49 protein-coding genes and 1 tRNA gene (2 of these 50 cut by a window edge) are annotated in these 57671 nt (G+C 52.9%); 33 read left to right on the plus strand and 17 right to left on the minus strand.

The annotated features are described in order from the left end of the window. The 24 genes from HNQ92_RS01165 to HNQ92_RS01280 all read left to right on the plus strand — a co-directional run. Positions 1-2130, plus strand: the 3' portion of a protein-coding gene (locus tag HNQ92_RS01165) for an ABC transporter permease (protein ID WP_221307352.1). It extends 498 nt beyond the left edge of the window; the window shows 2130 of its 2628 coding nt (coding positions 499-2628); its start codon lies off the left edge, out of view; it ends in the stop codon at positions 2128-2130. 4 nt (positions 2131-2134) lie between these two features. After that, positions 2135-4759 carry an ABC transporter permease gene (locus HNQ92_RS01170; RefSeq protein ID WP_221307353.1) on the plus strand — a complete coding sequence of 875 codons (2625 nt, stop codon included), beginning with the start codon at positions 2135-2137 and terminating at the stop codon, positions 4757-4759. 172 nt (positions 4760-4931) lie between these two features. Continuing rightward, complete coding sequence (locus HNQ92_RS01175; RefSeq protein ID WP_184169671.1) at positions 4932-5507, plus strand: adenylate kinase; 576 nt, start codon at positions 4932-4934, stop codon at positions 5505-5507. A 55-nt stretch (positions 5508-5562) separates the two neighbouring features. Beyond that, complete coding sequence (gene obgE / locus HNQ92_RS01180; RefSeq protein ID WP_184169674.1) at positions 5563-6570, plus strand: GTPase ObgE; 1008 nt, start codon at positions 5563-5565, stop codon at positions 6568-6570. Positions 6571-6652: 82 nt separating this feature from the next. Next, complete coding sequence (locus HNQ92_RS01185; protein ID WP_184169677.1) at positions 6653-9811, plus strand: T9SS type A sorting domain-containing protein; 3159 nt, start codon at positions 6653-6655, stop codon at positions 9809-9811. A 200-nt stretch (positions 9812-10011) separates the two neighbouring features. Continuing rightward, a complete protein-coding gene (locus HNQ92_RS01190) occupies positions 10012-12114 on the plus strand; it encodes a T9SS type A sorting domain-containing protein (RefSeq protein WP_246439404.1) in 2103 nt (700 codons plus the stop codon). A 190-nt stretch (positions 12115-12304) separates the two neighbouring features. Then, the gene (locus tag HNQ92_RS01195) at positions 12305-12679 is read left to right on the plus strand and encodes an NADH-quinone oxidoreductase subunit A (protein ID WP_184169680.1); all 375 of its coding nucleotides are present in this window, start codon (positions 12305-12307) and stop codon (positions 12677-12679) included. A gap of 47 nt (positions 12680-12726) precedes the next feature. Further along, the gene (locus tag HNQ92_RS01200) at positions 12727-13269 is read left to right on the plus strand and encodes an NADH-quinone oxidoreductase subunit B (protein ID WP_184169683.1); all 543 of its coding nucleotides are present in this window, start codon (positions 12727-12729) and stop codon (positions 13267-13269) included. 9 nt (positions 13270-13278) lie between these two features. After that, positions 13279-13779, plus strand: coding sequence for an NADH-quinone oxidoreductase subunit C (locus HNQ92_RS01205; RefSeq protein ID WP_184169686.1), 501 nt, complete (start codon positions 13279-13281; stop codon positions 13777-13779). 23 nt (positions 13780-13802) lie between these two features. Continuing rightward, a complete protein-coding gene (locus tag HNQ92_RS01210; RefSeq protein WP_184169689.1) occupies positions 13803-15032 on the plus strand; it encodes an NADH-quinone oxidoreductase subunit D in 1230 nt (409 codons plus the stop codon). Positions 15033-15086: 54 nt separating this feature from the next. Beyond that, the gene (locus HNQ92_RS01215) at positions 15087-15584 is read left to right on the plus strand and encodes an NADH-quinone oxidoreductase subunit NuoE family protein (protein ID WP_184169692.1); all 498 of its coding nucleotides are present in this window, start codon (positions 15087-15089) and stop codon (positions 15582-15584) included. A 37-nt stretch (positions 15585-15621) separates the two neighbouring features. Beyond that, positions 15622-16962: an NADH-quinone oxidoreductase subunit NuoF gene (gene nuoF, locus HNQ92_RS01220; RefSeq protein ID WP_184169694.1), complete on the plus strand. Its 1341-nt coding sequence runs from the start codon at positions 15622-15624 to the stop codon at positions 16960-16962. Between the two features lie 30 nt (positions 16963-16992). Next, positions 16993-18108, plus strand: coding sequence for an NADH-quinone oxidoreductase subunit G (locus tag HNQ92_RS01225; RefSeq protein WP_184169697.1), 1116 nt, complete (start codon positions 16993-16995; stop codon positions 18106-18108). A 55-nt stretch (positions 18109-18163) separates the two neighbouring features. Beyond that, entirely contained in the window at positions 18164-19243 is a 1080-nt protein-coding gene (gene nuoH / locus HNQ92_RS01230) for an NADH-quinone oxidoreductase subunit NuoH (protein WP_184169700.1), read from the plus strand. 17 nt (positions 19244-19260) lie between these two features. Beyond that, positions 19261-19854, plus strand: a complete 594-nt coding sequence (locus HNQ92_RS01235) for a NuoI/complex I 23 kDa subunit family protein (protein ID WP_184169703.1) — start codon at positions 19261-19263, stop codon at positions 19852-19854. A 77-nt stretch (positions 19855-19931) separates the two neighbouring features. Beyond that, a complete protein-coding gene (locus tag HNQ92_RS01240) occupies positions 19932-20450 on the plus strand; it encodes an NADH-quinone oxidoreductase subunit J family protein (RefSeq protein WP_184169706.1) in 519 nt (172 codons plus the stop codon). A 311-nt stretch (positions 20451-20761) separates the two neighbouring features. Continuing rightward, positions 20762-23050, plus strand: a complete 2289-nt coding sequence (locus HNQ92_RS01245; protein WP_246439406.1) for a TonB-dependent receptor — start codon at positions 20762-20764, stop codon at positions 23048-23050. Positions 23051-23100: 50 nt separating this feature from the next. Then, a complete protein-coding gene (locus HNQ92_RS01250; protein ID WP_184169709.1) occupies positions 23101-24489 on the plus strand; it encodes an HmuY family protein in 1389 nt (462 codons plus the stop codon). A 90-nt stretch (positions 24490-24579) separates the two neighbouring features. After that, positions 24580-24921, plus strand: a complete 342-nt coding sequence (locus HNQ92_RS01255; RefSeq protein WP_184169712.1) for a DUF6686 family protein — start codon at positions 24580-24582, stop codon at positions 24919-24921. A 48-nt stretch (positions 24922-24969) separates the two neighbouring features. Further along, entirely contained in the window at positions 24970-25578 is a 609-nt protein-coding gene (locus tag HNQ92_RS01260; protein ID WP_184169715.1) for an HmuY family protein, read from the plus strand. 12 nt (positions 25579-25590) lie between these two features. After that, entirely contained in the window at positions 25591-26451 is an 861-nt protein-coding gene (locus tag HNQ92_RS01265) for a heme/hemin ABC transporter substrate-binding protein (protein WP_246439420.1), read from the plus strand. 1 nt (position 26452) lies between these two features. Then, entirely contained in the window at positions 26453-27556 is a 1104-nt protein-coding gene (locus HNQ92_RS01270; RefSeq protein ID WP_184169719.1) for a FecCD family ABC transporter permease, read from the plus strand. Next, positions 27549-28343: a heme ABC transporter ATP-binding protein gene (locus HNQ92_RS01275; protein ID WP_184169722.1), complete on the plus strand. Its 795-nt coding sequence runs from the start codon at positions 27549-27551 to the stop codon at positions 28341-28343. The genes HNQ92_RS01270 and HNQ92_RS01275 overlap by 8 nt, the downstream gene beginning before the upstream one ends. A gap of 33 nt (positions 28344-28376) precedes the next feature. Then, complete coding sequence (locus tag HNQ92_RS01280) at positions 28377-29432, plus strand: hemin-degrading factor (RefSeq protein WP_184169725.1); 1056 nt, start codon at positions 28377-28379, stop codon at positions 29430-29432. A 139-nt stretch (positions 29433-29571) separates the two neighbouring features. Here the strand turns inward: HNQ92_RS01280 and dxs are convergent, their stop codons facing one another. The 4 genes from dxs to mutL form a co-directional block, all read right to left on the minus strand. Beyond that, the gene (gene dxs, locus HNQ92_RS01285) at positions 29572-31500 is read right to left on the minus strand and encodes a 1-deoxy-D-xylulose-5-phosphate synthase (RefSeq protein WP_184169728.1); all 1929 of its coding nucleotides are present in this window, start codon (positions 31498-31500) and stop codon (positions 29572-29574) included. A gap of 93 nt (positions 31501-31593) precedes the next feature. After that, positions 31594-32511 (minus strand): rhomboid family protein, encoded by a 918-nt coding sequence (locus HNQ92_RS01290; protein WP_184169731.1) that lies wholly within the window; start codon positions 32509-32511, stop codon positions 31594-31596. A 3-nt stretch (positions 32512-32514) separates the two neighbouring features. Further along, a complete protein-coding gene (locus HNQ92_RS01295) occupies positions 32515-33300 on the minus strand; it encodes a rhomboid family intramembrane serine protease (RefSeq protein ID WP_184169734.1) in 786 nt (261 codons plus the stop codon). A gap of 60 nt (positions 33301-33360) precedes the next feature. Then, entirely contained in the window at positions 33361-35250 is a 1890-nt protein-coding gene (gene mutL, locus HNQ92_RS01300; protein ID WP_184169738.1) for a DNA mismatch repair endonuclease MutL, read from the minus strand. A gap of 259 nt (positions 35251-35509) precedes the next feature. Here mutL and HNQ92_RS01305 point away from each other — a divergent pair, with 259 nt between their 5' ends. Continuing rightward, positions 35510-35674: a hypothetical protein gene (locus HNQ92_RS01305; RefSeq protein ID WP_184169742.1), complete on the plus strand. Its 165-nt coding sequence runs from the start codon at positions 35510-35512 to the stop codon at positions 35672-35674. A 98-nt stretch (positions 35675-35772) separates the two neighbouring features. On the opposite strand, the gene HNQ92_RS01310 is transcribed toward HNQ92_RS01305, so the two are convergent. The 8 genes from HNQ92_RS01310 to HNQ92_RS01345 all read right to left on the minus strand — a co-directional run bounded on the left by HNQ92_RS01310 (position 35773) and on the right by HNQ92_RS01345 (position 43626). After that, positions 35773-36078 (minus strand): DUF6787 family protein, encoded by a 306-nt coding sequence (locus HNQ92_RS01310; RefSeq protein WP_184169745.1) that lies wholly within the window; start codon positions 36076-36078, stop codon positions 35773-35775. A gap of 6 nt (positions 36079-36084) precedes the next feature. Next, positions 36085-36816: an RluA family pseudouridine synthase gene (locus HNQ92_RS01315; protein ID WP_184169748.1), complete on the minus strand. Its 732-nt coding sequence runs from the start codon at positions 36814-36816 to the stop codon at positions 36085-36087. A 1-nt stretch (position 36817) separates the two neighbouring features. Continuing rightward, entirely contained in the window at positions 36818-37639 is an 822-nt protein-coding gene (gene panB, locus HNQ92_RS01320) for a 3-methyl-2-oxobutanoate hydroxymethyltransferase (protein WP_184169751.1), read from the minus strand. A 56-nt stretch (positions 37640-37695) separates the two neighbouring features. Next, the gene (locus HNQ92_RS01325; protein ID WP_246439425.1) at positions 37696-38988 is read right to left on the minus strand and encodes a murein hydrolase activator EnvC family protein; all 1293 of its coding nucleotides are present in this window, start codon (positions 38986-38988) and stop codon (positions 37696-37698) included. 143 nt (positions 38989-39131) lie between these two features. Further along, complete coding sequence (lolB1, locus tag HNQ92_RS01330; protein WP_184169757.1) at positions 39132-39938, minus strand: lipoprotein insertase outer membrane protein LolB1; 807 nt, start codon at positions 39936-39938, stop codon at positions 39132-39134. After that, entirely contained in the window at positions 39928-41679 is a 1752-nt protein-coding gene (locus HNQ92_RS01335; protein WP_184169760.1) for a tetratricopeptide repeat protein, read from the minus strand. Before HNQ92_RS01335 ends, lolB1 begins: the two co-directional genes overlap by 11 nt. Positions 41680-42070: 391 nt before the next feature. Next, a complete protein-coding gene (locus HNQ92_RS01340; protein WP_184171741.1) occupies positions 42071-42712 on the minus strand; it encodes an AlbA family DNA-binding domain-containing protein in 642 nt (213 codons plus the stop codon). Between the two features lie 692 nt (positions 42713-43404). After that, positions 43405-43626 carry a DUF2795 domain-containing protein gene (locus tag HNQ92_RS01345; protein ID WP_132122348.1) on the minus strand — a complete coding sequence of 74 codons (222 nt, stop codon included), beginning with the start codon at positions 43624-43626 and terminating at the stop codon, positions 43405-43407. Positions 43627-43967: 341 nt separating this feature from the next. Between HNQ92_RS01345 and HNQ92_RS01350 the strand changes: the two genes are divergently transcribed. Then, positions 43968-44696, plus strand: a complete 729-nt coding sequence (locus tag HNQ92_RS01350) for a copper homeostasis protein CutC (protein ID WP_184169763.1) — start codon at positions 43968-43970, stop codon at positions 44694-44696. A gap of 119 nt (positions 44697-44815) precedes the next feature. Next, positions 44816-45445, plus strand: a complete 630-nt coding sequence (locus tag HNQ92_RS01355) for an OmpH family outer membrane protein (RefSeq protein WP_184169766.1) — start codon at positions 44816-44818, stop codon at positions 45443-45445. A gap of 115 nt (positions 45446-45560) precedes the next feature. Here the strand turns inward: HNQ92_RS01355 and HNQ92_RS01360 are convergent, their stop codons facing one another. The 3 genes from HNQ92_RS01360 to HNQ92_RS01370 form a co-directional block, all read right to left on the minus strand. Continuing rightward, positions 45561-46313: a succinate dehydrogenase/fumarate reductase iron-sulfur subunit gene (locus HNQ92_RS01360; RefSeq protein ID WP_221307374.1), complete on the minus strand. Its 753-nt coding sequence runs from the start codon at positions 46311-46313 to the stop codon at positions 45561-45563. A gap of 81 nt (positions 46314-46394) precedes the next feature. Then, the gene (locus HNQ92_RS01365) at positions 46395-48383 is read right to left on the minus strand and encodes a fumarate reductase/succinate dehydrogenase flavoprotein subunit (protein ID WP_184169772.1); all 1989 of its coding nucleotides are present in this window, start codon (positions 48381-48383) and stop codon (positions 46395-46397) included. Between the two features lie 30 nt (positions 48384-48413). Next, positions 48414-49208, minus strand: coding sequence for a succinate dehydrogenase cytochrome b subunit (locus tag HNQ92_RS01370; RefSeq protein ID WP_184169775.1), 795 nt, complete (start codon positions 49206-49208; stop codon positions 48414-48416). Between the two features lie 300 nt (positions 49209-49508). On the opposite strand from HNQ92_RS01370, the gene HNQ92_RS01375 reads away from it, so the two are divergent. The 6 genes from HNQ92_RS01375 to HNQ92_RS01400 all read left to right on the plus strand — a co-directional run bounded on the left by HNQ92_RS01375 (position 49509) and on the right by HNQ92_RS01400 (position 56448). Continuing rightward, positions 49509-52397, plus strand: coding sequence for a T9SS type B sorting domain-containing protein (locus HNQ92_RS01375; RefSeq protein WP_184169778.1), 2889 nt, complete (start codon positions 49509-49511; stop codon positions 52395-52397). Beyond that, positions 52397-52786, plus strand: a complete 390-nt coding sequence (locus tag HNQ92_RS01380) for a thiol-disulfide oxidoreductase DCC family protein (RefSeq protein WP_184169781.1) — start codon at positions 52397-52399, stop codon at positions 52784-52786. The genes HNQ92_RS01375 and HNQ92_RS01380 overlap by 1 nt, the downstream gene beginning before the upstream one ends. 107 nt (positions 52787-52893) lie before the next feature. After that, positions 52894-53772, plus strand: a complete 879-nt coding sequence (gene fabD / locus HNQ92_RS01385; RefSeq protein ID WP_184169784.1) for an ACP S-malonyltransferase — start codon at positions 52894-52896, stop codon at positions 53770-53772. A gap of 65 nt (positions 53773-53837) precedes the next feature. Then, positions 53838-53908, plus strand: a tRNA-Gln gene (locus HNQ92_RS01390). Between the two features lie 264 nt (positions 53909-54172). After that, entirely contained in the window at positions 54173-54781 is a 609-nt protein-coding gene (locus tag HNQ92_RS01395; RefSeq protein ID WP_184169788.1) for a TetR/AcrR family transcriptional regulator, read from the plus strand. Positions 54782-54924: 143 nt separating this feature from the next. Further along, positions 54925-56448, plus strand: a complete 1524-nt coding sequence (locus HNQ92_RS01400) for an oligosaccharide flippase family protein (protein WP_184169791.1) — start codon at positions 54925-54927, stop codon at positions 56446-56448. A gap of 15 nt (positions 56449-56463) precedes the next feature. Here HNQ92_RS01400 and HNQ92_RS01405 read toward each other — a convergent pair whose 3' ends face one another. Both HNQ92_RS01405 and HNQ92_RS01410 read right to left on the minus strand, forming a co-directional pair. After that, on the minus strand, positions 56464-57210 hold the full coding sequence (locus HNQ92_RS01405) for an ABC transporter ATP-binding protein (protein WP_184169794.1): 747 nt from the start codon (positions 57208-57210) through the stop codon (positions 56464-56466). Between the two features lie 43 nt (positions 57211-57253). Beyond that, on the minus strand, positions 57254-57671 hold the 3' portion of the coding sequence (locus HNQ92_RS01410) for an MlaE family ABC transporter permease (RefSeq protein ID WP_184169797.1). 311 nt of this gene lie beyond the right edge of the window; the window shows 418 of its 729 coding nt (coding positions 312-729); the start codon falls outside the window, past its right edge; it ends in the stop codon at positions 57254-57256.

The raw sequence follows: 57671 nt of genomic DNA on the forward strand, positions 1-57671 counted from the left end.
AGGGAAAAATACGGGAGCAATTTCAAGTATGTAGTCCAGGCATCCTGGCCCGGCTCGTATGTATTGTCCATGGGCGATAACCACGTCACGAAGGAAGGCATCTACTTTGAACCCGATGGCCCGGCTATGCTTGGCCTCCGAATGCTCGAGGGGACGTATGCCGGTCTCAAAGATCCTTACTCAATCATGCTGTCGGAGTCGGTGGCCAGATCGTTGTTTGGCGAAATGGATGTGGTAGGTAAATCTTTAAAAGTAGGTAGAAAATACGATGTCAAAGTGACCGGGGTTTATGAAGACTTGCCCTATAATACGTCTTTTCGAAATGTAAAAGTGATCATGCCGTGGTCGTTGTGGCTGATTGATAATCCCTGGGCCAAAACGATGACGAATCCCTGGGGCAGTAACTTTAGCCAAACCTTTGTGCAGGTAGCGGATAAAGTAGCGATGAACGAGGCCTCGAAACGAATCAAAAACGTAAAACTTGACAACGTAGGTAAGGAGGAGGCTAAATACAAATGGGTGGTTTTTCTGCACCCTATGAGCAACTGGGAGCTTTACAACGAATTTAAAAACGGAGTGAATACCGGTGGACAAATCAAGTACGTCTGGATGTTTGGCATCATTGGCGTCTTTGTATTGATCCTGGCCTGTATCAACTTCATGAACCTGGCCACGGCCCGTAGCGAAAAACGCGCCAAAGAAGTGGGTATTCGCAAGGCGGTGGGTTCGGTACGGTCGCAGCTGGTCAATCAGTTTTTTGCCGAGTCGTATTTAGTGGTTTTTCTGGCGTTCCTTGTTTCTGTTTTGCTGGTGTTACTCTTACTTCCCCCTTTCAATGAGGTGGCCGACAAGAAAATCGAGTTTCTTTGGGAAAATCCTCTATTCTGGTTCATCTGCCTACTTTTTATTGCTATTACCGGCCTGTTAGCGGGGAGTTATCCAGCCTTTTATTTGTCTTCGTTTCAGCCGTTGAGTGTGCTAAAGGGTACTTTTCGGGTGGGGAAGTGGGCCGCTATTCCCCGTAAGGCGTTGGTAGTGGTGCAGTTTACCGTTTCCATTGTTTTGATTATCGGGACCATCATCGTGTATCAACAAATCCAGCACGCCAAAAACCGGCCCATTGGCTATAACCGGAGCGGGCTGATCAACATGGGGGTGGAGAAAGAAATAAAAGACCATTACGAGGCATTCAGAGCTGAACTGAAATCGGTTGGGGCTATCGAAGAAATGGCGGCCTCGAACAGCCCGCTGACGGGGATATGGAATACCAACGGCGGTTTTGACTGGGAGGGAAAAGACCCTGGCCTGGCCGTTGATTTCCCTAACTCCAATGTGACCTACGAATGGGGCAAAACCATAGGCTGGAAAGTGAAAGAAGGACGCGACTTCTCGCGCGACTTTGCCACCGATTCATCGGCTTTTATTATCAATGAAGCCATGAAGCAATTTCTCGGATTCAAGAATCCTGTCGGCAAAATCCTGAAATGGGAAGGTGAACCCTACACCATCATTGGCGTCGTGAGCGATATTATGGCCGAATCGCCTTTTTATCCGGTTCGCCCTTCGCTGTATCATATAAACTCAGACAACTTACAGAATCTGACGCTCCGCCTGAACCCTGCGAAAAGCCCGAGCCAGTCCGTCGTCCAGATTGAGCAAATTTGGCGGAAGTATGTCCCTAACGTACCATTTCATTATCAATTTGTCGACCAGCAGTACGGCAGCAAATTCGCCTCTGAAGAACGAATCGGGAAGCTATCGGCCTATTTCGCGGTACTGGCTATACTTATCTCCAGTCTGGGTATTTTTGGCATGGCAAGCTTTGTAGCCGAGCAACGTACCAAAGAAATCGGCATTCGCAAGGTGTTGGGAGCCAGCGTTCTCAATCTCTGGCAGTTATTGACTAAAGATTTCGCGCTACTAGTGTTGTTTTCCTGTGTGATCGCTACTCCCATTGCCTACTATTATCTCAATGACTGGCTACAAGGCTACGATTATCGGGTTACTATTTCGTGGTGGGTCTTTGTAGTATCGGCCATCGGAGCCCTGCTGATTACGCTGCTGACAGTGAGCTTCCAAAGCATCCGAGCGGCCCTGATGAATCCGGTCAAAAGCCTGCGTAGCGAATAGCTTAATGACTCCCCAGGTACCTACCCCACCGCCCTGGGCGCGCTGGCTCCTAGCCCGGCTGCACCCCGAAGATACCCTGGAAGAGGTCGAGGGTGATTTAGAGGAGCTCTACGCCTACTGGTACCGCCGCGGGAAGCGGCGAGCCGCGCTCAGGTACCTGCTCGGGGTGCTGTCGGTGCTGCCGCCCCTGGTGCGGCGGCGAAAACATAAAGAGGAATACGACCGACCACCTTTTTTCCTTCACCCAAGTATGTTCAGAAATCATTTCAAAATTGCGCTCAGAAGTCTTTGGAAAAACCGGCTTTTTTCGGCTATTAATCTATTTGGGATGTCAGTTGGGATAGGATGTGTAGTGGTACTTATACTCTTTGCCCAAAAATGCCTTACGTGGGATGCCTTCCACCAAAACGGCGATCGGCTGTATTACATCCAGACCGAGTCTAACGGGCAGAAATACAGTAGTACGGTATTTCCCCTCGTGCGCCAACTCCTGAAAGACTATCCGGAAATCGAAACCGGGACACATGTGCAGTCGTGGTACTCGCCCTGGATTCATTACCAGGATAAAAATATTCAGGAAAGTACCTTCTTCGTGGACTCCTCCTTTTTTCAGGTATTCAGCTTTGCGCTTAAGTATGGCGATCCCGCTACTGCGTTTAAAGACAGAAACGCCGTGGTACTAAGTGAGCGGGTAGCAAGAAGCCTTTTTGGAGATCTTGATCCCGTAGGGAAGGTAGTTACGCTTGACGACACGCTCCAGTTCAACGTGACGGGCGTTCTGGATAAAGTACCTGCCAATTCTTCGCAGCAATTTGAGGTGTTGATGCGTACGGAGGTACTTGCCCACTTGCCCGAATTTAAGGAAAGCGCCGACTGGTACAATACATTTTCTAATGCGTTTATGGTGCTGAAAGAAGGTACCCGTAGCGAGGCCCTGGAAGCGAAGCTGTCCACGTTGGTCAAAACGCACTTCCCGCCCGAATCACAACACGTACAGCTCCATTTGAAACCTTACAGAAACTACATTCATGACCGAAATCCTACCTTCAAAGGCCTCATTTATGGAGCGATTGCCATTGCCCTGTTTTTATTAGTGATCATCAGCATCAATTTTATTAATCTCAACGTAGCCGCAGCGATACCGCGGCTTAAAGAAGTAGCAGTACGGCGGGTAGTTGGGGCTAATAAAGGTTCAATTTTGAGGCAATTCTGGATGGAGACAGGCATCATCATGCTCATTTCGGTGCTGCTGGCGCTGCTATGTGCGATCTACTACCTGATACCCGCTTTTAATCAACTGCGCGATGGAAATATGCAGTTGGATATTTCGCTGGCCCATGATTATCCCACGCTACTGACCGTCCTGGGAGTGACCTTCACCGTGGCGCTCATAGCGGGTACCTACCCCGCCTACTACCTTTTGGGACTAAAAATTACGGAAGCCGTAAAGGGCAAACTTTCAAACGGCCCTTACCGGGGCCGTTTGCGCCAAAATAGCCTGATCGTAGTGCAATTTACGTTGGCCGTGGTGCTGATCGTAGAAACGATTGGCATGCGTCAGCAACTACAATTCATGAAAACGGCCGAGCTGGGGTATAATAAAAACCAGGTATTGGTTTTTAAAACAGATTTGGCCTATCGGGACGAAACCGTAGCACTTTCGGAGGGAAGGGTGATTCTGGATGAACTACGTCAGAATCCAAATGTAGTTTCATTTTGTGCCTCTGAGCTTACGCCCGTCCAGTATTGGCATAATTTCAACACCTATTTTCCTGAAGGAGCCGAAGCTCAAAAAATAAGGCTACGACACGTAAGTGCCCCGGCGGGCTATTTTGAGACGTATCGTATCCCCTTGGTAGAAGGCCGCGGTTTTTCGGATACCTCGGCCGACTCGGCCAACCATTCTGTGGTGATTAACGAAGCGGCCAGAAAGGCTTTCGGCTGGACTACTGCCGTAGGCAAGCAGTTGCGACAGAATAACGATCCACAAGTCTATACCGTGATTGGGGTAACGAAGGATTTCCATTACCAAAATCTGTCCGAGCGCGTTGAGCCGCTTCTGCACTGGTATAGTGGAAAACAACAACTCAGTAGTTTTCTGACCGTACGCCTCGTCGATGAGTCAAAAGGTCCGACCCTGATCCATAACCTGGAGGCGCGTTTCAAAAAAATACCGGCCCGGCGGTCCTTGGGGTACTTTTATCTCAAAGACGAAGTGGCCAAAGCGTACCGGCCTTTTGATAGCATTTGGCAAATGGCCAGCTTTGTCACGCTCATTGCGATCCTGACGGCCTGCGCGGGTATATTCGGGCTCATCTCGATGGTAACCAAGCAGCGCACCAAGGAAATCGGTATTCGGAAGGTACTTGGTGCCACTGCGCGGAGCATCGCTATGTTGCTTTCAGGTAGTTTTTTGAAGCTGGTATTACTAGCTCTTCTCCTTGGCCTGCCTCTTTCATTCTGGTTAGGGCAAAAACTCCTGCATACTTTTGCCTACCGCGTTGAGATTGAATGGTGGTACTTCCTATTAGCCTCGGCACTAGCACTGGGAATAGCCTTATTGACCGTCAGCTTCCAAAGCATCCGAGCCGCCCTGATGAATCCGGTCAAAAGCTTGCGGAATGAATAGGACCTGGCGGCCTAAGTACGCCTGAATCAGGTAAAAACTTCCCGTCTGGCTAGTCCGGCGGGGAGTTTTTGCGTTAAAAAAGCAGGAAAATAACCAGGTGTACCCGAAGAATTGTAAATTTGTCCGTTTAACGCAAAAACAACTACTCAGGCACCTAATTTACGACGCTACCATGCTCAATCTTGTACTTTTTGGCCCTCCGGGCGCGGGGAAAGGTACCCAAAGTGAAAAAATTATTGAGAAATACCAGCTTGTACACCTATCGACGGGCGACTTGCTTCGCTCCGAGATCAAAGCGGGTACCGAGCTAGGGTTAAAAGCAAAAGAGCTGATGGACCAGGGAATCCTGGTGCCCGACGAGGTTGTAATTGGCATGATCGATAATAAATTGCGGGAAAATCGAGAGGCCGCCGGGTTCATTTTTGATGGCTTCCCGCGTACCGTGAAGCAAGCCGAAGCACTGGATACCCTCCTCCGCTCGTACGACGAGGAAATTACGGTGATGGTAGCCCTGGTGGTGGACGATGAGGAGTTGGTGAAGCGCCTGCTGCTGCGTGGCCAAACCTCCGGACGCCCCGATGACCAGAACGAAACGCTCATCAGCAAGCGAATCCAGGAATATAATAATAAAACCACCCCGGTAGCGGAGTATTACCGCGAACAGGGTAAATTTGTAGCCATCGGCGGAATTGGCGAAATAGACACTATTTTCCAGGAGATTTGCCAGGCTATTGAAAAAGAGGCTTAAGTAGCAAGACGTACCAAACACACCATAATCAACACTCGTTAACCAGGGAGAAGGGATGGCATCATCTAATTTTATAGATTACGTAAAGATCAACGCGCGCTCCGGGGCCGGAGGGCCAGGGTCGGTCCATTTTCGTCGCGAGAAATACGTGGACAAAGGTGGGCCTGACGGTGGTGATGGCGGACGCGGCGGGCACGTAATTCTGAGAGGGAATGCCCAGCTCTGGACCCTGCTGCACCTGAAATACACCAAGCACGTCAAAGCCGAACCCGGCGTGGCCGGTGAAGGCGGACGCCGGAAAGGAGCTCAGGGTAAAGACATTATCCTGGAGGTACCTTTAGGTACTATTGCCAAAGACGCCGAAACGGGCCATCAGCTCACCGAAATTACGGAAGACGGCCAGGAGGTCATTATCCTGCCCGGAGGGCGCGGTGGACTTGGCAACGATCACTTCAAAACGTCTACCAAACAAACGCCCCAGTACGCCCAGCCGGGAGAGCCGGGGCTGGAATCCTGGATAATTCTGGAACTGAAAGTGCTGGCCGACGTAGGCTTGGTGGGATTTCCCAACGCGGGTAAATCGACCCTGCTCTCGGTGGTTTCTGCCGCCAAGCCGGCCATTGCCGACTACCCCTTTACTACCCTGGTGCCCAACTTAGGCGTAGTAGCTTACCGCGACTACCGCTCCTTTATCATGGCCGACATCCCCGGCATCATTGAGGGAGCCGCGCACGGCAAAGGCCTGGGACTGCGGTTTTTAAGGCACATTGAACGAAACTCTCTGCTTTTATTTCTGGTTCCGGCCAACAGCGAAGACCTGAACGCCGAATATGAAACCCTGCTTAACGAACTGCGAGAGTACAATCCCTCTCTGCTGGACAAGCAACGCCTGTTGGCCGTCTCCAAAGCCGATCTTCTGGACGAAGATGGACGTAAAGACGTAACGCAACAACTCCCCCCGAACGTACCCCACGTATTTATTTCTGCAATTGCCCAAGAAGGATTAGAACAATTGAAAGATTTGATATGGAAAGCGCTCAACGAGCCGTTATCCGTTTACTAATTTTTCAGCCCGAAAATTGTTTTAAGGAACAGGGTATGTAAACTTTAAGGTTTGTTTTTGATTTGTCGAATCAGAAGACTGCATGAAGTACTTTGTACGCGCTTTATTGGTTACATCGGTTATTTATATGGGTTGCGGCGTAGCAGTGCTGGCGCAAATATCAATTACTTTCCCCCTCAACCGAACCGTCCTGCAACGAGATAAAAACAACTCGGCCACGGTATACATTGCCGGCAACTACACCAAAAGCGTAGACCGGGTCGAAGTACAGCTACGGGCCATCAACGGGGGAGGTACTTCGGACTGGATTACCATCGAGAACAATCCGCAGGGAGGGCAGTACCGCGGGCAGGTGGACTGGATGGGCGGTTGGTACGAAATGGAAGTACGCGGCTGGAAAGACGGCAACCTGGTTGGCAGCACGACCCTCTCCCGCCTGGGTATCGGGGAAGTGTTCCTGATTGCGGGCCAGTCCAACGCACAGGGGTACTTCAACTACGGGGGGCCGGGTGCCAACGATGACCGGGTCAATTGCATTCATCATTATAACAATAATGGCTCCGGCAGCGAGCTACCGTACCCGGAATTTACGCACCTAAACTCGGACTCGTACCTTTCGCCCCGGGGCAACTCGGCCTGGGCCTGGGGGCGGCTGGGGGATCACCTGGCTAATAAGCTGGGCGTGCCCATCATGTTCTACAACGCAGGCTGGTACGGCACGTCGATCCGGAACTGGCAGCAGAGCATCAATGGCACGGCTTATTCCATCTACAACGGCGAGGCTTTCACGCCCAGCGGCATGCCCTACGCCAACTTGCGCCTGGTGATGCAGTACTACGTACCCATGACGGGCATCCGAGGGGTACTTTGGTTACAGGGGGAAGCGGACAACTTCGCCAATACGAGTTCAGGGTCTTACCTCAACGATCTGCGTAGCATTATTAACCAAAGCCGTAACGAATCGGGGCGGAACCTGTCGTGGGTAATTGCTCGCTGTTCCTACGACAACCAGCGGGGAACGGACGCCCAGGTAATTAAAGGCCAGAATGACGCCGTAACGTCCATTTCCAACTTGTTTTACGGACCGGACGTCGATCAGATTCAGGTACCTCGCCCCGACGGCGTTCATATCCAGGGGTCAGGGCTCACAGATCTGGCCGATGCCTGGAACAACAGTCTGAACGATGATTTTTTTGCGCGCTCGGAGCCTTACAAGGCACTACCCCTGCCCACCGTGCGTGCTAGCTGCGTCGGGAATAATGCGATTGCGCTGTCTTTGGATGGCAACGCCTATACGTCAATAAGCTGGAATAACGGACAATCATCCTCGACGATCAACGTGGGGCCCGGTACGTACCGAGCTCGCGTGCGCGACCAGGCCGGTAATTTTCTTTTCTCGCCTACCGTGAATGTACCCCAGGAAGCCATTCCACCTACTCCTTTTATTAGCCAGGAAGGTCAGAACCCTATTTGCCAGGGAAGTACCCTAACGCTGGTTGTTTCTACGCCAAGCGACGCGCAGTGGAGTACGGGGCAATTCGGAGAACGGATTACGGTAAGCCAGGCCGGAAACTATTCCGTACACCTCCGGAGCGTCTACGGCTGTGAGGCTTCCGCGTCGGTCTCAGTAGGGGTACATAGTACCCCGCCACCGGGCAAACCCAGTATTACGGCGGTGGGCGCTACTACCTTTTGCGAGGGCGGAGAGGTAACACTGCAATCAAGTACCTCCGGAAGGAGCGTATGGTCCAATGCCCAGGAAGGCGGCTCGATTCAGATTCGAAGCAGTGGCGATTATCGCGTACGGGAAGTAGACGGCAATGGTTGTGCTTCGCCGGAATCCGACCCCGTGGCGGTTCGGGTGAATCCGCTGCCTGCCAAGCCAGTTATTTCTACCAGCAGTTCCACCACGATCTGCGAGGGAGAACGAGTAACGCTTACCTCCAACTACCCCTCGGGCAATACCTGGTCCACCAACGCTACGGAGCAATCCATCACGGTGAGCCAGTCGGGCCAGTACCGGGTAGGCGTAAGGGATGGAAATGGCTGTGAATCGGTTTCTGATTTCGTTGGGGTGCAGGTCAATCCACTACCCTCCGTTCCTCGTATAGAGCCGCTGCGCCCTACCACTTTCTGTGATCGGGACTATACGGTACTGCGAGCCAGCGAAGCACCTTACTACCAATGGAGCAACGGCAGCAGCGGAAGGGAGCTTGAGATTCGCGTTTCCGGCGACTATTCCCTGACCGTGCGGGATTACAACGGCTGCACCTCTCCGGCTTCAACGCCGGTGAAGGTGGTCGTTAACCCATTACCAGCTACACCCACCATTACTGCCGGTGGCCCTACTACCTTCTGTGCCGACTACACGCTGGCGCTTCGGTCGAGCGAGGCGCCAGGTTATGTGTGGAACAACGGGCAATCCAGCCGGGAAATCAACACCAACCAGGCAGGCGTATACAGCGTACGGACCCGGAGTGAGTTCGGTTGCCTTTCGGATGTTTCTCAGAGTATTACGCTTACCGTGTTGCCTTTGCCCGCCACCCCAACGGTGACCGCCCTGGGGCCTACTGACTTTTGTGTGGGTAGCAACGTAGCGCTGCAGGCAAGTGGCAATGGTATTTTTTTCTGGAATAATGAGTCCCAAGGGGCTTCCCTGATTGTGAGCGAATCGGGTAACTACGCGGTCCGGGTGCAAGGAACCAATGGTTGTTTTTCTCCCTACTCTTCCCTTATTAAAGTAGATGCCAAACCGCGGCCGAGCAAGCCCGTTATCATGCAGGTAGGTACCTACACTTTGCTGGCCGATACCGACGTTACGAACGGCCATTTTGAATGGCGCCGCGAAGGGCAGGTACTTTCTGAAAACACACCGCAAATAAAGGTACGGCAAACGGGCGGCTACGTAGTAAAGGAAAGTGTTCAGTATAGTGCTGTATTGACGTGCGTTTCCGACGATTCGGAGTTGTACCGCTTTGAGGTCGAAAGCGATAACGGCGGAATTAGTATTTTCCCTAACCCGAGCTACGATGGAAAATTTACCGTCGAAACCCTGGATGATCTGGTGAATGCCACCATCCAGGTATATGACCTTCGGGGCGTGCTTATTCAAACGCTTGCGGTACCGCTGTTCAACGATCGGGTGTTCATAGACTTGTCGAGGCACTCCAATGGCATGTACCTGATCCGTATCCAATCCGGTAGTTTTGGGGCGGTTCAAAAGGTAATCCTAAATCACTAACACACACGCCTGCGTGCCCAAGAAAAGTAAACGATAAATAGATGCCTCAACCCAAAATATTCTTACTAAATTTGCACTCTGGCAATAATGGCCGTTGAAGTAAAGCCCTCGTACTTCAGGTAAGCAAAGTGAGTTGGTTTGCTCTCATGATCGAACCCGCTTAGTTATATTAAGACTTTCTCATACTTTCTGTGATTCTAATGCAGCATAGATCTACTTTCAATGTTTTTTTTAGCGTGTGGCTGTTGGCTATGCTAGTGCCTTTGGCAGCTAGTGCGCAAATTAAGATTGCCTCTCCCACAGATCGCTCCGTGTACCAGCGTGACGTTACCGGGCTGGCTACCTTTTCGATCACGGGTACTTTTTCCCAGCCGATCGATAAAGTAGAGGTGAGGGCCGTTCCGGTGATTCCCGGCCAGGGCATAAGCACAAACTGGGCCGTATTGGATAGCAGTCCGAAAGGAGGAGTATTTTTAGGTACCTTGCGGTTGCAGGGAGGCTGGTACACGCTGGAAGTTCGGGGTACTTTGAATAATACCGAAGTAGGGCGGGACGTAGTACCACGCATGGGAGTTGGTGAGGTTTTTGTGCTAGCCGGACAGTCCAATGCGCAGGGGCTGAGGGATCATCCGGGCCCCGGTGCTGCCGACGACCGCGTCAACTACATCGTGTACGACAATACGGTTAACTCCTTATTTGATCCGCCAGCGCCTACCTTCGCTCACCTTAATGCTACCGCCAATCCCGGCCCCAGGGGCCAAACGGCTTGGGCCTGGGGTGTTTTGGGTGATCTCCTGGCAAAAAAACTGAATGTACCTATCCTGTTTATCAATACCGCCTGGGAAGGTACTTCGAGTCGTAACTGGGCGGAGAGCGCCAACGGGCAAACGACCAATAACGAATACGGCGGTTTCCCTTATCCGGCTCAGATGCCGTACGCCAATCTGCTTATCTCCACCCGGCATTATGTTCATCAGCTCGGCGTCAGGGCCATCTTGTGGATGCAGGGCGAAACCGACACCTATCCGCTCAATACCTCTGCCCGCGCCTATCAGGAGAATCTTCAATTTCTGATCAATAAGCTGAGCAGCGATACCGGTAAGCGTATCAACTGGGTCATTGCCCGGACGTCCCGCACTCAGAATGATAATCAAAGAACTTCCGTAACGAGTGCGGCGGTAATTGAAGGACAAAATGCGGTACTAAACACGCCATTCAATAGTACCTACCCCGGCCCCGAAACCGACAACGCCTACGTACCCCGGCCCGACGGCGTTCACTTCCAGACCAACGAAGGGCAGCGTATCCTGGCTAATCTATGGGACGCCAGCCTCAATATCAACTTTTTTTCAACGATTACGCCCGTCAATCCGGCCTTGCTTCCCGCCCTCACGAGTGCGTGTGGAACCAACAACCAGAGTATATCCCTTACGCTACCTGCGGGATACAGCTCCTACAACTGGTCGTCGGGCCAATCGGGACGAACCATTACCGTCACGACGCCAGGTACCTACCGCGCGGTATTGAAGGATGCCAATGGCAATGCACTCATCGGACCTAGCGTTAGCGTTGAGAGCTCGGTGAAGCCCGCTACGCCTACTATCGTACCTGGTGGACAGCAACAAGCCTGTGCCGATGCGGGATTTACTTTTTCGGCCTCGGGTGGTCCTGATCTCTTTACGTGGAGTAACGGGGCGGTGGGCCGAGCGGCCACAGTAATGCAGTCAGGTACTTATACGGTGAAGGCACAAAATGTATTCGGCTGTGTTTCTGACAACTCCGCGGCAGCTACGCTTACGGTAAGGCCGGCCATCAGTAAACCCGTCGTTGAGCCGTCCGGGCCTTTTAGTCTGGGTGCTTCCATCACCGAAACGGGCCTCAACGAGAAGTACGAGTGGAGGCGAGGGGACGTTCGTCTTGAGCCAGAAACAAAAATCATCAAGGTAGTTGAGTCCGGAACCTACGCGGCACGGGCCAAAACTGTCTTTACGCTGGGTACTAATAACCTCACCTGTTATTCGGCTTTCTCCGACCCTATTACCTACGCGTTGTCGGAAGACGACGCCATTGTGATGTTTCCCAATCCTAACCGGGACGGATTAGTTGCCATCGAGACCCGGGAAGACCTAACCAATGTGGAGGTATTCTTCTACACGATGCGGGGAGAGGTTATCAAAACGGAACGTTTCGGCTTGCTCAACCAGCGCCAAACCATCGACGTAAGTACCTTGCCAAACGGCATGTACATTGTCCGGGTCAAAGCCTCGGGCCTGGATATTACCAAGCGCATCGTGATCGATTAAGTACTAGAATAAGATTATTTCGATAGGCTCCTGGATTCAGGGGCCTTTTTTTTGGCTTTTCCCTGGATGTAGCATAGATTACAGTATTTGCTTGATAAATTTGTAGGTAGTAATTTTACACCTCTTAAAGAGTTTGGAACCAGAAGCAATCAGGAAACATTTCCTTGGTTGATTACGTTGAAGTAAGTATATGAATACGACCTATCTTCCCTCTGATTTTTTACCCATTGTGGTTCAGTTTGGCCTGGCGGCGGGCTTCATTGTATTGACGATGATCGTTACGCACCGAATCGGTCCCAGTCGCAAAAGTAAAATGAAAGATGATCCCTTTGAATGCGGTATCGAAGTAAAAGGGGACGCCCGTACACCCATATCGGTTAAGTACTTTTTGGTAGCGATCCTTTTTGTGTTGTTTGATGTAGAGGTTATCTTCATGTACCCCTGGGCGGTGAATTTCCAAAACCTGGGCATGTTGGGTTTTATTGAAATGCTGGTCTTTATGGCTTTATTACTATCCGGTTTCTACTACATCATCCGGAAAGGGGTACTTGAGTGGGAGCAATAGCCTGCTTTTTTTGTTTGACGCTTTTAATTCAATTATTATAAGATATTATGGAACCTGTAAAGATTGTGGAGGCCCCCGATGGGCACAGTGGAGCTGGTTTCTTTGCTACTTCGTTTGACCAAGTGATTGGGCTGGCCCGTAGCCACTCGTTGTGGCCCTTGCCTTTTGCTACATCCTGCTGCGGGATTGAGTTTATGGCTACCATGGGCTCTCATTATGACATTGCCCGTTTTGGCTCGGAGCGGCCAAGCTTTTCGCCCCGGCAGGCAGACCTACTGATGGTAATGGGTACCATTGCCAAAAAGATGGCCCCCATCGTAAAACAGGTATACCTCCAGATGGCCGAACCCCGTTGGGTACTGGCCATGGGTGCCTGCGCGTCCAGTGGGGGTATTTTTGATACCTACAGTGTACTTCAGGGCATCGACCGGATCATTCCCGTTGATGTGTACGTGCCGGGCTGTCCGCCCCGGCCCGAGCAGGTACTGGAGGGATTGATGCAGGTGCAGGAGCTGGCCCGAAACGAATCCCTGCGTCGTCGTAATTCCGAGCAGTACTCGCAGCTGATGGCTTCCTATAATATTCAATAACCCTACTCTATGCTTAGTAATCAGGAAGTAGCCGAAGAGTTAGTGAAAAAATTCGGCGATGATGTCTATGATTTTGAAGAGCCTTACGGGCTGTTGACGCTTACCACCACCCGGGAGCAGATCTTGCCCATGCTTAACTACCTGTTTCATAGTGAGAAATTTAGAATTAATTTTTTGACGGATCTTACCGGGATACATTATCCCGACGAACCAGGCCGGGAGTTTGCGGTAGTGTACCACCTGCACAGCCTCACTCAGAACTTTCGGGTTCGGATCAAGGTCTTTCTGGCCGAAGCCGACCTGCACATCCCTACGGCCACGGAGCTGTATAACTGTGCCAACTGGATGGAGCGCGAAACGTATGATTTCTTCGGTATTATCTTCGACGGGCACCCTAACCTAACCCGAATTCTGAATATTGAAGAAATGGACTATTTCCCCATGCGCAGGCAGTACCCGCTCGAGGATGCTACGCGTGAGGACAAGATCGACGCTCTTTTTGGGCGATGACCCACTTCTAATTGACCAATGTAATGGCTGATATTGATTTAATCCCTCAGAAGAATGTCCCGGCCAGGATAGGCCAGCCCGAGCTAGTCGGTGAGCTAACTACCCTTAACCTGGGACCCACTCACCCGGCTACGCACGGTATATTTCAGAATATACTACAGATGGACGGCGAAACGATCGTTTCGGGCGAGCAAACCATCGGGTACATCCACCGGGCCTTTGAAAAAATTGCCGAAAGGCGCCCTTTCTACCAGATTACTACCCTCACCGACCGCATGAACTACTGCTCGTCGCCGATCAATAATTTTGGTTGGCTCATGACGGTAGAGAAACTCCTGGGCGTAGAAGTACCCAAGCGGGCGCAGTACATCCGGGTGATCATGATGGAGCTGGCGCGCATCTCCGACCACCTCATTTGCAACGGCATTCTGGGGGTAGATAGCGGAGCCTATTCGGGCTTTCTCTACCTGATGCAGAAGCGGGAGGAGATCTACGAAATATACGAAGAAGTATGTGGCGCGCGCCTCACGACCAACATGGGGCGCCTGGGTGGTATGGAGCGAGACCTTTCCAACGAGGCTATCCGCAAGCTGCGGGAATTCATAAAAACCTTTCCGCCGGTACTGCGGGAGTTTGAAAACCTCTTCAACCGGAACCGGATCTTCATGGACCGGACCATCAACGTAGGGCCCATTACGGCGGAGCGCGCACTTAGCTACGGCTTTACGGGGCCAAACCTACGGGCCGCCGGAGTGGACTACGACGTGCGGGTTATGAATCCGTATAGTTCGTACGAAGATTTTGAATTCAGTATTCCTGTAGGCCAGAGTGGCGATACGTACGACCGCTTCATGGTCCGGGGTGAAGAAATGTGGCAGAGCTTTGGCATTGTGCAACAAGCCTTGGAAAATTTGCCCGAAGGACCCTACTATGCCGATGCCCCCGAGTACTATTTGCCTCCCAAAAAGGAGGTCTACCGAAATATGGAGGCCCTGATCTACCATTTCAAGATCGTGATGGGTGAAATCGACGCCCCCGTTGGCGAGGTATACCACGCGGTAGAAGGGGGCAATGGCGAGCTCGGTTTTTATTTAATCAGCGACGGGGGCCGGACGCCCTATCGCCTGCATTTCCGGCGGCCCAGCTTTATTTACTACCAGGCCTACCCCGAAATGTGCAAGGGAGGTACCTTATCCGATGCGATCCTGATCATGAGTAGCCTGAACGTGATTGCCGGAGAGCTGGATGCCTAGCCTATACCCGATGTACGAATTAATAAGACGCAGATTTATTTTTTGAATACAGTAATGACCGAAGCACCGAATACCGTAGCCTTTACGCCGGAGCGTTTAGCCAAAGCCCGGGAAATCATAGCCCGTTATCCCGAGGGACGTCAAAAATCGGCTTTATTGCCACTGCTTCACGTAGCGCAGGAGCAGTGGGGCTGGCTGAGTAGTGAGGTGATGGATTACGTGGCCGGGCTGCTGTCTATACAGCCCATCGAAGTCTACGAGGTAGCTAGTTTTTATACCATGTTTCACCTCGAGCCGGTGGGCAAGCACGTGATCGAGTACTGCCGTACGGGGCCGTGCTGTCTCATGGGAGGCGAAGATGTGTACGGGTACCTAAAGCAAAAGCTGGGCATTGGGGCGGGTGAAACCACGCCCGATGGTACCTTTACCCTTAAAGAAGTAGAGTGTCTGGCCGCCTGTGGCTGGGGGCCCGTCTTCCAGATTCGGGAAAAGTACTACATGAACCTGACCAACGAGCGGATCGACGAGATTGTAGAAGAGCTGAGCAAATAAGTGCCGCTCAGGTCGTAAACCCTATTCTATTTCACTAATGACAAAGAAAATATTACTGGAACATGCGGGTGTGAGTGGCATCGAGACTTTCGATGTGTACCGCAAGCAGGGTGGCTACACAGCCGTAGAGAAAGCCCTTAAAACCATGACTCCGGATGAGGTAGTAGAAGAAGCGAAGAAATCGGGCGTGCGAGGGCGCGGCGGGGCCGGATTCCCAATGGGAATGAAGTGGGGTTTTCTGGCGAAGCCCGAAGGGGTACCTAGGTACCTGGTTTGTAACGCCGACGAGTCGGAGCCAGGTACTTTCAAAGACCACTACCTCATGAAGACGATCCCTCACCTGCTGGTGGAGGGTATGATCGTGGCGAGCTACGCACTGGGTGCCCACAAGTCGTTCATTTACGTGCGGGGAGAATTGCTCTACGTGATTGCGATCTTAGAGAAAGCCATTGAAGAGGCCAAAGCGCAAGGGTTTCTGGGAAAGAATATTCTCGGAACTGGCTATGATCTGGAACTGGTGGTGCAGCCCGGCGGGGGAGCCTACATCTGTGGGGAAGAAACGGCCTTGCTTGAGTCCTTGGAAGGGAAACGCGGGAACCCACGCAATAAGCCTCCTTTCCCGGCCGTTAAAGGCCTTTATCAAAGCCCAACGGTGGTTAATAACGTGGAATCCATTGCCAACATGCCCTGGATCATTAACAACGGGGGTGAGGCCTATGCCGCGATAGGAATAGGACGAAGTACTGGTACGAAGCTCATCTCGGCTTCGGGTCATATCAAAAAGCCGGGCGTATACGAAATAGAACTGGGCCTCTCGGTAGATGAATTCCTGAATTCCGACGAATACTGCGGCGGAATCCGTAACGGTCATCATCTCAAGGCGTTGGTCGCAGGGGGCTCCTCAGTACCTATTTTGCCCGCGCACCTCATTACTAAAACGGCTACCGGCGAAAATCGCCTGATGTCGTACGAGTCGCTTTCCGACGGTGGGTTCGCCACGGGTACCATGCTGGGCTCGGGTGGCTTTATCGTTTTTGACGAAACAGCCTGTATCGTCCGCAATACCTGGAATTTCGCGCGTTTTTACCACCATGAATCCTGCGGGCAATGTAGTCCCTGCCGCGAAGGTACCGGCTGGATGGAGAAGGTACTTCACCGGATCGAGCACGGCCACGGCAGTATGCACGACATTGACCTCTTAGTGGATGTAGCTAAGAAGATAGAAGGAAATACCATTTGTCCCCTGGGCGACGCCGCCGCCTGGCCCGTAGCCAGTGCCATTCGTCACTTCCGCGACGAATTTGAGTGGCACATTACCCATCCGAAGGAAGCCACGCAGCCCGGAGCGGTGTATATGGGAGATAGCATACTAGTATAAAAGGGAACCTCCCTATTTTGACCTAAGAAAATGGAAGATACCAAACCGAATGTAGTAAAAATAACCTTCGACGGCATCGAAGTAGAGGTTGAGGCGGGCACTACCATCATGCAAGCCGCCCGCCGGATCGCTGAGGCCGACGGTACCCAGGCCCACCTGGTACCGCCAGCCATGTGCTATTACAAGCCGCTGGAAGGTACCGGCGGGAAGTGCCGGGCTTGTCTGGTAAAGGTAGCTCAGGGCTCAGCCAAAGATACGCGGCCCATGCCGAAGCTCGTGCCCTCTTGCATCACCCAGGTGCAGGACGGCATGGTTGTGGAGAATACTACCAATCCGGCCGTGCTGGAAGCCCGGAAAGGGGTTGTGGAGTTTTTGCTTATCAACCACCCGCTCGACTGCCCCATCTGTGACCAGGCCGGTGAGTGCCACCTCCAGGACTTTGCCTTTGAGCATGGAGCTGCCCAAACGCGCTACGAAGAAGAGCGCCGTACTTTCGAGAAGCACGACATCGGACCGTACATCCAGCTGCACATGACGCGCTGCATCCTGTGCTACCGCTGCGTCTACACCGCCGACCAGATCACCAATCAACGCGTACACGGGGTACTTAACCGGGGCGATGCGGCCGAGATAAGTACCTACATTGAGAAGGCCATCGACAATGATTTCTCGGGCAATGTCATCGACGTATGCCCCGTTGGTGCGCTGACCGACAAAACCTACCGATTCAAAAACCGGGTGTGGTTTACCAAGCCCGTGGATGCACACCGCGACTGCCCTACCTGCAAAGGAGAAGTGACGCTCTGGTGCCGAGGGGAAGAGGTGATTCGGGTAACGGCCCGTAAAAACCAGTGGGGCGAAGTACAGGATTTCATTTGCAATACCTGCCGCTTCGATCAAAAAAAGACCAGCGACTGGGTGATTGAAGGCCCTACCAAGGTACAGCGTAGCTCGGTGATTTCGGCCAATAAGTACCGGGCCGATTTGGTGAAAAAACCAGATTTTGCGCTGAAGCTGGCTTCGTCGCAGTACAAGGCGATCGATGATTCCCGTCCCTACGTGACCGACCCGGATACGATTCGGCAGCAGAGCGTGGAAAATAACGACAAAGCCAACCACCGGTCTTTGCTGGCGGAGAACAATTGACCCGAGCAAAGCCACGTAACATAACCTAACTAATAACAGTAGAACCCGTTAATAAATGGAATTAACCGAGTTTGTGATCAAATCGCTGGTGATTTTGGTCATCTTTGGCCTTACCCTTCTGATTGCCATGTACTCTACCTACGGCGAAAGGAAAGTGGCGGGCTTTATACAAGACCGCCTGGGCCCCAACCGGGCGGGTCCCTTCGGGATTTTGCAGCCCCTGGCCGACGCGGGCAAAATGTTTTTCAAAGAAGACTTCATTCCCGCCCAAGCCAACAAATGGCTGTTCATTGCGGGGCCGTGTCTAGCCATGCTCACGGCCCTGATGACCAGCGCCGTGATTCCCTTTGGCGATTCCATCCGGTACGATGGGCTGGAAGTAGCCGTTCAGGCCGTAGAGGCCAATATCGGAATTCTGTACGTATTTGGTATTGTGTCGCTGGGTGTATATGGAGTCATGGTAGGAGGGTGGGCTTCCAACAATAAGTTTTCGTTATTGGGCGCCATCCGGGCCGCTTCCCAGAACATCAGCTACGAGATTTCGATGGGGCTTTCCATTGTCGCAATCCTGATGATGACCGGCTCGTTGTCCATTCGTGAAATCATTGAGCAGCAGCACGGCGGCAACTGGAACATTTGGTACCAGCCCCTGGGCTTTATTATTTTTATTACCTGTGCCTTTGCTGAGTGTAACCGTACTCCCTTCGACTTGCCCGAGTGCGAAACCGAGCTGGTAGGCGGGTACCATACGGAGTATAGCAGCATGAAGCTCGGCTTTTACCTGTTTGCCGAGTACATTAATATGTTTATCTCCTCGGCGGTTATCTCCGCCTTGTATTTTGGAGGATATAACTACCCTGGTATGGATTGGGTCTATGCCCAGTTAACGTCCGCGTTCGGTGACGTAGCGGGGCATAACGTAGCCACGCTGATAGGTACCGCGGCCTTTTTCGCCAAAGCGCTTTTCTTCGTGTTCTTTTACATGTGGGTACGCTGGACGCTGCCACGTTTCCGTTACGACCAGCTCATGAACCTGGGTTGGAAGAACCTTATTCCGCTGGCTATTCTCAATATTGTGATCACAGGTACCGGGGTTTTATTTTTAAAGCCCATCATTACGGCCCTGTTGAATTAATATAATCAGACATTGCTATGCAATTGACCGAGCGCTCCAAACAAGTGAGCAATAAAGAAATGACCTTGTCCGAGAAGGCTTACCTGCCCGCCATCGTGCAGGGAATGGCCATCACGCTCAAGCACTTTTTCAAAAAGAAAGTAACGATCCAATACCCTGAAGTAAAAAGGTACCTGGGCCCCGTATTCCGGGGAAGGCACATCCTTAAGCGCGACGAAGAGGGCCGCGAACGCTGCACGGCCTGTGGCTTGTGCGCGGTGGCCTGTCCGGCTGAGGCCATCTCGATGGTAGCCGAGGAACGCCAAAAAGGCGAAGAACACCTCTACCGGGAAGAGAAGTACGCGGCAGTATACGAAGTCAATATGCTGCGTTGTATTTTCTGCGGCCTCTGCGAGGAAGCCTGCCCCAAGCAGGCCGTGTACCTCCGCCACGACGAAATGGTGCCCGTATTTACCGAGCGCGACCAGGTGATCTGGGGCAAGGACCTGCTGGTAGAGAACATGAACAACCGCTACAAGCGCGAAGCCTGGACCAAAGAAGAAGCGCGGCAGCTGGACCAAAAGCGGGCCGAAGGCCAGGCTGCCGGTGTAGAACCCAGGGCTATACCCTAACATTTAACTGATTTTGGACCGCGTAGCCCGGAGGGGCTACGCGGTTAATACTTCAATCCCTTACATCGACCAACGGTATGAGTCCGACGCTTTCCCTTTTCTACTTCCTGTCGTTTCTGACGGTGCTTAGCGCCCTCATGGTGGTGTTTGCCCGCAGCCCCATTCACAGCGTACTTTATCTGATCCTTACCTTCTTTTGCCTTTCGGGCCATTATATTTTGCTCAATGCTCAGTTTTTGGCGGCCGTAAATATCATTGTGTACGCCGGTGCCATCATGGTACTTTTCCTTTTCGTCATCATGTTCCTAAACATGAAAAAGGAAGACGAAGAGTCCAAAACCAACCTCACGAAGGTAGCGGCCGTCATTGTGGCCGGTACGCTGGGTGTTATTCTGGTAGGTGCTTTCCGAAAATCGCAAGTAGGTACTTACAATCCCTACGCGCACGATTCGCAGGTTGGAATGGTAGAAAGCCTGGGCCACATGCTATTCCGAGAGTACCTACTGCCTTTTGAGCTTATTTCCATTCTTTTCCTAGTGGCCATGACCGGGGCCATCATGTTGGGTAAACGGGAAGTAGGCGAGCGGCATTTCTAACGAGCTTGTAATAGTATTAGTGAAAGGCTAGCCCATGGGGCTGGCCTTTTTTTGTTTATAAGACTATTTGTAAACCAATGACTTGCAGAAAGCAGCTGAATATTTAGGTCAATTAATTTGTAATTGGTCTAAATAAAAATCTATATTTGTCAATCGTTTATTTAAACTAATTATAAATAAACAATAGTCTAAAACTAGGCTCATACCAAAAGCAAATTATTGAAACCGGCCCTACGCTTTACAGACCAATGCCACAAGCTATACTCAAACTTACGGTTGTTTTTCTCTTGATACTTCTGGTATCTACCCATATGCTGGCGCAAACGGGAAGCATCAAAGGCAAGGTACTTCTGGTCAACGGCGAGCCCGCCGTGTATGCAAATATCCAGCTGGAAGACGGAGAATTGAAAACCATAACCAATGAGGCAGGTACTTTTTCAATGCAAGGGCTAAAGCCAGGTACCTACCAAATCCACGTCAGCTTGCTGGGCCACGAAAGTACCTCGCATACCCTCAAAGTACCTACGAGCGGTGCTACGCCGGTAGTAACGATTCGCCTCATTCCCAGCGCTACGCCCCTGAACGAGGTCGTCGTGACGGGCCAGTACGAACCGCAGTCGCTCCGGAAGTCGGTGTACCAAATCCGCACCATTAGCAGCGAGCGCATTCAGCAGCGTGGAGCGGTGAATGTCATGGGGGTACTTAACAACGAGCTCGGAATGCGGTTTTCCAACGACGCCACGCTCGGTACTACCGATGTGCAACTGATGGGGATGTCGGGCCGGAACGTAAAAATACTGCTCGACGGGGTACCCATGGTAGACCGGGGTGATACGCGTGAAAGCCTGAACCAGATCGACATCAACAGCATCGAGCGGATCGAGATTGTGGAGGGGCCTATGTCGGTTTCGTACGGTTCGGATGCGCTGGCGGGGGTTATTAATATTATTACTAAAAAAGCCACGGGTGAGCACCTGGGCGTGACAGCCCGGCTGCAGGAAGAAACCGTAGGCCAGGAGTACCAGCCGCTGACGCAGCAAGGTACCCACAACCAAAGCCTGGGACTAACCTGGCAGAAAAAAGGCTGGCAGGTAGCCGTAGGTGGTACCAACAATACCTTTGGCGGCTGGCAAGGCCGGGCCGAGGGCCGCACGAAGGAGTGGCTTCCCAAGGACCAACGACTCGGCCATGTCAAGGTAGGCTACGTCAACGGTACCTTTTCGGTGTACTACCGCCTGGACGGCCTGATGGAAACCATCCTGAGCGAGGGGGCGGAAAACATAAACACGCAGCGCGCTCGCGATCAAAAGTACCTTACCAACCGGCTGATGCACCAGCTACAGGGGGAATGGACCATCAGCGAGCGCGTACAGCTCACTACCCAGGCTTCTTACACCGACTACGAGCGCCGCACGCAGACGTCCATTCTGGACCTAACTACCGGGCGGCGGACGCTCTCGCTGGGGCAGGGCGAGCAGGACGTAGCGAAGTTTGATAGCAAAACCTTCCGAACTACCCTTTCCTACAAACTTTCGTCGGCGGTGTCGTTGCAGCCGGGGGTGGACATCAACCTGGATGCGGCCTCGGGAGCGCGCATAGCCGGTACGCCCAGCATCAGCGACTACGCCCTGTTTATTTCTTCGGTCATTAACCCCACCTCCGCCATAAGCATCCGGCCCGGCTTACGCTTCATCAAAAACTCCGTCTACGACGCGCCACCGGTTATACCTTCGCTCAATACTAAGTTCTCACTGGGCCAGAATCTGGACCTGCGCCTGGCCTACGCGCGGGGTTTCCGCTCCCCGGCCTTGCGCGAGCTGTACTTTAATTACTTCGACGCCAGCCATTCCATTGTGGGCAACCCGAACCTGAAAGCCGAGTATTCCAATAGCTTCAACGGGTCGTTCGTTTGGCAAAGCGTTGCCCGGCAAGGCGTTGCCCGGCAAAACGTTGCCCGGCAAAGTACCTCGGCGAAAGACGTTCATCTCAAATCCACGCTCGGATTTTTCTACAACCATTTCCACAACCTGATCGACTACGGCTACGACCCTACTAACCCGAGCGTTTCGATGACCGTCAACATTGACCAATTCCGCACCACCGGAGGTACTTTCGAGAACCAACTCTACTGGAACAACCTGCAGGCGTCGGTGGGCTTTTCGTACATAGGGCGCTACAACAGCATCCTGGACGAAGGCGATTACGCCAGCCGTGATTTGGGTACTTTCCTGTGGTCGCCGGAAGTAAATGCCTCCCTTACCTACCACTTCAAGAAGCTAGGTACCCAGCTGGGTTTCTTCTACAAGTACACCGGCAAGCGGCCTAGCTACACGGCCACCGTCGACAGCCAAAACAACCCCACTGTGCGCCTGGCCGAGATCGGGGCCTTTCATTGGGGCGATGTTACCCTCACCAAAACCCTCACCAAGTACCTCCGTCTTTCGGCCGGAGCCAAGAATATTTTCAACGTCACGCGGCTCACCAACAGCTCCACCGACGTAGGTGGTGCCCATAGCACGGGCGGTCCGGTGCCGATGAGCTACGGGCGCTCCTACTTTGCGGGGTTGGTTGTCAATTGGTCCAAACCTACATCACACTAACCATTCTTTATTCATTCATCACTCCCATTCGTTTTAATTCCATTCAAACCATGAACAAGTTTTTCACCACGCTTCTGACAATATCCCTGCTGCTTTTCTTTAATGCCTGTAAAGAAGAAGAAGTACCTCTGCCCGACAACCTCGTCGAATTTGAAAGTGCCGAACAAGGCATGGAGGGCACCACTAAAACCCTGACCGTGAAGGTGAAGCTCTCCCGCGCTACCGACGTAGCCGTGCCCGTGGCGGTTCAGCTTACGCCCAGCGGCGTTAGCTACGGCACCGAGTTCAGCACTACCCCCGCCGCCACCAACAACACCCTGGCGCTGACGATCCCGCCCGGTAGCGACGAAGCGGCCTTTACCATTACGCGGGCCGACAACGTTTTCCTGAGCGGTACAGAAGCCATTAACTTCCAGATCCAGTCGGCCGGGACGCCAGTGCTGGTAGGGCCTACTTCGGCGTTGGCAGTTAAGTTTACGTCCATTGTATCGCAAGGCAGCAGCCTTCGGCTCAACGGCGGTGCGGGCGGAACGAGCGCCGTAAACGCCGTCTTCGTTGATTTTAGCAATAATAAACAAAGCTCCGTAGCCCGTGCGGCCTGGGATCTGGGCTTCTATGCGGGCAGTGAGTACCGCGTGATCCTGAATAGCATGACGGGCGCTACGGCGGTAGCCGTGAATAAAACCAACCTGGCGCAGGTGACCGCTGCCGACACCGTTGGCGTGAATTTCACGCTGGGTTTTGAGCCCGCCCACATGGCGCTGGTCGATGACGTAACCGGCGACCTCACCAAGACCGTCATTGCGGCGGTGTCGGCCACGGAAGCGGACAACAAAGTATACATCCTGAGCCGGGGTACCAGCGGTGCCACGCCCAAGAAAGAACTGCTGAAGATCCGGGTACTTCGTAGCGGCGCGGCGGGCTACACCCTCCAGTACGCGGGCCTGAACGAAACTACCTTCAAGACCATCACCGTAAACAAAGAAAGTACCTACAATTTCAACTACGTGTCGCTGACCACCGAAGGCGCGCTGGAAGTAGAGCCGCCCAAAGACCGTTGGGACATCGTATGGACGGGTGGCCTCTATAAAACGGCCCTTCAGCCGGGCGTCGATATTCCGTACTACTTCTCCGATATGGTGTTTATCAACCAGCGGGGGGGCGTACAGGCGGCTGAGGTACTTACCAGCAGCGTGAGCTACGACGCCTTTGCCGAGAGCCATCTGCCGGGCGTGACCTTCAGCGCCGACCGTGTGGTGATCGGAGCCAACTGGCGGACCGCCACCATGAATGCGACGGGCGTAAGAACGGACCGCTTCTATCTGGTAAAAGATGCCGCGGGCAACGTGTACAAGCTCAAGTTCGTCAACTTCGCCTCCAGCGATGGTGGCGAGCGCGGGTACCCCAACATTGAGTACAAGCTAGTTAAAAAAGGATAAGCCTAACCTTGGGAGGGGAAAACCAAAGTACCCTCCCAAGGCTTATTTCGCCGTGGCTTTCCGCTGACTATTCCTAAACCTACCAGACCTATGGCCAATACGTATCATTCCAATACCGAGCTGCGCCTGCTTAGCCAGAAGCCCAATGGGTACATCGGGCAGTGTCCCTGCTGTGAGCATTACAATTTTGTATTCAAAAACTTCCTCTTTGTTTTTAACGAAGACAGCCTGCGGGGCTTTCAGGAGGTACTTTACGACGAAAAGTACCTCTGCACCATTGAGCCCAAGCTCCCCCACGGAAAGGGGTACTTGCTACCGTCGCCCTTGCCCAACTTCATGCTGGTCTTTACCGAAAAGGAGTTGGAAGAACTACGAAATCTGTTTCAGGAAGCCCTGCTAACCCTGGAAGTGGAGCGTCTGCTGCGGTCTTAGAAAATGGCAGGAGAGGTGTACTTGTACCATTAAAAATAACGAACGACAATGAAACAAAATGCCTTTTGGGGAAGTACCCTGCTGCTGCTGCTGAACTTTGTTCCGCTGGGGAAGTACCTTTACGCGCAGGAGGTACCTTTAAAGCCGGTTACGATTACCAATCTTCCCGCGGATCCCGCCGATGGTCCGGCCGAACAGGCGGGTCGCTTCACTTTTTTTAGCCTCCGCACCGGGCAAGTCGTGCCCAACGCCGACTCCCTGACCGACCGCTGGGACCTAGCCTTTCGGGGTACTACGGTGCTGGTCAACGGCGGCGCGGGGCGCCGGGGTAAGGGCGGAGCCTACCTGCACAACGGCTCCTTCAACGAACTCACCCAGCTTTCAACCGAAGTACCCTTCCGCGTGGATGAGCCCGGTGGGGAGCAGGCCATTGCGGGTGGCTCGGGCAACGGCTGGTACGCGTACAACGCAGCCACGCACGAAATCCTGCCCGTTCCGAACCGCGTGCTGGTGCTCCGAACGGCCGATGGCCGCTACGCCAAAGTACAAATTCTCAACTACTACCAGCAAAGCCCTGGCCTTTCCGACAGCTCCGCACCAAGCCGCTACTATACCTTCCAGTACGTTTACCAGCCGGATGGTACTTTGCATTTTTAAATAGTTATAAGTATGAAAATCAGCCGTTTGTATTTTATTAGCCATTGTGTATTTTGGGGTACTTTGCTGCTAATGGGTAGTAGGCCAAGCGTAGCCCAAAGCAAGGCCGCCACTCCGGTCCGGATCGTATCCACGGATGGTACCCTGAGCGAGATTTTATGTAGTTTGGGTTTGGAAAAACAGCTGGTAGGCGTAGACGTGACCAGCACCTACCCGGCTTCGCTGCAAAAACTACCTAAGGTAGGCCACAACCGGAGTATTTCGGCGGAAGGAATCCTCTCCCTCAATCCGGACCTGATCGTGGCCAATAGCCAGGGTATGATGAAACCGGAGATCCTGGACCAGCTAAAAAGTACCGGCAAGAAAGTGGTGGTATTTGAGCAGAAGTACACGGCCGAAGGTACCAAAGCGCTGATCCGGGAGGTAGGCAGGTACTTTGGGCGGTCGCCTCAGGCGGAGCAATTGATCAAAAAAATGGAGGCCGATTTGGCGAAACTTCAAAAGCAAACGGCTTCCAAAAAGGTACTTTTCATCTACGCCCGGGGGGCAGGTACCCTCATGGTGTCGGGAATGGGGACCTCCGTCGATCAACTGATCCGGTTGTCGGGTCATCAGAACGCGGCGCAAGGGTTTACGGATTTCAAGCCTCTTACGTCGGAGGCACTTCTGGCGGCTAATCCCGACGTGCTGCTGCTTTTTTCAAGCGGGCTGGAAAGCCTCGGGGGCGTCGACGGCTTGCTGAAAGTACCCGGCATTGCGTATACCAACGCGGGGAAAAATCGTAAAGTAATCACCATGGATGGACAACTCATGACGGGCTTTGGCCCGCGCCTGGGCCAGGCGGCCGCCGAGTTGTCCGCAAAAGCACGTTAATATGTCCCAGACCGACACCCTTACTCAGCCCCGCCGCGAGGCAGGTACTTTCACCGCCCGGCGGCGCTCTCGGGCCGGGGCCCTGGGGCTACTGGCTGCTTTGCTGGTGCTGGCGGTACTTATCTCGGTGTGTACGGGCGCGATGGCTATTTCGCTGCCGGAGCTGGCGGGGATCGTCACGCAGCAGCTGGGTATGGAAGCGGCGTACCCGTTTGAGGAGCACCAAAAAATCATCTTTTGGTTCATGCGGCTTCCCCGCATCTGCCTGGGTATCCTCATCGGCGCGGGCCTAAGCGTGGCGGGAGCGCTGCTCCAGAGCCTGTTCCGAAACCCCCTGGCCGACCCCATGCTGATCGGCATTTCGTCGGGCGCTACGCTGTTTGCGGTGCTGGCCATTGTGTTAGGTACCTTCTTTTCGGGCCTGCTCGGCGGCCTGCTGGGCTCCTACCTGTTATCGTTTGCAGCTTTTATGGGGGCTTGCCTGGCCATCTTGCTGGTGTACCAGCTTTCGAAGGTAAACGGCCGGTCGCAGATCACCACCATGCTGCTGGCGGGCATCGCCATCAATGCCTTCGTCAACGCCCTGACGGGCCTGCTGATTTCGATGGCGAACGACGAGCAGCTGCGCAGCATTACGTTCTGGGGGCTGGGTAGTTTGGGTGGAGCCACCTGGACCACCGTACTCACAGTACTTCCTTTTATCGGCCTCACGCTCCTGTACATGCCCCGGCTGGCCAAGTCGCTCAACCTCCTGGCGCTCGGCGAAAGCCAGGCCGCGCACCTGGGCGTGAATACTACCCGCCTGAAGCGCCAGACGATCCTGCTCGTGACCCTCACGGTAGGTGCCTCGGTGGCCGTGGCCGGTACCATTGGCTTTGTGGGGCTGGTGATTCCGCACATCATCCGGCAGGCTTTTGGGCCGCACCACCGGCTGGTACTGAGCGGCTCGGCTCTGGCTGGCGCGGCGGTACTTACGCTGGCCGATACGCTGTCGCGCACGCTGGTAGCGCCCAGTGAGCTACCCATTGGGGTACTTACGGCGCTAATGGGTACACCGGTATTTGTGTATATTTTGCTCAAAGAAAAACGCTATACGCATGATTGAGGTCAATAACCTGAGCGTTAGCCTGGGCGGCAAAGAGTTACTGAAAAACGTAAGCTTCCGGGTACGTCCGGGGCAATTCTGGGCCATTGTCGGTCCCAACGGAGCTGGCAAATCCACGTTGCTGAAGGTACTTAGCCGCGATCTTGCTCCCAGCGGTGGCGAGGTACTTTTTAATGCGCGTCCCCTGGCCAAGTACCAAAACCAGGAGCTCGCCCAGGTACGCGCCGTGCTTTCCCAGCACAACCAGGTTTCGCTGCCTTTCAAAGCGGAGGAAATCGTGATGATGGGTAGGTACCCTTACCACGAGCACGAGCCCACCGACGCCGACTACGCCATTGTGCATCGCTGCCTGGCCAAGGTAGAAGCCCTGCACCTGGCCGACCGCCTGTACCCGACGCTGTCGGGTGGGGAGCAGCAGCGGGTGCAACTGGCCCGCACACTGGCCCAGATCTGGGAGGTACCCCAGGGGTACTTGTTGCTGGACGAACCTACCAACGGCCTGGATCTGAAGCACCAATACCAAACGCTGCATTTGGCGCGTGAACTGGCCGGACGGGGCTACGGCGTGGTGGCCGTACTGCACGACCTGAACATGGCATTGCACTACGCCGATCGGCTCCTGCTGCTCTCGAAGGGAAGTACCTACGCCGAGGGCACACCCGCCGAAGTACTGAACCCCGCAGCCATCGAAGCCGTATACGGTATTGCGGTGCAATGGGTGACCCCGGCCGAGGGAGGTACCTGCTTCATCATGCCCCAGCCCGACTTCCAACCGATCTCTTTATAACTATTTGCTAACTACCTTAAAAAATAAAGTACTATGAAAACGACCCCCGTATCCGAGCGCTCCAGCCTGAAAGAAGCCTGGAATGAGTTCAGACTCCAGAACCCTAAAGTACGTATCCGCGACGCCGCTAAGCAGTTGAACTCCACCGAAGCCGAGCTCCTGGCTACGGGCATTGGCGAGTCGGTCGTGCGGCTGGAGGGCGATTTTCGGGACGTAATTCAGGATGTAGCCCAGCTGGGGCATGTCATGGCGCTCACCCGCAACGACCACGTGGTACACGAGCGCAAAGGTACCTACGAAAAAATCTCTTTTCGGAATCAGGTGGGGCTGGTGCTGGGCGAAGACATCGACCTCCGGCTGTTTATGACCCACTGGCATTTTGGGTTTGCCGTGAACGAAAATGAGCGGCAGAGCCTGCAGTTTTTTGACCAAAATGGCGAAGCCGTCCACAAAATATACCTCACCGAGCAGAGCGACCGCGCCGCCTACCAGGCTTTGGTAGCCAAGTACGAAGCCGCTGACCAGGAGGCCGCCGTCGTCACGCAGCCCTTACAAGAAACGGAGGAAGCCTATACGGCTAAAGACGAGGCCGAGCTGGCGGCGTTTCAGCAAGAATGGCTGGGCCTGCAAGATACCCACGATTTCTTTGGGCTTATCCGGAAGTACGGCTTGCCCCGCCAGGAAGCCCTCCGGCACGCGCCCGAAGGCTACGCCTACCGCTTCGATCCTGCTTCGATTCGGCAGGTGTTTCAGGATGCCGCCGATACATCATTGCCCATCATGGTGTTTGTAGGAAGCCGCGGTTGTATCCAGATCCACACCGGCCCGGTGAAAAAGCTGGTCGTGACGGGGCCCTGGTTCAACGTACTCGACCCTGAGTTCAACCTGCACCTGCGCGAAGATGCCATTCACGAAGCGTGGGTGGTCATTAAGCCTACCGTCGATGGAGTAGTAACGGCCCTCGAACTATTCGATGCCCAGGGGGAAATCATCGTCCAGGTATTTGGCAAGCGCAAGCCCGGTTCGCCCGAGCTCGAAGCTTGGCGGTCCATTGTTCAAAATGCAGCCTCGCCGCTCCAGATAAGTTAAGTTAATCAGCCATAGTACCGAAAAGGACCGACTAGTTAGCCGGTCCTTTTTTAGGGTACTTATGCTACCATGGCGTAGAAAAAGGGTAGGAGAGGAGCCACAAAGAAATAGCTCGCCAAGTACCCTTTATCAAGTACCTTTAAATGTTAATTCCTGCGCCTACCAGGGCTCGTACCGTCTGGGCAATGCCCTCGGTATCGAAGCCACATTCATCGTAGAGCTCGTTTTGCTCTCCGTGCTCCACCACCCGGTCGGGAATACCAAGACGCTTCACGCGGGACGCGTACCCATGCTCCGCCATAAACTCCAGCACCGCACTGCCGAACCCACCCTGAAGGCAACCGTCTTCTACGGTAACGACGCGATCAAAGCTACGGAATACCTCGTGCAGCAGCGCTTCATCGAGCGGCTTTACGAAACGCATGTCGTAGTGTGCTATGTGGAGCCCTTCCCGGGCCAGGAGATCACAGGCCTCCGCGGCGTAGTTACCCACGGGCCCCAGGGTCAGGAGGGCGGCCTCGTCGCCGTCACGTAGTTTACGTCCCTGCCCTACTTCAATTTCTTCCAAAGGTGTGCGCCACTGGGGCATCACGCCCTGTCCGCGCGGGTACCGGATCGTGAAGGCGCGTTTGCCCCTCTGGATTTTTTCCAGCTGGGCCGTATACATGAGGTTGCGGAGCTCCTGCTCATTCATGGGGGCCGACACGATCATGTTCGGAATACAGCGCATGTAGGCTAGGTCATAAGCCCCGTGGTGCGTGGGGCCATCGGCACCGGCAAAGCCCGCCCGATCCAGGCAGAAAATCACGGGTAGTTCCTGAATGCATACGTCATGTATCACCTGGTCATAAGCACGCTGCATGAACGTAGAGTAGATGTTGCAGAACACCACCTCCCCGCGCGTAGCCATCCCGGCTGAGAACGTAACGGCATGTTGCTCGGCAATGCCGACGTCAAAGGCGCGCTCGGGCATGGCTTTCATCATGATATTTAGCGACGAACCCGACGGCATAGCGGGAGTAACGCCCACAATGCGCGGGTTCTTTTCGGCCAGCTCGACCAGCGTATGGCCAAATACATCCTGGTACTTAGGCGCTTGGGGCGTATCGTAGATTTTTTTCTGAATCTCGCCCGTCACTTTATCAAACAAGCCCGGCGCGTGCCACTTGGTTTGGTCTTTTTCGGCGGGGCCGTAGCCCTTTCCTTTTACGGTAAGGCAATGCAGTAGTTTGGGCCCCGGTATATCTTTCAGGTCGTTCAGAACATCGGTAAGGTGGTCAATGTCGTGGCCGTCGATGGGGCCAAAGTACCTGAGTCCGAGGGATTCGAAAAGGTTGCTTTGTCGTAAAAGGGCACCTTTAAGGGCCGTTTCTACCTTAGAGACAATCTCCTGGGCACTTTTGCCGAAGTGGCTCATCTTACCCAGCACATTCCAGACTTCATCGCGTACCTTATTATAGGTATGAGAAGTGGTGATATCCGTGAGGTACTCTTTCAGCGCGCCCACGTTGGGGTCGATGGCCATGCAGTTATCGTTGAGGATAATTAGCAGGTTGGAATCCGTAGATCCGGCGTGATTCATGCCTTCAAAGGCCATCCCGGCCGTCATGGCCCCATCGCCAATCACCGCAATATGCTGCCGCTGGGGGTTACCCTCGCGCGTGGATGCCACGGCCATGCCCAGCGCGGCAGAAATGGAAGTAGAAGAATGGCCTACGCCAAAGGTATCGTAAACGCTTTCTTTTCGCTTGGGAAAACCGGATAGGCCGCCGTACAGCCGGTTGGTGCTGAAATTATCCCGGCGCCCGGTTAGTATTTTGTGCCCGTAGGCCTGGTGCCCCACGTCCCATACCAGTTGGTCGTCGGGCGTATTGTACACGTAGTGAAGAGCTACTGTAAGTTCTACTACGCCCAAACTAGCCCCAAAATGCCCTCCATAGACGGATACGTTGTCAATAATGTATTGGCGCAGTTCATTGCTAAGCTGAGGAAGTTGGCTTCGATCCAGTTTGCGTAAATCCTCGGGAGAATTAATCTCAGCCAGTAGTTTTCCGGGCGTGATGAGCATACTCACTGCTATTGGTTTTCAGATGTGTTGGTTAAACTAGCGCTAACCAAAAAGTGTTCAAAGTTAAGAAAAATAAGAGGCTTTTGGGAATTCTTATTTTTGCTGGCTGGCCCGAAATAGTTTTTGCTTCTCTTCTTTAGTGAGGCTTTCGTACCCTGATTTGGATATTTTGTCCAGGATCGCATCGATTTCGTCCTGGTCGGGTATTTCTACGGAGGCCGACGGAGCTGCGGACGAATACAGCGTAGCGCTGCGGTGTACCTGTTTTTCGCGGTAGGTGACCCGCATGGTAGGGCGGCGGCGGAACAGGTTGGACCAGCCCCCCATGATGGCGTAAACGGGCCGTCCCAGGTCGGTGCCGCTTTGGAGGAGCTTGATAAAGACGTACCCTAGTAAAGCGCCACCCAGGTGCGCCAGGTTACCGCCCGCGTTGGGGCCGATGGACTGCGCCAGGGAAAGAATGATGTAGAAAAAGGCAATGTACTTGATCCGGATGGGACCCAGAAAAATAAGGTTGAAGGTGTAGTTGGGTAGCAGGGTGGAGGCTCCTACGGCTACCGAGAAGGCCGCCGCCGAGGCACCCAGCATTCTTGACGCCCCTACTTCGGCCTGAAAGTGCGGCAGCAGGTTATAGATACCCATGTAGATAAGACCGCCAGCAATCCCTCCCAATATATAAAGCGCCACCATTCTTTTGGCCCCCAGGTACTCATCTACGAGCCGCCCGAACCAGTACAGGAAGAGCATATTGAAAAGAATATGGAAAATCTCTTCGTGGGTAAAGAAATAGGTGATGATGGTCCAGGGTTTGTAGATAAACTCGTTAGGAGAGGCAGGTAGCCGGAACAGATCTACCAGCCAGACGTACGCATTACCCGATTCCCCCAGGGTAAGTACCACCTTCGCCAGCAGCAGCGCCAGGAAGATCACCGTATTGATGAGAATAATCTTTACCAGCGCATTTTCTGATTTATCAAACTCTCTTCGGAAATCGTCAAAAATTCCACTCATCGCTCAATAAAATTTTTTACTTTGAGAATTCCAGTATTGTAAAATTATAAATGCAAAGAGCATTCCCCCCAAGTGGGCAAAATGTGCTACATTATCAGACTGCGCATTTTGAATCCCGGCGTACAACTCATAAAGTCCATAAAAGGTAACAAAATACTTAGCCTTGATCGGGAAGGGGAAAAATAGTAGAAATAGCTCCGTGTTTGGAAACAATAACCCAAACGCCATCAGTATTCCGAAAATTGCCCCTGACGCCCCTACCATTGGGATGTTTACCTCCCTTTGATAGAGGGCATTGACGAAGTCTACGCTGTCTTTAATATACGTTGGATTGGTGGGATTCTCTTCAAATTGATTCACAAAGTCAAGATTCGCCTGGTAAAAGCCCTTGGCGTGCTGACTCAAAAAGTCGATCAGGCCGTCGGGTGTAGGGTAGGCGGTATAGGTTTGGGCGGCTTCCCGCAGCTGGGATATTTCAAAATAGTTGATACCAGAAAAAAGTAAGCCAGCACCAATACCCGTAAAAAAATAAAAGAACACAAAGCGCTTGGGCCCCCACACGCGCTCCAGTAGAGGACCAAATATGAATAGCCCGAACATGTTGCTCAGCAAGTGCCCAAAATTGCCGTGCAGAAACATGTACGTGACAAATTGGTAGGGCATAAATGCCGGCGACATAAACGAACGCAGTGCAAAGCCCGGAGTCAGGTTAATTACGTATATATCTACTAGAAAAAAAGCTACATTTAGTATCAGTAAGTTACGAACTACGGGCGTTAAAGAAAACATGAATAGTTTAGCTAGTAATGAATATAAAGAGTAACTGTTTTGGTACGGGTTTCGTTTCTTTTATCGCTTAAACAATGATCCGATCCGATCTAGGGTGAGCATCACAATAATAGGATCACCGCCTGGCGTTCGGTTAGGGTCGGAAGAAGCAAAAAGTTGCTCGATCAGGATGTGCATTTCGAGCAGGGAAAGCTTGATGATGTAGCGGGAAGAAAAACGGCGTGCCAGTGAGCGCGACAGGCTATCTGGCTTGTTGAGTTTCAGATCAGAATAGCTCTGCTTGAGCTGTTCGATAAGCTCTTCAAATAAATCCTGCTCGCTTTCCTCGGGCAAATTGGCAGGTACCCCGCGAACGACGAGCTCGTTGGGGCCCATTTCGTCAAATTCAAAGCCCAGGCTACGAATTTCATTTTTGGTATCACGTACCATTTGCATATCCGCGGCCGACAAACGCACCGTGCGGGGGAAAAGTACCTGCTGGCAGGCCCCGTTCCGCTTGGTAAGCATGAGCCGATACCGCTCGTACAGAATACGCTCGTAGGCTGCTTTCTGATCAATCAACATCACACCGTCTTTGACCTGAGATAGAATATAGCGGTTATGTACCTGAAAAAGAATGGCGTCATTCTCCGGAATGGAAATTGCTTCCGAAGCCATGTGATTTACTTTACTGGCTACCGTAAGCGCCTGTTCTTTGAAAGTAGGGCGCGCGGGCATGGCTTTCAGCTCCATTTCCTTTTGGTCCTGCTCTTCTTCCGGAGCATTTTTCAATCCTTCCAGAAGCTTGTTCCAGTTGGTGAGGTTCCCCTGCTTTCGCACTGAGTCGTCGGCTTTGGGTTGCGCGGCCCAGTCGGGCTGCACCGGGCGCGGCAACGAGTTAGAAGAAGCAGACTGAGCGCGTGGCGGCGGATTCAGGAAATTGATGTTATCGTCGAAGTCGATAGGCGGCGTCATGTTGTAGACACCCACCGCTTTTTTTACCGCGGCCATGATGATGGCATAGACCGAGCGCTCGTCGTCAAACTTGATTTCCGTCTTGGTGGGGTGAATATTGATATCGACATGAGACGGGTCGATCTCGATGAAAAGTACGTAAAAAGGGTGACTTCCTTCGGGAATGGTGCCGTCGAAGGCGCTGATGACCGCGTGGTGCAGGTAGCTGTGCTTGATGTACCTTTCGTTGACAAAGAAAAACTGCTCACCGCGGGTTTTGCGGGCAAACTCGGGCTTGCCAATGTACCCCCTGACGCTAATGTAGGAGGTGTCTTCCTGGCAAAAGGCCAGCTGCTCGCGGTAGGTTTTACCAAATATATCCACGATCCGGCGTACCAGTTTGCCAGCGTATAGGTTGAAGATCTCGACGTCGTTGTGATAAAGCGAGAAACTTACCTCGGGATGAGCCAGCGCGATGCGTTGAAATTCGTCCAGAATGTGGCGCATCTCCACGGAGTTCGCTTTAAGGAAATTACGCCGAGCGGGTACATTAAAGAAAAGATTCTTAACCAGCAGGTTGGTGCCCGTTAAAGTGGCAATGGACTCCTGAAACTTCACTTCAGACCCTTCGATCCGCAGCAAAGTACCCAGCTCATCACCTACCCGGCGCGAGCGTAGCTCTACCTGCGCAACGGCGGCGATGGAGGCCAGGGCTTCGCCTCGAAAGCCCATGGTGCGGATCCGGAAGAGGTCGTCCGAGTTACGAATTTTTGAAGTCGCGTGCCGCTCAAAGCACATGCGGGCGTCGGTTTCGGACATCCCCAGGCCGTCATCAATCACCTGGATGAGTGTTTTGCCGGCGTCGCGTATGATCACCTGCACGTGGTGCGCCTGGGCATCCACCGAGTTTTCGAGTAGTTCCTTCACCACCGAGGCCGGGCGTTGCACTACCTCTCCCGCCGCGATTTGGTTGGCAATAGAGTCGGGTAGCAAATGGATAATATCAGCGGTAGTCATGCGTAGCCTGAGTGATTGGAGTCAACGTAAAACAAATTAACGACTTTTTATTTATTTGATCAGCGAGTTTTTAGTCAACCGTAAACAAGAAAATGGCCTATTGTTTGTTATATAATTAAATAAACATTATTTTTGATTTATGACAGAAATCAGCCGAATAGGTACCTGCCATATTTTGGAAGCCTTTGAAGCCGAAAAAAGTTGCTAACCGTGCTAAGAAGCTGATCGACGTATACTTACTCTCTAAGACCCCGCTAAGATGAAAATGCCCCTTCTGAAAAAGTTTAACGCTACGATGGCCTTGCAATGGCTTATCTTTTTGCCGGTAATCCTACCGCTATGCATTGTGTTTGGCGCGGTGCAAGGTGTTGTCAATATGGTGGAGAAAATGGCGCAGCGGATGTGGCTCGACCTGGAACTTTAACGGACCAGCTCCAGCCGGAGGGCTCACGTACCCAGAGAATTTACCTTTAAGTAGAATGACACCAGGAAAGCGCTACTTGGTGGCCGGGTAGCGCTTGGTTAGGTACTTTTTCTGAACAGCCCCCCGATGCGGGAAAACATGCGCTTCTCGAATTCCCAGAAAAAACGAAACTTCCCAAAGAGCCATCCCCACACCAGGAGAACGACCTGATACAGCGGAAGGATGATGAGGATATTGGCCGTCCACCGGATCCAGGCCGGGGTATCAGCGGTGAGGCCTACCCAGCCAAAAAGTACCTGCTTGATGTACATGATGGAAGAGCCTGTGCAGGCAAACACCAGCAGGATGATGAACACATCCCAGCCACTGCGTACATTCCACCGTACTTTAAGTTTTTCCCACATGGGTACTTATTCGTAAAGAAAGCCCATGGTATCGTCCTTAATTTCTTCCGGATCCAGGGAAAGAAATTCTTCCCAAAACGGATTAGCAGGTACCCCCGCTTTGCAGATGAGGGGCTCTTTCCGGACCGGGTGCTCAAAGTACAGGCGGCGGGCGTGGAGATTGATGCTGGCATCCATATTGGCCTTAGGGTACCCATATTTTACATCACCCCGGATCGGGCAGCCCATGCTGGCTAGCTGCACCCGGATCTGGTGGGGGCGCCCCGTGATGGGATGTACCTCCAGCAGGTGAAACTTGTTGATTTCGCCCAGCACCCGGTACGTAAGCTCGGCGCGCTGGGTACCGGGCTGCTCATAGTCATGGGCGGTCGTGACGTTGCGTTTTTCGTCTTTGGACAGCCAGTGTACCAGCTTGCCCTTGCTATGAGGAGGCCGCTGACGCACCACGGCCCAGTAGGTTTTCTGAACATCGCGCTTGCGAAACAGCTCGTTCATCCGCTCCAGGGCTTTGGACGTGCGCGCAAAGACTACCAGGCCACTCACGGGGCGGTCGAGGCGGTGTACGGTGCCCAAAAATACGGCACCGGGTTTTTCATATTGGACTTTAATATAGTCCTTGAGCATATCCAGCAGGCATACATCGCCCGTGCTATCGCCCTGCACAAGTACCCCAGGTTCTTTATTGACGACTATAATGTGGTTATCTTCGTAGATAACCTGAAAGGGTTTCTTTGCCATATCAGTAGGATTCCTTATCAGTAGGAAAGGATTCATTTTTTACGTCTCGGGCGTAGCTCGAGATCGCCTCGGACATCACCGTGTGTAGGTCGGCGTAGCGCCGCAGAAAGCGAGGCTTAAAGGTTTTGGTAATACCAAGTACGTCGTGCAGGACCAGGATCTGCCCATCGGCGTGGGGACCGGCCCCAATACCAATGGTAGGAATGCTGATACGCTCAGAGACCTGTCGGGTCAGGGCCGCCGGAATTTTTTCCAACACCACCGAGAAACACCCTACTTCATCGAGCATCTGAGCATCTTCGAGTAGCTTATGGGCTTCAATTTCTTCCTTGGCACGTACGGTATAGGTACCAAACTTATAGATGGATTGGGGCGTAAGTCCCAAATGCCCCATGACAGGTACCCCCGCACTCAGGATGCGCGTAATCGACTCTTTTACCTCCAGGCCACCTTCCAGCTTCACGGCGTGCGCTCCTGATTCCTTCATGATCCGGATCGCCGAGCGGAGAGCTTCCTCCGAGTTGCCCTGGTAGGACCCAAAGGGGAGGTCTACCACAACCAGCGCCCGCTTCACCGCCCGTACCACCGAAGAAGCATGGTAGATCATCTGGTCCAGGGTGATAGGCAGAGTAGTTTCGTGCCCGGCCATGACGTTGGAGGCCGAGTCACCCACCAGGATCAGCTCGATCCCGGCGGCGTCTACGATGGCGGCCATGGAGTAGTCGTATGCCGTGAGGCAGGATATTTTTTCACCACGATTTTTCATCTCCTGGATGATGTGCGTCGTGACGCGCTTTATATCGGGGGAAGAATGTACAGACATGACCTCTGGGAATAATAGTAAACAAATGAATGATCAACCAAGGTACCTACTGCACTTCATCGCCGCAAAAGCCACTGCTCGGGGTTGAGGCGGGTGGTGTTTTTCCAGATCTGAAATTGAAGCTCCGAAGTACCTTCTCCGTCGGTAGCCACGCTCCCGATGGTCTCCCGGGCTTTTACCTTTTGCCCGGTTTTCACCGACACATTCTGCATCTTGGCGTAAATCGTCATGTAGTCGCCGTGCTGAATGGCCACCACGTTGTTCATGCCGGGTACGTCCGTCACGTCAAGTACCACCCCGTCGTACACGGCCCGCACCGACTCTCCCGCGCTGGTTTGGATATCAATGCCCAGGTTATCTACCGTAACTCCCTTCAGCACCGGGTGCGCCTTGCGCCCGAAATGGTCCGACACGAAGCCTTTCACGGGCCAGGGAAGCCGTGCCTGGGAGGCCATAAAGGAAGAGGCTAAGGCTACCTCCTCGTCGGTCATCCCGCCCGAGCTGGGGGCTTTTTCGACGGGTGCCGTCTCCACAATGACGGGCTCCTCACCGGCCTTGGCCGCTCTTTCCCGCTCGGCTTTCTCCCGGGCTAACCGCTCGCGTTCGGCTCTTTCACGAGCTTCCCGTTCCCGGCGCTCCCGCTCGGCGCGCTCGCGCATTTCGCGTTCTACCAGCCGCCGAATGTTTGCTTCTAGTTGGTTAGCCGCCCGACGGCTGGCGGTGAGCTCGGCCCGGAGCTGCGATTCTTTTTGGGATAACTCGTTGACTACCTCGTCCTGCTTGGCTTTCAGGCCTTCCAGCTTTTGGGCTTCCCCCACGCGCGTAGCCAGTACGGTTTGTTGTTGTTTTTGCTTAGCCGTAATGCGTTCCCGCTTGGCTACTAGCTGCCGCTGTACCTCCTCCATCTGCTTCACCTGCTGCTGGCGCGCGTCGGTATACTGCTTGAGGTACTTATAACGGAGCACAAATTGATTAAACGTAGAGGACGAAAACAGAAAAATGAGCTGATTGAGGTAAGCATTGCGCTTGGAGGCCTCGTAGATCATCTGTCCGTACTCTTTCTTGAGCTTGGAAAGATCATTGGCTAGCTCGCGCCGGGCTTTTTCCAGATTACGAAGCTCAACGTCGAGTAGTTTGAGGTCGTCCGAAAGCAGGTCGATCTGTTTTTTCTGGGTCGTTATTTGTTGATTGAGCGCCCGGAGCTGGCCAACACTCACATTTTTTTGGGAAGACGTTTCTTTCAGGATACCCTGAATCTCCTTCATTTTCTCCTGATTTTGGCGCTTTTCGCGCTCCAGCTGTTGGCGGCTTTTCTGCGCCCACGCGCCCACGCCCGTACCGGCTATCAAAAGTAGTAGTAGTAAAAAACTTCGATAGAAAGCAGATGGTAGACGCATAACAATGATTCTTGGAGGAATAACGATCCCGGTATATCCCACAAAGTTAAACAGACTTCGCGTTTTAGCCCTAACCCCAGGGAGGTATTCCCGCTTTACAACTTTCTTTTATAGCTCGCTGGAATACTGAACGGGAAGCTGAGGGGGTTTTCTGCCAGTTCGACCCTGCTGTGTTTGATCCGGATGACAGTCTGGTAGTACTGCTGATCTTTTTCTGACTGCACGTCCAGGGTGAGCAGGCTGGTGTACGGAAACAGGTAGTTGTTCAACTGCGTAAAATCTTCGTAGTCGAGGTTGAGGGTATTTCGGGTGGGTTGCTCAACGGCCGTAAGGCGTTTGAGCTTACGGTTTTTGGTACCTATGTAGTTATCGACCAGGATGCGTCCCTGGTTTTGGCGAAGCAGCAGAAAATCCTTTTCGCGGCGAAATTTCTGCTCGTCGTCCCGTGGGATGGGCAGATTGCCCACAATGAGCGACTGAAGGAGGGGAAAGTTAAGGTCGAACTTAAACTGTTGGCTAAGCTGCGCGTAGCTAAAGACGTAGTATTCCTTATGAAATTTATCCATGAAAACAATCGAGTCGGGTGTAATGATTCCCCGCGCTACTTCCAGCCCCACCCCCGTTACCGACAGCCAGATGAGGCTGTCTTTTTTGATGCGAATGTTTACGTTGGCGTTGTCGATATTCTGAGAACGGCTCTTAAAAGAGAATTTGGATTTGGCGGTGAGGTAGTCAAAGTCAATCTCTTCAATGGCCGAATGTGCCAGCAGGGAATCGGAAAAGGCGGTGCGAGCCGTGTCGGATTGGGAATACCTATCCCGGCTTTTGGTTCGGGGTTTATGGCAAGAAGCGAGCCAAAAAAAACCAATGACAATCAGCCACGCGGCAGTTCTACTGTTCATGAAGCGTACCGGTTGCAATTTTTTTGTCGAGTTGATCACTGGTTTCTCCCATAGTTTTGGCCTTTTTCCATTGCTCTACGGCTTTTTCGCGCTCGCCCAGCTTAAAAAGTACGTCGCCATAATGCTCAACAATGGTGCCGCTCACGTTTTCAGACGCCTGAACGGCCTTTTCGAGGTACTGTTTCGCTTTGCCGTATTCTTTACGAATGTAAAGTACCCAGGCGTACGTATCCAGAAAGGTAGCGTTGTCTTTGTGGCGTTGAACGAGCCGTTCGGACATCTGCAGGGCCAGGTCGAGTTTTTCCTTACGAAGCGACAGGAAATAGCTGTAATTATTCAGCACGTGATCATTGTTGGGGTCCGCCTTCAGGGCCAGATCATAGGAAGCATCCGATTTCGCATAGTCGCCCAGGCCATTGTAGGCATCACCCAGCTGGGCATTGATGACGGGGATGATCTCGGGATTATCGTTAATGAGCTTGCGGCTTTCTTCCAGAGACGAAACGGCTTTCTTGTAGTTGCGCTTTACCAGGTGGGCCGAGCCGTTGGAGTACCAGAACATACCCTGGTTAGGAAACATTTCCAAGGCCTCTTCGGAATGCGCGATGAGGCTGTCGATTTGATTCAGTTCCCCATCCAGCTGCAAAATAGCCCCCCATATTTCGAAGACGGAGCCATCCAGCTGCGCGGCCATCCGGTACTGGTCGCGTGCTTCGGCTTTGCGGCCACGCTGCACCAGCAGGTCGGCATAGAGTACATGGGCGCGCGATTCGCCGGGATGGGTGTCGGTCAGCTGCTTGGCCAGGGCCAGGGCCTCGTCGCGGTCCTGCTCGGTGGCCAGCATGGAGAGGTACCCTGAAAGTACCCTGATCTTGGGCTCGGCGTCCAGGTTGGGGTTCGAGAACACAATTTTAAGCTCCTGGTTGCATTTGGCTACGTCCCCTTTGCGGCGGTAAATGTCGGCCAGTAGCACGTGGGCCTGGGCTTCGTCGGGATTGAGACGCAGGGCTTCCTGCAAGGGTACTATGGCTTCGTCGATACGGTCGTTAGCCATCAACAATTCGGCAAATTCCACGCGGTAGTCTACTTCGCTGGGTTCGGCCGTGATTAGCTTGCGCGCTTCTTCAATGGCTTTGTCCAGTTTATTTTGCCGGAGGTATAGCTGCTGTTTTTGGTGCGTTATTTCCTCGGTCACACCCAGCGATTTTTCCATTTGGTCGTAGGTCGCGATGGCTTTGTCAAACTGATCGTTGAAGACGTACACCGCTGCGAGCTCAATGCCGTACTGGATGTTGGAAGGATCGCGCGCCAACAACGCTTCGTAGAGCGGAATGGCCTCCGCGTACTTACGCTGCCTGGCGTAGAGTTCGGCTAGTTGCTGGGCGTAGAATCGGTTGGATTTGTCCAGGCCATTGGCCTGGCGTAGGGGCTCAATGGCTTCGGCAGGACGATCCAGCTTAACCAGGGCATTAGCTACGAGAAAATGCCCGGCGGCATCGCCAGGGCTTTGCTTGACCAGCTTCTCAAAAATAGGAAGGGCCCGCGCCGGCTCGTCCATCATCATGTATTTCATGCCTTCGGCCGCCATGCTTTCCTCTTCCAACCGAAAACCGGTAGAGGTACTTTTATCTTTTTCCGGAGCCTTTGCCTTGCTTCGGCGCTGGGCAAAAGCAGGATCTGCGTTGATAGCCGCAATAAATAAGCCGACCCACAAAGCCGATTTTAACCACACTATCCTCATATTCTTGCTGTTTACCGATCTCATTGCTATGCAGGTCGGTCATTATTAAATGACTAAACAAATATAGATTTTTCGCTTTAAATAGTCAGGTACCTGTACGAGCCAAACTGTCTCTTTTAACTACAAAAGTACTAGATTATTGTTTGAAAAGGTACTTACGCCAAAGGTAAAGGGTAGGGTAGGTAGTTCAGAAGTAACTACCCTGGCTAGGAAGAAGGTACTTTTAAGGGCGTCCAGGTATGCTAGGCCTTACCTGCTATAGGCGAAGGCCGAAAGAAGGAAAACCATTTTTGGGGTACGGAGATCCGCTTCAATAAGGCCTTCAAGTAGCTTCATAGGTTTTATTCGAGCTTACCGAGGCCTTCAGGTAATATGCAAAGGTACCTGCTGCTCAAGCCATAGCCATCGTGAAGCGATCGAGCACTTCGTCGGGGTGTACTTCCAGCACGTTGGCCAGCACCAGCATTACCAGCGTACGCGAGGCCAGGTTGCGGGGGATTCCGGCCGTAGTAGCGTAAGAGTCTACGGTTACGCTGCTTTTTTCGTCGAGCAGCTGCATGAGCTTACGCTCTTTCTCGCCGTAGCTGAAGCGTACGTCACGCTCTTTGCGGGCTCGACGCATGATTTCGCGCATTTCCCAGCTGGCTTGCACCGACTTATCAGCTACCCGCACGTAGGCGCGTTGCTTGCCAAGTACATCCTTGACGTAATGGGGTTTGTCGGGGCTACGCGGAACGTAAAATACAAGTACCTCGCGATCTCCCGACACCGGTACTTTTTCAATACGGTACCCGATGGTAGGCGTGCAGTATTTTTCAATGGCTCTTACGAGCATAAACTCATCTTCGTCCGCGTATTTTAGGCCTTTAATGGTTTTATCATCTCCCACGCCAATCAGTAGCTTACCCCCGCCGGAGTTAGCAAAAGCTACAATTTCACGGACAATCCGGTCAGGATGGTTGGCCTTCAGCTTGAATTCCAAGTGCTGACCCTCCCCTTGTCTGACCAACTCTTTAAGCATTCTTAAGTCCATCATTCGGAGCGCCGGAGCGTAAGTCTGAAGTGTGTAGAAGCTTATACTTGTTACAAGATAGGTATTTCTCTCTATTCAAAAAATACCATAGGTACTTTTTACTAACAAAAATTGCTACCAAAACGTTTTCCAAAAAGAGCCAGTGTCGCCTTATTTAGAAGGGAGTTAGGGGCACGAGGTCAATTGGCCATTCTGGTTATGCCTTTCGCGGAAATGCTGCCCCGTACCTCGCTGGTAGGTACCTTTCATGAGCCGGAAGGCTTTTTACTTTCTTCACAAGCACAGACTGATGAATGTAAGGGATGGCTGGTCAGGTACCATAGCAGCCCTGCGACCGTGTAAGTACTTATTTAGCGCACTTCCATTGGAAGTAGGTACTACTTACAAGCTGCGGAGCAGACATGAACGTAGCGTAGAAGGGGGTAGTATTTTGGAGAGGATACCTACCGACGGTTGTACGAGCCCACGGCCTTTTGTAGAAGGTACTTCCGAGTATGACATTTAGTCAAAACTACCCAGGAAAAGAAGGGGCAGATAGGTACCTCCGCGGATGCCTGATCAAGGAACGCCAAGGCCAATGGCTGCGTGAGTACTCCCCGGCAGCGGCACGAAAAGCGAGCGGCGCTCAGAATGGGTAGCCCCCAAAATACCCTAAATCCAAAAGCGGCACCTTTGTGGGTACCGCTTCTGGATCAATATTCGTCTTCGTTAAAGAAAAAATCTTCTTTGGTAGGGTAGTCGGGCCATATCTCCTCGATGCTTTCATAAGGCTGGCCGTCGTCTTCCAGCTCCTGAAGGTTTTCTACTACCTCCAAGGGCGCTCCAGTACGGATGGCAAAGTCAATTAGCTCATCTTTGGTAGCTGGCCAGGGAGCATCTTCCAGGTACGATGCGAGTTCAAGTGTCCAGTACATAGTTATTCGTTCCGATTAAATGATACGATTTTTTTGGAGTGCAAAAGTAAAAAAAAATGCCTCTCTTGATAATCTTTAACACGATTTTTCAAAAAAAATTTTTGCTAGTATCCATTTTTTTTCTATGAATATGTAATAGTCTGTTTTTTAAGTATTTATATAAATAATAATTTCTCTTCTTTAAAAAAAATAGCTCAGCTACGGGCCATCAAAGTACCCCGACTGAGGCGAAAGAGGTACTTTATTTGGTCCGGAGTAGCCAATTGTTCTACGTAGTATAAAGACCATACATTCCAGATTGTTTAGTAATTTGCTCTCCTTTTAATTTTTGGACGGAACGTATGCAAGTAGAAGTATGTGCGTATTCCCTCGAGTCTTGCCTGAACGCCCAGGCGGCGGGGGCTCACCGGGTGGAGCTATGTGGTGGATTAGGAGAAGGCGGTACTACGCCCAGCGCGGGGCTTATTGGGCTGGTACGTGAGCGCGTTGAGCTCGCCCTCTACGTCATGGTTCGGCCGCGGGGCGGGGATTTTGTATACGATGCGCTGGAAGAAGAAGTGATACGTCGGGACATCGACGTAGCCAAAAAGTACGGCGCTGATGGCGTGGTGTTGGGTGTATTGACGGCGCAAGGACAGGTGGATGTAGTCCGTACCCGGGCGTTGATCGACTACGCCCAGCCGCTGGGGGTGACTTTCCACCGGGCCTTTGACCTGACGCCCGATCCGCTGGAAGCCCTTGAGCGGGTCATTGAAGCGGGTGCGGAGCGTATCTTGACGTCGGGCCAGCGCGCTTCGGCACCCGAAGGCCTTGACGTACTGCGGCAGTTGGTAATAGCGGCTTCGGGCCGGATCGAGATTATGGCCGGTGGTGGCGTCAACGCCGGAAATGCCGCGCAACTGGCCGCTACGGGTATTCAGGCCCTGCACCTGACGGGCAAGGCCTTTCGGCCCGGTAGGCAGCAGTATTTTCCGGCGGGTATTTCCATGGCCGGCGAGGTACCTGACGAACGCAGTATCTTGTACAGTAAGCTCGAGTCGCTGCGGGAGCTCGTGGAAGCGGTACGCTAGTAACAGGAAGTGGCTTCTCCTACACGGACGAAATTAATCGGAGTAGGTATAGGCCTTGAAACACAAATTATTATATTTGCGCCTCGTTTGTTGAACTTTTACAAAACCAAATCCTACTCGTGAATAATAATACCTCCCTGATCTGGAACATTGTGTTGACGGTGGCCGTCATCGTTCTGTTTTTTTTACATTTTTCGGGCAGCAAGCCAGGTACCTTTACCGGCTCCGATTCCACCAGCGTGGCGGGTCGGCGCATTGTGTACGTACAGGTAGATTCGCTGTTGAAGAATTACGACTATTTTGAGGATACTCGTAAATCGTTAGAAAATAAGCGTTACCAGCTTGAGAATGATCTCACTACCCGCGGGCGCTCCCTGGAAAATGAAATTGCGTTCTTTCAGCAACGGGCTCAGACCATGACCCTGGACCAGGCCCGCTCTACGGAGGCGCAGCTAACCAAAAAGCAGCAGGATCTGATTGCTTACCGCGACCGCTCCGCCCAATCGTTGGCGCAGGAAGAAGCCGAAAAGAACCAGGAACTCTACGAATCCATTCAGTCGTATATCAAAAAATACAACCGGGAAAATAACTACGAATACGTATTAGGCTATTCAACGGGAGGAGGTATTTTGTTCGCTGATTCGACGCTTAATATTACGCAGAAAATGATTGAGGGACTTAACAGCGAATACAAAGCCAAGAACGAAAAATCGGCAGCTTCTACTAAAGATACTACCAAAAAGAAATAAAAAGTCGGCGGCGGTAGGTGAAATAGCCTTTCTGCCTGTATAGCGCTGAGGGCGTCCCAGAATCTGGGACGCCCTCAGCGCTTAAGAATAAAATAGGATGCGATAAAGTACCTTCTTACACGGCGCTTGAGGTGAGCTTCGCGCCCAGGTACTCGCGGTTCATGCGGGCGATGTTCTCCATGCTGATCTCCTTAGGGCACTCGGCCGAGCAAGCGCCGGTATTGGTACAAGCACCAAATCCTTCGGTATCCATTTGAGCCACCATTTTCTCCGCGCGGATCTTCCGTTCGGCCTGCCCCTGGGGAAGCAAAGCCAGCTGCGAAATTTTGGCGGACACGAAAAGCATGGCCGAAGAGTTTTTACATGCAGCAACGCAGGCACCGCACCCGATACAGGCCGCGGCCATAAAGGCGTGGTCGGCGGCTTCCTTGGGCACGGGCAGGCTGTTGGCGTCCTGGGCATTGCCGGTATTGACCGACACAAACCCGCCCGAAGCGACGATCCGGTCGAAGGCCGTGCGGCTCACCACTAGGTCTTTTATTACCGGAAACGCCACCGCCCGCCACGGCTCTACCACAATAGTATCGCCATCGTTGAACGAGCGCATGTGGAGCTGGCAAGTAGCTACGCCCTGCAAAGGCCCGTGCGGGCGACCATTGATGTACATCGAGCACATCCCACAAATACCCTCGCGGCAGTCGTGATCAAAGGCAACGGGCTCTTTGTTTTCGGCAATCAGCTTTTCGTTCAGTACGTCAAACATTTCAAGAAACGACATGTCCGAAGAAATACCGTCCAGCTCGTAGGTTTCAAAGCGTCCTTCTGAATCATTATTTTTTTGTCTCCACACCTTCAGGGTGAGGTGCATATTATCAGCTGACATAGTTTTACTATTTGAAGATTTTTAACACAAACAGCGGGGATTATAACCCAAGTCCCCCTTTCTAACTTATTTATAACTACGCTGGGCAATCTTGATGTTGTCGTATTCCAGGTCCTCTTTGTGAAGCTCCCACTGGCTGTCGTTGTGGTACTCCCAGGCCGACACGTACATATAGTTTTCGTCGTCGCGCAGGGCTTCACCCTCTTCGGTCTGGTACTCTTCCCGGAAGTGCCCCCCGCACGACTCGTTACGATCGAGCGCATCCAGGCACATCAGCTCACCCAGTTCGAGGAAGTCAGCTACGCGGCTGGCTTTGTCAAGCTCCGGATTGTACTCATTGGCCGTACCCATCACCCGCACATCCTGCCAGAATTCCTGACGCAGGGTACGTATTTCCTCGATGGCCTCCCGCAGACCTTGCTCGTTGCGAGCCATCCCGCACTTGTTCCACATGATGTGGCCCAGGCGGCGGTGAAACTGCTCGGGAGACGTATGGCCGTTGATGGTCAACAGCTTTTCGATGCGGTCCTTTACTTCCTGCTCCGTTTTTTCAAAAGCAGGATGGCTGGTAGCGATAGCTCCCGTACGGATCTCGTTGGCTAAATAAGATCCAATAGTGTAGGGAATGACGAAGTACCCGTCGGCCAGGCCCTGCATGAGCGCCGAGGCACCCAGGCGGTTGGCGCCGTGGTCGGAGAAATTAGCCTCGCCCAGGGCGTACAAGCCCGGCACGGTGGTCATTAAATTATAGTCCACCCACAAGCCTCCCATTGTGTAGTGTACTGCCGGGTAGATGCGCATAGGTACTTCGTAAGGGTCTTCGCCGGTAATTTGCTTGTACATGTCAAACAGGTTCCCGTACTTCTCTTTAACGACCGCCTTGCCCAAAGCACGTACCTGCTCGTCGGTAGGGCTATGAATGTTGTTCTTGTTGGCTTCGGCCCGGCCGTAGCGCTCAATGGCCGAAGAATAATCCAGGTATACGGCCATTTTGGAAGGGCCAACGCCGTAGCCCGCGTCGCAGCGCTCTTTAGCCGCTCGCGAAGCGATGTCACGAGGTACCAGGTTACCAAAGGCCGGGTAGCGGCGCTCAAGGTAGTAGTCGCGTTCCTCTTCCAGGATTTGGCTGGGATTGCGCGTGTCGTCCTTTTTCTTAGGTACCCAGATCCGCCCGTCGTTCCGAAGCGATTCGGACATCAGCGTTAGCTTAGACTGATGCTCGCTCGAAACCGGAATACAGGTAGGGTGGATCTGTGTGAAGCAGGGATTCCCGAAAAACGCCCCCCGCTTGTGTGCTTTCCAGGCGGCCGTAACGTTGCAACCCATGGCGTTGGTGGAGAGGTAAAATACGTTGCCGTAGCCCCCGGAGCAAAGTAATACGGCGTGCCCGGCGTGGCGTTCTATTTCGCCCGTAACCAGGTTACGAACAATTACGCCCTGGCATTTTCCGTCGATTACCACTACGTCGAGCATTTCGTGGCGGGTGTACATCTGTACCGTTCCCATGCCTACCTGGCGCTCCAGGGCCGAGTAAGCTCCCAGTAGTAGCTGCTGGCCCGTCTGACCGGCGGCGTAGAAGGTACGTTGTACCTGTACCCCCCCAAAGGAGCGGTTGGAGAGCAATCCGCCGTATTCGCGGGCGAAAGGTACCCCCTGCGCTACGCACTGGTCAATGATGCTACCTGATACTTCGGCCAGGCGGTAGACGTTGGCCTCGCGGGAACGGTAGTCGCCGCCTTTGACGGTATCATAGAAGAGCCGGTAAATGGAGTCGCCGTCGTTTTGGTAGTTCTTGGCGGCGTTGATTCCCCCCTGGGCGGCAATGGAGTGCGCCCGGCGCGGAGAATCCTGAAAGCAAAACGCTTTTACCTTATAGCCCAGCTCCGCCAGCGTAGCGGCCGCCGAAGCCCCGGCCAGGCCGGTACCTACCACAATCACTTCCAGGCGTCGCTTGTTGGAAGGGTTTACCAGAGGTACGGAAGAACGATATTTAGTCCATTTATCCTGAAGCGGTCCTTCGGGAATCTTGGCGTTTAGGCGAGATGAAGTTGCCATATCTAGACGAGTTAATGAATCAGAATGAGTTTAGTGCAAAAGGTGCATGATGTAGAAGTAGACCGGCATGGCCGCAAACGCCGCCGGAATAATGATGCCAAATACCCATACTCCCAGGAAGTCGAGCAGCGGGTTGTACTTAGGATGGTTGATGCCCAGCGTCTGGAAGGCACTTCGGAAGCCATGCACCAGGTGGTACGAAACGGCCACCATGGATAGCACGTACAAAAGTACCAAGGGCAGATTGGCAAAAGCCCGGTCCACGATCATGTAAAGGTCTTTGACAATAATGGTCTTCGTTTTTTGGTCATCACTGAGCTGTTCTTCCAGTTTGCTTTTGAGCATGTAGCCCTCGGGCATGGTTTCCGTATTGACGATTTTGCCTTCGGCGAGCTCAATGGTGTACTTTTTGAAGGGGAGCTGCCCAAACTTGTAGTCATACCAAAACTGCGCCATGTGCACCACGATGAACACCAGCAGGACGGTACCCAGCAGCGCCATGTTACGGCTGGCCCAGGTACTTTGGTTGTCTACTTTCGAGTAGGTTACCTTACCACGCGCCTGACGGTTTTGGTAAGCCAGGTAAAACCCCTGAAAAGCGTGAATCAGAATAAAAGCATATAAACCGTACGAAATGGTTTTGATAATGGGGCTGGTGGTCATGAACACCGTATACAGGTTGAACGCCAATCCTTCATCCGCGTTAAATAATTGTAAATTTCCAGCTACGTGTACGGCCAGAAAACTAGTTAAAAAAAGACCCGTAAGGGCCATCACGAGCTTTTTTCCAATGGAACTCGACAACGTTTGTGTTAGCCACGACATAGCAAACAGCGGTAGTTTAATGTGCAAAAAATGGGACAATTAGAACCTTTCAAAGGTACATGACAAACGAATCCGACACAACACAAGATTTCAAATTTGTTCCTAACGAATCAATTTATAATGATTTTAAGTTTCTGATAGCCTAACAGCATGTGTAAAAAATTTGTTTGGTTTGCAGAATGCAGATACTAAAGAGGGGGCCTAAAGGAGTCAATTTACTTTTACCGGCTAAAAGCACACCTTTTTTTGCGTATTTTTCGTTCCAACTATATTATAAAAACCATTAAGCCTTCATACTCTATGCGCCCACTGGTACGCTATATATTCTTTGTTTTTTTACTACTTCTGATTGGCCAACGGGCAGCGGCTACGCACGTGCGGGCGGGGGAGATCACCGCCAAGCGAATCTCCACCACCTCCCTGACCTACGAAATCACCTTCACGGGGTACTTTGATATTCAGAATGGCCCCGCCGCTTCCGAAGCGCAGGTAGATGTACAATTTTTCGTGGGAGATACGGGCCCGATCCGGGTGGAACGAAAAATTCCGTATCCTAATATTGGCAACAACACCACGCGCAACGAGTATACCTTTGTTTATACGTTTTCGGCACCGGGTCGCTTCCGGATCTCCGTGCGGCTTGACAACCGGAACAACAGCGTGCTCAACATTGGCCCGCCGCCTACGCAGGAGCTAAACTTCTACGTACAAAGTACCCTGGTGATCAACGAGAGCCTGGGCCAGAACCGCACGCCGGTGCTGCTCAATGCGCCCATCGACCTGGCAGCGGTAGGGCAGCGCTACATCCATAACCCCAACGCTTTTGATGCCGATGGCGACAGCCTGTCTTATAGGCCGGTGGTACCGCAGCAGGGTACTACGCGGGGCAATGGCCAGAATCTTCAGTACGTAGACCCTAACCAAGTGCAGCCGGTAGGGCCGCGTGAGGATGGCGGTACGCCCGCCACTTTCTCCATCAACCCCATCACGGGCGATTTGATCTGGGATGCTCCTTCCATTCCGGGCTATTACAACGTAGCCTTTGTGGTGGAAGAATGGCGGAATGGCGTGAAGATCGGGGAGATTGTGCGGGATATGCAGATCATCGTGGTGGAGTCGAATAACGACCGACCGGACCTTGACCCGCTGCCGGATCTATGTGTGGAAGCGGGTAGCTTGATTCAGCAAACCATCCGAGCTACCGACCGAAACGGCAACCCTTTGACCTTGACGACTAACGGTGGGGTGTACCAGGCGAGCTTGGTGCCAGCCGCCTTGGCTACTTTTGCGTTGAATCCAGCTAGCGCTGGGGTAGCTACGGGACTCTTCCGTTGGCAAACGGGTTGTAATCATATCCGGCTCGAACCTTACGAAGTACTCTTTAAAGTAGAAGATAATCCGGGACCAGGTACCCCTAACCCTTCGCTCTTCCGAAAGCTCGTTGACATCAAAACGCTTCGTATTCGGGTTTATGGCCCCAAACCACAGAATGTCCGGACGGAGCCAGCGGCCGATGCATCGGGGCGGGCCTTCCGGGTGAGCTGGAGTTCCTACCAGTGCCAGATTCCTGGTGCACAGATTGTGATCTATCGCAGAGAAGGCTGTACGGACTTTGTAGCGGATCCCTGCCAGACGGGCATGCCCGCGGGCCTGGGCTACCAGGAGGTAGGGCGCGTGGGCGTGGGAGAGACGTCTTACATCGATACCAACAACGGGCAAGGACTACGAAGAGGGGTGAGGTATAGCTACCGTTTGGTGGTGGAGTTCCCGCGTCCGGGAGCCAGCCCCACCGAGCTCAACCGCTTGAACGGGGGCGGAAGGAGCCTGGTGTCGGATGAATTCTGCGCAGACCTACCCCTGTTGATGCCGGTTATTACCAACGTCACCGTCGACTCCACCAGCGCGACGCAGGGTGTCATTACGGTAAAATGGACGCGCCCCATCGGCGTGGTACCTACCCCCAGCGACGGGCCCTACCAGTACCGACTATTCCGGGCTACTGGCTTGAACGGTACGGATTTTACCCTCGTTACCACCATTACGACCAATCTGACCCCTGGCGCGCCCGATACGCTCTTTGTGGATCGTGGGCTTAATACCGTTCAGAATGCCTACCGCTACCGGCTCGACTACTACTACACCAACAACAACGCGCTCGTTAAGTTTGATGAGACGGAGCCCGCCAGCAGCGTAAGGCTGGAGCAGGGAGCGGCCGAGTCGCGCCAGATCCGGCTTGACTGGACGGCCATCGTACCCTGGAGCAACAACAACCAGCGGCACCGCGTATACCGCGAAGACCGCGCGCGCCCAGGTACCTTCAATCAGATCGCGGAGGTGGCGGTGCTGGGTCCGGAGACTTTCACCTACCTGGACGACGGAACCGACCGCTTTGCGGCCGATGGCGTTGCTACCATTACGCTCTCCGCTGACTCGACCTACTGCTACAAAGTAGAAACCGTAGGTACCTACGACAACGACCGCATTCGGCCCGCGCTGCTGTATAACTTCTCGCAGATCATCTGCGTGACCCCGCTGGATACCATCCGGCCCTGCCCGCCGGTACTTTCCATCGACACGCTCAATTGCAGCGAGCTACAGCCTGACGCTTTCTGTGACCAAAGTACCTTTACCAACAACCTGTCGTGGGAATATCCGGCGCAAAATGCCCAGGGGGACGATTGTGACCCCAATGTGGTATCCTATAATATATACTACGCCCGCTATGACGACGAAGAGGGTGCGCTGCTGACGTCCATCCTGCCACCACCCACGCCGCCCGCTACTACCTACGCTCATACGGGGCTCAGCTCCTTTGCGGGCTGCTACTACGTGACGGCCGTAAACCGCTACGGCAACGAGAGCGACCCCAGCAACCTGGTCTGTAAGGACAACTGTCCGCAGTTCACGCTACCTAACGTCTTTACGCCCAACGGCGACGGCAAGAACGACGTATTCCGGCCGTTCCGCTGCCCCAGCTTCGTGGAGTCGATCGTGTTTAGGGTATACAATCGCTGGGGTACCAAGGTATTTGAAACGACGGACGTGAGTATCAACTGGGACGGCAAGAATTCTGCCGGACAAGACCTGGCCGCCGGGCAGTACTTCTACGAAGCCGTGGTGCAGTTTGAATCCGTACGGCGGAACGCGCAGCCGCTGGCGGTCAAAGGCTGGATACAACTCCTACGCTAATGAAGGTGGTGCTCTTTGATGGCGTGTGTAATCTCTGCAACGGAGCGGTCAATTTTCTGATTGAGCACGACAAGGAGCAGCAGTTGCAATTTGCTTCCCTGCAGTCGGACTTTGGGCAGGAGGTACTTCGGCGTCATGGCCTAAGTACCCAGGCTTACGAGAGTTTTCTTTTTCTGGAAGGCAACCGGCTATTTCAACGATCGGAGGCGGCGCTGGCCGTGCTCAGGTACCTGGGCTGGCCCTGGAAGGTACTTTTGGTTTTCAGGATCGTTCCTCGCTTCGTGCGGGATGCGCTCTACACCTGGGTAGCCCGCCACCGCTACGCCTGGTTTGGCAAAAGGGAGGCGTGTAGGCTACCTACTCCTTCGCTGCGGGCGCGCTTCTTGTGACTAAATTTTTCGACTTTCGAACCTAATCGCTTACTTTGTAGCCCGGCTCAGGTACCTGCTGAGCGGGCTACTTTTATTATTAACCAAGCGATTCAACCATTTTTCTCATGAAAAAAGCGTACATATTTCCGGGCCAGGGTTCGCAGTTTACGGGCATGGGGGCCGAGCTATACCAATCTTCCGCCGAAGCCAGAGCGTTATTTGAGCGGGGCAATCAGATACTGGGCTTCGACATTACTAAAATCATGTTTGAAGGTACCGAAGAGGAGCTCAAGCAAACCAACGTCACCCAGCCCGCCATCTTTCTGCATTCGGTGGTGCTGGCCTCTACTACGCCGGGCTTTGAGCCCGACATGGTGGCGGGGCACTCCCTGGGCGAGTTTTCGGCCCTGGTGGCGGCGGGTGCGCTGTCGTTTGAGGACGGGCTCCGGCTGGTAGCCCAGCGCGCCGACGCCATGCAGAAGGCCTGCGAAGCCTACCCCTCCACGATGGCCGCCATCCTGGGCCTGGGCGACGAGCCTATTGAAGAAGTGTGCGCTGCCATTGAAGGCGAGGTAGTGGTACTTGCCAACTACAACTGCCCCGGCCAGGTTGTTATTTCGGGGTCCATTGAAGGCGTGAAGGAGGCTTGTGAACGCCTGAAGGCCATTGGGGCCAAGCGGGCGCTGTTGCTACAGGTAGGAGGAGCCTTTCACTCACCCTTTATGGAGCCCGCCCGGGAGGTACTGGCCCAAGCCATCGAAAGTACCCCCTTTAGCGCCCCACGTTGCCCCATCTACCAGAACGTGAACGCCCGCGCTTCTACGGATGTAAGTACCATTAAAGCCAACCTGATCGCCCAGCTTACGGCTCCGGTACTCTGGACGCAGTCGGTGCAGCACATGGTGGCCGACGGCGCCACGCTCTTCATCGAATGCGGCCCCGGCAAGGTACTTCAGGGGCTGGTGAAAAAAATAGCCGGGGAGGTTGAAACAAAGAATGTGTAATTTTTTTGCAGAATTGCTTGACAGGTATCCGCTGAGCGCTTAGTTTTGCACCACAATTTCGGATTTGGCCGATGGTGTAATGGTAACACAGGACATTTTGGTTGTCTTATTCAGGGTTCGAGTCCTTGTCGGCCAACAAAAAAGCTCACTCAATCGGTGAGCTTTTTTTTATACCTGTATTTTCATTATTGGGTATAATGTAAATCAATAGTAGCACTTTTTAGCATTAACTGTTCCAAACGAGTACCGCTAGAGATACTATTTCTATATTTTTTACACTTAAATTAATATTATATTGTATCCAGGTAAATAACTTCTGTTTATTTATTCTATTTTTATGGATTAAAATTACCCCTCTCTTATTCACTATTACTATACACTACTAAAATCACCAATTGAAATGGCAACACTAGTTAAAGTTAAAAAGCGCGATCGCGAACGCACGAAAGGCAAAATCCTCAAAGCAGTCGGAGAAGTTATTGAACAGTATGGCACCGAAAAAGTAGGCGTGAATTTAATTGCCCGTACGGCTGGCGTAAACAAGGTACTTATATATAGGTACTTTGGCGGGGTAGATGGCCTCATGGAACAGTACGTAAAAACGGGCCAGTATACCTTCACCACTAGTGTTGACTTTATCGAGAGTATTCCACCCACCGCCCCGGAAGAGCGGGGGCAGACCATGGCCCGGATTTTACTGATTGCCATGAACGATCTTCGGGAGCGCAAAGCCACGCGGGATTTACTTCGCTGGGAAATCGGGGCCGGCCGTCCTGTACTTTCAGAAACCCGCAACGAGGTAGGAGCCCGGATTTTAGAAAAGATCGGCGATCTGCCCAACTGCCCGGATACGAGCGGCCTCATCGCTTTCATTTCGGCAGGTATATACTACTTAACCATCTCGGCCGACTACCGCGATAAGATGATCGACGTAGACCTGCAATCGGAAGAGGGCTGGAAACGTATAGAAAACATAGTAGTTAGCATTATTGCCAATTCAGAGAAGTAATAGGTAGCAATGAAAGTACCTTCTTAAAGTCCTTCCCGCTCTGTTGGGGAGGATTTTTCGTTTAAAGAGCCAGTTAGCCTTTTGGGATCGATCAGCGCGCGTATATTTGTACCCTTTCAGCCGAAAGCGTAAAACGATCGTTAATGAGTGTACTAAAAAAACTGGCGGGAGAAACGGCCAGCTATGGCGTAAGTACCATGTTAGGCAGGCTCCTCAACTACCTGCTGGTAATGCTCCACACCCGGCTTTTTTTTCCCGAGCAGCTCAGCGTACAAGTTCAGTTATATGCCTACGCCGGGCTTACGCTGGTCATTTATACCTTCGGCATGGAAACCGCCTACTTTCGGTTTGCGCGGAAGGAAGCCGACCAACGCCAGTACTACAACCTGATTCTGAGTGCGGTTATTTCCGTGAGCGTGTTCTTCTCGGGGCTGATGTACCTCTTTGCCGAGGACGTGGCGCGGCTCATCGAGTACCCCGAAGAAGTAACCCTGGTGCGTTGGATGGCCCTCATCATGGCCATCGACGGCATCGTTTCCATTCCGTTTGCGCGTCTTCGGCTGGAAAAAAAGGTTAAGAAATTTGTGGCGGCCCGCGTGGCGAATATCTTGGCCAATATCGGTTTCAACTTCTTTTTCTTGCTCCTCTGCCGGGATATTTACGAAGGGAGGTACCTGTTGTTTCTGAAGCCCGCCGTAGATCTTTTTTATGACCCGGCGATGGCACCCGGCTACATCATCCTGGCCAATCTGATGGCCAACCTACTCTTTTTCGTACTGCTCTGCCGGGAGTTCCTGGATTTCCGTTTTGTGTTTAACCGGGCACTTTTTCGACCGGTTTGGGTGTATGCCTTCCCCATCTTGATCATGAACTTGGCGGCGGTGACCAACTACGTGTTCGACCGCTCGTTTTTGCAGTACCTGCTCCCGGAAAATTTTTATCCCGGCCGCACTACCCGCGACGCCATCGGGATCTACGGGCAGTGTTTCAAGCTGTCTATTTTCATGAATCTGGCCATTCAGGCCTTCAAGTACGCCGCCGAGCCGTTCTTCTTCTCCAAGGCTGAAGATAAAAACGCTCCCTCGGTCTTTGCCGAGGTCATGAAGTGGTTTGTGCTGGTGTGTATCCTGATGTGGGTAGGGATCTGCCTCAACCTGGACCTGCTGGCGGAGCTCTTTCTGCGCAAGAAAATCTACCACGAGGGCCTGCCCATTGTACCCTGGCTACTGTTAGGCTTCCTTTTTCTGGGAGTTTACTACAACCTCGCCGCCTGGTTTAAGATTACCGACAAAACCCAGTATGGTACCTACCTTACCATCACGGGGGCTGCCATCACCATGGGGCTCAACTTCCTGCTCGTACCCCGCATAGGGTACCTGGGCTGTGCGCTGGCGTTTGCTACGTCGGCCTTGGTGATGATGGGCCTTTGCTACTACTACGGACAAAAGTACTACCCGGTACCTTATCCGGTAAAATCCTCGGCGGGGTACCTGCTGGCGGGAGCGGCGCTTATCTACGGCTCGTCCCGGATAGAAATCGCGAACCTATGGCTGGCGGTACCTTTTCACGTCTTTCTGTTTGGGCTATTTGCCCTGGCGGTGCTGCTGGCCGAACGAAAGGCGCTGCCACCGCGCTTCCGGACGCTGTTTGGCTTGTTCAAAGTCTGAAAGTACCTTCAGTGGTTACTGGGCGGCGTCGCGCAGGAGTTTATTGGCAAAAATGAATTCGTTCATTTCGGGTACTTCTGAGTGAGCGATCGAGGTATTATCGCCCTCCCACAGCTTGAGTCCCTGGTGCAGAAAAAGCACGTTCTGGCCAATTTCCATCACCGAGTTCATGTCATGCGTGATAATCAGGGTCGTAATCTCGTATTCGTCGGTAATCTCCTTGATGAGCTCGTCGATTTTGACGGCCGTCAGCGGGTCCAGGCCGGAGTTGGGCTCGTCGCAGAAGAGGTACTTGGGGTTCATGACAATAGCCCGGGCTATGCCCACGCGCTTTTTCATGCCACCGCTGATCTCCGAAGGCATGCGGTCGTTGGTACCTGCCAGTCCGACGCGTTCCAGGCAAAACTCCGCCCGCTCGTGCTTTTCGGCTTCCGACATATTGGTGAGCATATCCAGCGGAAAGCGTACGTTCTGAAGTACTGTTTGGGAATCAAACAGGGCGCCACCCTGAAACAAAACGCCCATTTCGCGCCGGATGGCCTGCTTCATTTCGGCGTCGCTGTGGTAGAAGTCGCGCCCGTCGTAGAGTACCCGGCCTGCATCGGGCTTAATGAGCCCGATGATGCACTTGAGCAGGACGCTCTTGCCAGTACCACTACCCCCGATCACGATGTTGATCTCACCCTGCTTGAAAGTACCACTGATGCCTTTCAGTACCTCTTTACCGTTGAATGCCTTGGCGATGTCCTTTATCTCTATCATCTTATGTTAGCGCTATTCATTCGAGGGAAACGTATTTTTTTTACTACAAAAATAGCTGAGCAAGTGCATAATCAGCCACCAGAATGGCAATACAGCTATTGGTAACAGCCTGGGTACTGGACTGTCCTACTTCCAGCGCTCCTCCTTTGGTAAAGTACCCCTGATAGGACGAAATGGTCGCGATCAGGAAGCCAAATACGAAGGGCTTCAGACACATAAAAAAGATATTGTAGGGCACAAAGGAATCACGGATGCCGTAGATGTAGTCGCGGGGGCTGATGACGCCCGTCAGCGTGCCAGCCAGGTACCCGCCGAGTATGCCCAAAAAGGCCGACAGGATCACCAGCAGCGGGAAGGTGAACATGGCGGCCAGTACCTTGGGTAGCACCAGGTACGACGAAGAGTTGATCCCCATGACTTCCAGAGCGTCTACCTGCTCCGAAATGCGCATCGTACCCAGC

The organism is Rhabdobacter roseus, from assembly GCF_014202275.1.
In the GTDB taxonomy this organism is placed as follows: domain Bacteria; phylum Bacteroidota; class Bacteroidia; order Cytophagales; family Spirosomataceae; genus Rhabdobacter; species Rhabdobacter roseus.

Excerpts from the sequence above, each read along its gene's own strand:
- mutL (WP_184169738.1), bottom strand. The coding sequence starts at position 35,250 with ATGACTACCGCTGATATTATCCATTTGCTACCCGACTCTATTGCCAAC.
- nuoH (WP_184169700.1), top strand. The coding sequence starts at position 18,164 with ATGGAATTAACCGAGTTTGTGATCAAATCGCTGGTGATTTTGGTCATC.
- panB (WP_184169751.1), bottom strand. The coding sequence starts at position 37,639 with ATGTCTGTACATTCTTCCCCCGATATAAAGCGCGTCACGACGCACATC.
- HNQ92_RS01295 (WP_184169734.1), bottom strand. The coding sequence starts at position 33,300 with ATGTTTTCTTTAACGCCCGTAGTTCGTAACTTACTGATACTAAATGTA.
- HNQ92_RS01225 (WP_184169697.1), top strand. The coding sequence starts at position 16,993 with ATGGAAGATACCAAACCGAATGTAGTAAAAATAACCTTCGACGGCATC.
- nuoF (WP_184169694.1), top strand. The coding sequence starts at position 15,622 with ATGACAAAGAAAATATTACTGGAACATGCGGGTGTGAGTGGCATCGAG.
- HNQ92_RS01400 (WP_184169791.1), top strand. The coding sequence starts at position 54,925 with ATGAGTGTACTAAAAAAACTGGCGGGAGAAACGGCCAGCTATGGCGTA.
- HNQ92_RS01240 (WP_184169706.1), top strand. The coding sequence starts at position 19,932 with ATGAGTCCGACGCTTTCCCTTTTCTACTTCCTGTCGTTTCTGACGGTG.
- HNQ92_RS01235 (WP_184169703.1), top strand. The coding sequence starts at position 19,261 with ATGCAATTGACCGAGCGCTCCAAACAAGTGAGCAATAAAGAAATGACC.
- HNQ92_RS01360 (WP_221307374.1), bottom strand. The coding sequence starts at position 46,313 with ATGCACCTCACCCTGAAGGTGTGGAGACAAAAAAATAATGATTCAGAA.
- HNQ92_RS01280 (WP_184169725.1), top strand. The coding sequence starts at position 28,377 with ATGAAAACGACCCCCGTATCCGAGCGCTCCAGCCTGAAAGAAGCCTGG.
- HNQ92_RS01175 (WP_184169671.1), top strand. The coding sequence starts at position 4,932 with ATGCTCAATCTTGTACTTTTTGGCCCTCCGGGCGCGGGGAAAGGTACC.
- HNQ92_RS01315 (WP_184169748.1), bottom strand. The coding sequence starts at position 36,816 with ATGGCAAAGAAACCCTTTCAGGTTATCTACGAAGATAACCACATTATA.
- HNQ92_RS01350 (WP_184169763.1), top strand. The coding sequence starts at position 43,968 with ATGCAAGTAGAAGTATGTGCGTATTCCCTCGAGTCTTGCCTGAACGCC.
- HNQ92_RS01340 (WP_184171741.1), bottom strand. The coding sequence starts at position 42,712 with ATGGACTTAAGAATGCTTAAAGAGTTGGTCAGACAAGGGGAGGGTCAG.
- fabD (WP_184169784.1), top strand. The coding sequence starts at position 52,894 with ATGAAAAAAGCGTACATATTTCCGGGCCAGGGTTCGCAGTTTACGGGC.
- HNQ92_RS01270 (WP_184169719.1), top strand. The coding sequence starts at position 26,453 with ATGTCCCAGACCGACACCCTTACTCAGCCCCGCCGCGAGGCAGGTACT.
- HNQ92_RS01305 (WP_184169742.1), top strand. The coding sequence starts at position 35,510 with ATGAAAATGCCCCTTCTGAAAAAGTTTAACGCTACGATGGCCTTGCAA.
- HNQ92_RS01255 (WP_184169712.1), top strand. The coding sequence starts at position 24,580 with ATGGCCAATACGTATCATTCCAATACCGAGCTGCGCCTGCTTAGCCAG.
- HNQ92_RS01260 (WP_184169715.1), top strand. The coding sequence starts at position 24,970 with ATGAAACAAAATGCCTTTTGGGGAAGTACCCTGCTGCTGCTGCTGAAC.
- HNQ92_RS01250 (WP_184169709.1), top strand. The coding sequence starts at position 23,101 with ATGAACAAGTTTTTCACCACGCTTCTGACAATATCCCTGCTGCTTTTC.
- HNQ92_RS01195 (WP_184169680.1), top strand. The coding sequence starts at position 12,305 with ATGAATACGACCTATCTTCCCTCTGATTTTTTACCCATTGTGGTTCAG.
- HNQ92_RS01365 (WP_184169772.1), bottom strand. The coding sequence starts at position 48,383 with ATGGCAACTTCATCTCGCCTAAACGCCAAGATTCCCGAAGGACCGCTT.
- lolB1 (WP_184169757.1), bottom strand. The coding sequence starts at position 39,938 with ATGAACAGTAGAACTGCCGCGTGGCTGATTGTCATTGGTTTTTTTTGG.
- HNQ92_RS01265 (WP_246439420.1), top strand. The coding sequence starts at position 25,591 with ATGAAAATCAGCCGTTTGTATTTTATTAGCCATTGTGTATTTTGGGGT.
- HNQ92_RS01370 (WP_184169775.1), bottom strand. The coding sequence starts at position 49,208 with ATGTCGTGGCTAACACAAACGTTGTCGAGTTCCATTGGAAAAAAGCTC.
- HNQ92_RS01345 (WP_132122348.1), bottom strand. The coding sequence starts at position 43,626 with ATGTACTGGACACTTGAACTCGCATCGTACCTGGAAGATGCTCCCTGG.
- HNQ92_RS01200 (WP_184169683.1), top strand. The coding sequence starts at position 12,727 with ATGGAACCTGTAAAGATTGTGGAGGCCCCCGATGGGCACAGTGGAGCT.
- dxs (WP_184169728.1), bottom strand. The coding sequence starts at position 31,500 with ATGCTCATCACGCCCGGAAAACTACTGGCTGAGATTAATTCTCCCGAG.
- HNQ92_RS01205 (WP_184169686.1), top strand. The coding sequence starts at position 13,279 with ATGCTTAGTAATCAGGAAGTAGCCGAAGAGTTAGTGAAAAAATTCGGC.
- HNQ92_RS01380 (WP_184169781.1), top strand. The coding sequence starts at position 52,397 with ATGAAGGTGGTGCTCTTTGATGGCGTGTGTAATCTCTGCAACGGAGCG.
- HNQ92_RS01405 (WP_184169794.1), bottom strand. The coding sequence starts at position 57,210 with ATGATAGAGATAAAGGACATCGCCAAGGCATTCAACGGTAAAGAGGTA.
- HNQ92_RS01190 (WP_246439404.1), top strand. The coding sequence starts at position 10,012 with ATGCAGCATAGATCTACTTTCAATGTTTTTTTTAGCGTGTGGCTGTTG.
- HNQ92_RS01310 (WP_184169745.1), bottom strand. The coding sequence starts at position 36,078 with ATGTGGGAAAAACTTAAAGTACGGTGGAATGTACGCAGTGGCTGGGAT.
- HNQ92_RS01210 (WP_184169689.1), top strand. The coding sequence starts at position 13,803 with ATGGCTGATATTGATTTAATCCCTCAGAAGAATGTCCCGGCCAGGATA.
- HNQ92_RS01170 (WP_221307353.1), top strand. The coding sequence starts at position 2,135 with ATGACTCCCCAGGTACCTACCCCACCGCCCTGGGCGCGCTGGCTCCTA.
- HNQ92_RS01275 (WP_184169722.1), top strand. The coding sequence starts at position 27,549 with ATGATTGAGGTCAATAACCTGAGCGTTAGCCTGGGCGGCAAAGAGTTA.
- obgE (WP_184169674.1), top strand. The coding sequence starts at position 5,563 with ATGGCATCATCTAATTTTATAGATTACGTAAAGATCAACGCGCGCTCC.
- HNQ92_RS01375 (WP_184169778.1), top strand. The coding sequence starts at position 49,509 with ATGCGCCCACTGGTACGCTATATATTCTTTGTTTTTTTACTACTTCTG.
- HNQ92_RS01395 (WP_184169788.1), top strand. The coding sequence starts at position 54,173 with ATGGCAACACTAGTTAAAGTTAAAAAGCGCGATCGCGAACGCACGAAA.
- HNQ92_RS01245 (WP_246439406.1), top strand. The coding sequence starts at position 20,762 with ATGCTGGCGCAAACGGGAAGCATCAAAGGCAAGGTACTTCTGGTCAAC.
- HNQ92_RS01215 (WP_184169692.1), top strand. The coding sequence starts at position 15,087 with ATGACCGAAGCACCGAATACCGTAGCCTTTACGCCGGAGCGTTTAGCC.
- HNQ92_RS01335 (WP_184169760.1), bottom strand. The coding sequence starts at position 41,679 with ATGAGGATAGTGTGGTTAAAATCGGCTTTGTGGGTCGGCTTATTTATT.
- HNQ92_RS01185 (WP_184169677.1), top strand. The coding sequence starts at position 6,653 with ATGAAGTACTTTGTACGCGCTTTATTGGTTACATCGGTTATTTATATG.
- HNQ92_RS01290 (WP_184169731.1), bottom strand. The coding sequence starts at position 32,511 with ATGAGTGGAATTTTTGACGATTTCCGAAGAGAGTTTGATAAATCAGAA.